The organism is Mesorhizobium sp. M0571, from assembly GCF_040320985.1.
GTDB lineage: Bacteria > Pseudomonadota > Alphaproteobacteria > Rhizobiales > Rhizobiaceae > Mesorhizobium.
Genome location: NZ_JAMYQT010000004.1, coordinates 283358 through 341028, shown reverse-complemented (window position 1 = coordinate 341028; position 57671 = coordinate 283358). Strand labels below are relative to the sequence as shown.

General features: G+C 63.1%; 50 protein-coding genes (2 of these 50 running past the window's edge). 31 read left to right on the top strand and 19 right to left on the bottom strand.

What is annotated here, in order from left to right; genetic code table 11:
* The 4 genes from NKI85_RS08020 to NKI85_RS08005 all read right to left on the bottom strand — a co-directional run.
* A protein-coding gene (locus NKI85_RS08020; protein WP_352776519.1) for an ABC transporter substrate-binding protein crosses the window boundary here: on the bottom strand, positions 1–203 show its 5' portion. 868 nt of this gene lie to the left of the window's left edge; only the first 203 of its 1071 coding nucleotides appear in the window; it begins with the start codon at positions 201–203; its stop codon lies off the left edge, out of view.
* Positions 188–1066: an ABC transporter permease gene (locus NKI85_RS08015; RefSeq protein ID WP_352527676.1), complete on the bottom strand. Its 879-nt coding sequence runs from the start codon at positions 1064–1066 to the stop codon at positions 188–190. Before NKI85_RS08015 ends, NKI85_RS08020 begins: the two co-directional genes overlap by 16 nt.
* The gene (locus tag NKI85_RS08010) at positions 1063–1950 is read right to left on the bottom strand and encodes an ABC transporter permease (protein ID WP_352527678.1); all 888 of its coding nucleotides are present in this window, start codon (positions 1948–1950) and stop codon (positions 1063–1065) included. The genes NKI85_RS08015 and NKI85_RS08010 overlap by 4 nt, the downstream gene beginning before the upstream one ends.
* Positions 1951–2032: 82 nt before the next feature.
* Complete coding sequence (locus NKI85_RS08005; protein WP_352776518.1) at positions 2033–3316, bottom strand: NAD(P)/FAD-dependent oxidoreductase; 1284 nt, start codon at positions 3314–3316, stop codon at positions 2033–2035.
* Between the two features lie 276 nt (positions 3317–3592).
* On the opposite strand from NKI85_RS08005, the gene NKI85_RS08000 reads away from it, so the two are divergent.
* The 5 genes from NKI85_RS08000 (at position 3593) to NKI85_RS07980 (ending at position 8891) form a co-directional block, all read left to right on the top strand.
* Positions 3593–4750: a fumarylacetoacetate hydrolase family protein gene (locus NKI85_RS08000; protein WP_352527682.1), complete on the top strand. Its 1158-nt coding sequence runs from the start codon at positions 3593–3595 to the stop codon at positions 4748–4750.
* A 235-nt stretch (positions 4751–4985) separates the two neighbouring features.
* On the top strand, positions 4986–5918 hold the full coding sequence (locus NKI85_RS07995) for a substrate-binding domain-containing protein (RefSeq protein ID WP_352527684.1): 933 nt from the start codon (positions 4986–4988) through the stop codon (positions 5916–5918).
* Positions 5919–6025: 107 nt separating this feature from the next.
* Positions 6026–7012: an ABC transporter permease gene (locus tag NKI85_RS07990; protein WP_352527686.1), complete on the top strand. Its 987-nt coding sequence runs from the start codon at positions 6026–6028 to the stop codon at positions 7010–7012.
* Positions 7013–7016: 4 nt separating this feature from the next.
* Complete coding sequence (locus tag NKI85_RS07985) at positions 7017–7811, top strand: ATP-binding cassette domain-containing protein (protein ID WP_352527688.1); 795 nt, start codon at positions 7017–7019, stop codon at positions 7809–7811.
* A gap of 57 nt (positions 7812–7868) precedes the next feature.
* A complete protein-coding gene (locus NKI85_RS07980; protein ID WP_352527690.1) occupies positions 7869–8891 on the top strand; it encodes a LacI family DNA-binding transcriptional regulator in 1023 nt (340 codons plus the stop codon).
* A gap of 587 nt (positions 8892–9478) precedes the next feature.
* Here NKI85_RS07980 and NKI85_RS07975 read toward each other — a convergent pair.
* Positions 9479–10060 (bottom strand): TetR/AcrR family transcriptional regulator, encoded by a 582-nt coding sequence (locus NKI85_RS07975; protein ID WP_352527692.1) that lies wholly within the window; start codon positions 10058–10060, stop codon positions 9479–9481.
* 251 nt (positions 10061–10311) lie between these two features.
* Between NKI85_RS07975 and NKI85_RS07970 the strand changes: the two genes are divergently transcribed.
* The 3 genes from NKI85_RS07970 to NKI85_RS07960 are packed head-to-tail and all read left to right on the top strand — an operon-like array spanning position 10312 to position 14931.
* Positions 10312–10587 (top strand): hypothetical protein, encoded by a 276-nt coding sequence (locus tag NKI85_RS07970; RefSeq protein WP_352527694.1) that lies wholly within the window; start codon positions 10312–10314, stop codon positions 10585–10587.
* Positions 10581–13760, top strand: coding sequence for an efflux RND transporter permease subunit (locus NKI85_RS07965; RefSeq protein ID WP_352776517.1), 3180 nt, complete (start codon positions 10581–10583; stop codon positions 13758–13760). Before NKI85_RS07970 ends, NKI85_RS07965 begins: the two co-directional genes overlap by 7 nt.
* Before the next feature lie 16 nt (positions 13761–13776).
* On the top strand, positions 13777–14931 hold the full coding sequence (locus tag NKI85_RS07960) for an efflux RND transporter periplasmic adaptor subunit (RefSeq protein ID WP_352527698.1): 1155 nt from the start codon (positions 13777–13779) through the stop codon (positions 14929–14931).
* 38 nt (positions 14932–14969) lie between these two features.
* Here NKI85_RS07960 and NKI85_RS07955 read toward each other — a convergent pair whose 3' ends face one another.
* Positions 14970–15896: a LysR substrate-binding domain-containing protein gene (locus tag NKI85_RS07955; protein ID WP_352776516.1), complete on the bottom strand. Its 927-nt coding sequence runs from the start codon at positions 15894–15896 to the stop codon at positions 14970–14972.
* Positions 15897–15985: 89 nt separating this feature from the next.
* Here NKI85_RS07955 and NKI85_RS07950 point away from each other — a divergent pair, with 89 nt between their 5' ends.
* The 8 genes from NKI85_RS07950 to NKI85_RS07915 all read left to right on the top strand — a co-directional run bounded on the left by NKI85_RS07950 (position 15986) and on the right by NKI85_RS07915 (position 25713).
* Positions 15986–16774: a HalD/BesD family halogenase gene (locus NKI85_RS07950; RefSeq protein ID WP_352776515.1), complete on the top strand. Its 789-nt coding sequence runs from the start codon at positions 15986–15988 to the stop codon at positions 16772–16774.
* A gap of 117 nt (positions 16775–16891) precedes the next feature.
* Positions 16892–17617 (top strand): GntR family transcriptional regulator, encoded by a 726-nt coding sequence (locus NKI85_RS07945; protein WP_352527703.1) that lies wholly within the window; start codon positions 16892–16894, stop codon positions 17615–17617.
* A 48-nt stretch (positions 17618–17665) separates the two neighbouring features.
* A complete protein-coding gene (locus NKI85_RS07940) occupies positions 17666–18772 on the top strand; it encodes a mandelate racemase/muconate lactonizing enzyme family protein (RefSeq protein ID WP_352776514.1) in 1107 nt (368 codons plus the stop codon).
* Between the two features lies 1 nt (position 18773).
* A complete protein-coding gene (locus tag NKI85_RS07935) occupies positions 18774–19958 on the top strand; it encodes a mandelate racemase/muconate lactonizing enzyme family protein (protein ID WP_352776513.1) in 1185 nt (394 codons plus the stop codon).
* A gap of 161 nt (positions 19959–20119) precedes the next feature.
* Complete coding sequence (locus NKI85_RS07930) at positions 20120–21784, top strand: ABC transporter substrate-binding protein (RefSeq protein WP_352776512.1); 1665 nt, start codon at positions 20120–20122, stop codon at positions 21782–21784.
* 71 nt (positions 21785–21855) lie between these two features.
* Complete coding sequence (locus tag NKI85_RS07925) at positions 21856–22809, top strand: ABC transporter permease (RefSeq protein ID WP_352776527.1); 954 nt, start codon at positions 21856–21858, stop codon at positions 22807–22809.
* Positions 22806–23690: an ABC transporter permease gene (locus NKI85_RS07920; protein ID WP_352776511.1), complete on the top strand. Its 885-nt coding sequence runs from the start codon at positions 22806–22808 to the stop codon at positions 23688–23690. Before NKI85_RS07925 ends, NKI85_RS07920 begins: the two co-directional genes overlap by 4 nt.
* Entirely contained in the window at positions 23683–25713 is a 2031-nt protein-coding gene (locus NKI85_RS07915; protein WP_352527713.1) for a dipeptide ABC transporter ATP-binding protein, read from the top strand. Before NKI85_RS07920 ends, NKI85_RS07915 begins: the two co-directional genes overlap by 8 nt.
* A gap of 10 nt (positions 25714–25723) precedes the next feature.
* On the opposite strand, the gene NKI85_RS07910 is transcribed toward NKI85_RS07915, so the two are convergent.
* A complete protein-coding gene (locus NKI85_RS07910; protein ID WP_352776510.1) occupies positions 25724–26617 on the bottom strand; it encodes a LysR family transcriptional regulator in 894 nt (297 codons plus the stop codon).
* Between the two features lie 120 nt (positions 26618–26737).
* Between NKI85_RS07910 and NKI85_RS07905 the strand changes: the two genes are divergently transcribed.
* The 4 genes from NKI85_RS07905 to NKI85_RS07890 all read left to right on the top strand — a co-directional run bounded on the left by NKI85_RS07905 (position 26738) and on the right by NKI85_RS07890 (position 32532).
* Entirely contained in the window at positions 26738–28393 is a 1656-nt protein-coding gene (locus NKI85_RS07905) for an ABC transporter substrate-binding protein (protein ID WP_352776509.1), read from the top strand.
* Positions 28394–28532: 139 nt separating this feature from the next.
* Positions 28533–29276, top strand: a complete 744-nt coding sequence (locus NKI85_RS07900; RefSeq protein ID WP_352776508.1) for a DUF427 domain-containing protein — start codon at positions 28533–28535, stop codon at positions 29274–29276.
* 410 nt (positions 29277–29686) lie between these two features.
* The gene (locus NKI85_RS07895; RefSeq protein WP_352776507.1) at positions 29687–31009 is read left to right on the top strand and encodes an NAD(P)H-dependent oxidoreductase; all 1323 of its coding nucleotides are present in this window, start codon (positions 29687–29689) and stop codon (positions 31007–31009) included.
* 20 nt (positions 31010–31029) lie between these two features.
* A complete protein-coding gene (locus NKI85_RS07890) occupies positions 31030–32532 on the top strand; it encodes a xylulokinase (protein ID WP_352776506.1) in 1503 nt (500 codons plus the stop codon).
* Here the strand turns inward: NKI85_RS07890 and NKI85_RS07885 are convergent.
* Positions 32522–33484 carry a sugar-binding transcriptional regulator gene (locus NKI85_RS07885; protein ID WP_352776505.1) on the bottom strand — a complete coding sequence of 321 codons (963 nt, stop codon included), beginning with the start codon at positions 33482–33484 and terminating at the stop codon, positions 32522–32524. The two genes, NKI85_RS07890 and NKI85_RS07885, sit on opposite strands and share 11 nt — an antisense overlap.
* A 265-nt stretch (positions 33485–33749) precedes the next feature.
* On the opposite strand from NKI85_RS07885, the gene NKI85_RS07880 reads away from it, so the two are divergent.
* From NKI85_RS07880 to NKI85_RS07860, 5 genes are all read left to right on the top strand, one after another.
* Positions 33750–34760, top strand: coding sequence for an ABC transporter permease (locus NKI85_RS07880; RefSeq protein ID WP_352527723.1), 1011 nt, complete (start codon positions 33750–33752; stop codon positions 34758–34760).
* Positions 34761–34901: 141 nt separating this feature from the next.
* Positions 34902–35840: a sugar ABC transporter substrate-binding protein gene (locus NKI85_RS07875; protein WP_352527725.1), complete on the top strand. Its 939-nt coding sequence runs from the start codon at positions 34902–34904 to the stop codon at positions 35838–35840.
* A 33-nt stretch (positions 35841–35873) separates the two neighbouring features.
* Positions 35874–37382 carry a sugar ABC transporter ATP-binding protein gene (locus tag NKI85_RS07870; RefSeq protein WP_352776504.1) on the top strand — a complete coding sequence of 503 codons (1509 nt, stop codon included), beginning with the start codon at positions 35874–35876 and terminating at the stop codon, positions 37380–37382.
* Between the two features lie 126 nt (positions 37383–37508).
* Positions 37509–38273: an SDR family oxidoreductase gene (locus NKI85_RS07865; RefSeq protein ID WP_352527729.1), complete on the top strand. Its 765-nt coding sequence runs from the start codon at positions 37509–37511 to the stop codon at positions 38271–38273.
* Between the two features lie 8 nt (positions 38274–38281).
* Positions 38282–39067, top strand: a complete 786-nt coding sequence (locus NKI85_RS07860) for an SDR family oxidoreductase (protein ID WP_352527731.1) — start codon at positions 38282–38284, stop codon at positions 39065–39067.
* Between the two features lie 56 nt (positions 39068–39123).
* On the opposite strand, the gene NKI85_RS07855 is transcribed toward NKI85_RS07860, so the two are convergent.
* The 3 genes from NKI85_RS07855 to NKI85_RS07845 form a co-directional block, all read right to left on the bottom strand.
* Complete coding sequence (locus tag NKI85_RS07855; RefSeq protein ID WP_352776503.1) at positions 39124–40200, bottom strand: D-alanine--D-alanine ligase family protein; 1077 nt, start codon at positions 40198–40200, stop codon at positions 39124–39126.
* 33 nt (positions 40201–40233) lie between these two features.
* The gene (locus NKI85_RS07850; RefSeq protein WP_352776502.1) at positions 40234–40848 is read right to left on the bottom strand and encodes a cysteine peptidase family C39 domain-containing protein; all 615 of its coding nucleotides are present in this window, start codon (positions 40846–40848) and stop codon (positions 40234–40236) included.
* Positions 40849–41047: 199 nt separating this feature from the next.
* Positions 41048–41233, bottom strand: coding sequence for a hypothetical protein (locus NKI85_RS07845; protein ID WP_352776501.1), 186 nt, complete (start codon positions 41231–41233; stop codon positions 41048–41050).
* 83 nt (positions 41234–41316) lie between these two features.
* Between NKI85_RS07845 and NKI85_RS07840 the strand changes: the two genes are divergently transcribed.
* The 4 genes from NKI85_RS07840 (at position 41317) to NKI85_RS07825 (ending at position 47235) form a co-directional block, all read left to right on the top strand.
* On the top strand, positions 41317–42291 hold the full coding sequence (locus NKI85_RS07840) for an ABC transporter substrate-binding protein (RefSeq protein WP_352776500.1): 975 nt from the start codon (positions 41317–41319) through the stop codon (positions 42289–42291).
* 74 nt (positions 42292–42365) lie between these two features.
* Positions 42366–43445: a quaternary amine ABC transporter ATP-binding protein gene (locus tag NKI85_RS07835; RefSeq protein WP_352776499.1), complete on the top strand. Its 1080-nt coding sequence runs from the start codon at positions 42366–42368 to the stop codon at positions 43443–43445.
* Positions 43442–45424: an ABC transporter permease gene (locus NKI85_RS07830; RefSeq protein ID WP_352776498.1), complete on the top strand. Its 1983-nt coding sequence runs from the start codon at positions 43442–43444 to the stop codon at positions 45422–45424. The genes NKI85_RS07835 and NKI85_RS07830 overlap by 4 nt, the downstream gene beginning before the upstream one ends.
* A 161-nt stretch (positions 45425–45585) precedes the next feature.
* Positions 45586–47235, top strand: coding sequence for a hypothetical protein (locus tag NKI85_RS07825; protein WP_352776497.1), 1650 nt, complete (start codon positions 45586–45588; stop codon positions 47233–47235).
* Between the two features lie 123 nt (positions 47236–47358).
* Here the strand turns inward: NKI85_RS07825 and NKI85_RS07820 are convergent, their stop codons facing one another.
* From NKI85_RS07820 to NKI85_RS07800, 5 genes are all read right to left on the bottom strand, one after another.
* The gene (locus tag NKI85_RS07820; RefSeq protein WP_352776496.1) at positions 47359–48540 is read right to left on the bottom strand and encodes a M20 aminoacylase family protein; all 1182 of its coding nucleotides are present in this window, start codon (positions 48538–48540) and stop codon (positions 47359–47361) included.
* 45 nt (positions 48541–48585) lie between these two features.
* A complete protein-coding gene (locus NKI85_RS07815; RefSeq protein WP_352776495.1) occupies positions 48586–49359 on the bottom strand; it encodes an amino acid ABC transporter ATP-binding protein in 774 nt (257 codons plus the stop codon).
* Complete coding sequence (locus NKI85_RS07810; protein ID WP_352776494.1) at positions 49346–50266, bottom strand: amino acid ABC transporter permease; 921 nt, start codon at positions 50264–50266, stop codon at positions 49346–49348. Before NKI85_RS07810 ends, NKI85_RS07815 begins: the two co-directional genes overlap by 14 nt.
* 25 nt (positions 50267–50291) lie before the next feature.
* Positions 50292–51122, bottom strand: a complete 831-nt coding sequence (locus tag NKI85_RS07805) for an ABC transporter substrate-binding protein (RefSeq protein WP_502896028.1) — start codon at positions 51120–51122, stop codon at positions 50292–50294.
* A gap of 68 nt (positions 51123–51190) precedes the next feature.
* Positions 51191–52165, bottom strand: coding sequence for a substrate-binding domain-containing protein (locus NKI85_RS07800; RefSeq protein WP_352776492.1), 975 nt, complete (start codon positions 52163–52165; stop codon positions 51191–51193).
* Positions 52166–52323: 158 nt separating this feature from the next.
* Between NKI85_RS07800 and NKI85_RS07795 the strand changes: the two genes are divergently transcribed.
* Positions 52324–53613: an aminotransferase-like domain-containing protein gene (locus NKI85_RS07795; protein WP_502896025.1), complete on the top strand. Its 1290-nt coding sequence runs from the start codon at positions 52324–52326 to the stop codon at positions 53611–53613.
* A gap of 31 nt (positions 53614–53644) precedes the next feature.
* On the opposite strand, the gene NKI85_RS07790 is transcribed toward NKI85_RS07795, so the two are convergent.
* Positions 53645–55003, bottom strand: a complete 1359-nt coding sequence (locus NKI85_RS07790; RefSeq protein ID WP_352527756.1) for a trimethylamine monooxygenase — start codon at positions 55001–55003, stop codon at positions 53645–53647.
* A 258-nt stretch (positions 55004–55261) separates the two neighbouring features.
* Between NKI85_RS07790 and NKI85_RS07785 the strand changes: the two genes are divergently transcribed.
* Positions 55262–55981 carry a helix-turn-helix domain-containing protein gene (locus NKI85_RS07785; protein ID WP_352527758.1) on the top strand — a complete coding sequence of 240 codons (720 nt, stop codon included), beginning with the start codon at positions 55262–55264 and terminating at the stop codon, positions 55979–55981.
* A gap of 169 nt (positions 55982–56150) precedes the next feature.
* On the opposite strand, the gene NKI85_RS07780 is transcribed toward NKI85_RS07785, so the two are convergent.
* Both NKI85_RS07780 and NKI85_RS07775 read right to left on the bottom strand, forming a co-directional pair.
* Entirely contained in the window at positions 56151–57191 is a 1041-nt protein-coding gene (locus NKI85_RS07780; protein WP_352527760.1) for a heme-dependent oxidative N-demethylase family protein, read from the bottom strand.
* Positions 57192–57200: 9 nt separating this feature from the next.
* Positions 57201–57671, bottom strand: the end of a protein-coding gene (locus NKI85_RS07775) for a PDR/VanB family oxidoreductase (RefSeq protein ID WP_352527762.1). The gene runs 495 nt beyond the window's last position; only the last 471 of its 966 coding nucleotides appear in the window; its start codon lies beyond the right edge, outside the window; it ends in the stop codon at positions 57201–57203.

Sequence of the window (57671 nt, the reverse complement as noted above, 5' to 3'; positions counted from 1 at the left end):
TCGTCGCCGAACATCGAGGCTTCCACACCATCAGGGTGCGCGGCGAGGAAGCTCTTGTTGAAGTCGGGCAGTTCGTAGCCCGACCAGGTGAAATATTGCAGCTTGTCGCCGGCAAATGCGGCGGTCGACGCAAGCGCCAGCGCGAAGGCGGCCAGTCCGGTTTGCGCTGTCTTTGCAGTCATCGATTTCAGGTCGAATGCCATTGCAGTTCTCCTCTTTCGGTTTCTTCTGGTTTTGACAGGTTAGCAGGGGCTGGCCGCTGAGCGGCAGCAAGCCCGCGATGGCGCAGGATTTCGGCAAGTGCGGCGATGACGAAGGACACGGCCAGGATTGCCGTGCCCAGCGCCATGACGGTCGGCAGCGATTTCGGGAAGCGCAGCTGGCTCCAGATATAGAGCGGCAGCGTCGGCTCGCTCCCGGCGAGGAAGAAGGCGACGATGAACTCGTCGAACGAGGTCAGGAAGGCCAGCATGAATGCTGAAACGATGGCGGGCAGGCTGAGCGGCAGCATCACCCGCCTGAATGTCGTCCAGTCGGAGGCGCCGAGGTCGAGTGCTGCCTCGCGGATGGTCTTCGGGATGGCGGCGAAGCGGCTGCGCATGATCACCACCGTCGTCGGCAGCGCGACCAATATGTGACCAAGCACGATGGCAATGCGTGACGGCCCGAAGCCAATGAGGTTGACCAGGATCAGCAGCGAGATGCCGACGATAACACCGGGGATCAGGATCGGCAGCCGGGCAATGGCACTGATCGTGGCGGCCAGCGGCGAGCGGCCATAGAGATCCATGTAGGACACGGTGATGCCGCACAGCGTTGCGCCGGTGGCGGCAACTGCGCCAATGACGAGGCTGGTGGCAAGCGCGCCGGACAGCGCCGAATTGCCGTAAAGCGTGCCGTACCATTCAAGCGTGAAGCCTTGCAGCGGAAATGCCGCCTGGATCGAATTGTTGAAAGAAAACAGCGGGATCAGCAATATCGGCAGATACAGGAACACCAGATAGGCAAGGACATAGGCGCCGAGCCAGCCGCCGCCCTGCTTTGCATCGATACGCGCCGTGTTCATGTGCGGCTGCCGTATCTGCGGTCGGCGAAGCGCACGACCAGCACCAAGGCGAGGATGACCAGCATGACGGCGACGGCGAGTGCCGCGCCGAACGGCCAGTCATTGGCTTTGCCGAACTCGGCCTGGATCAGCGTACCGATCATCGTGCTTGCCGGGCCGCCGACCAGCGCCGGCGTCACGTAGTCGCCGACCGTCGGCACGAAGACGACGAGGGCAGCCGCCAGCACGCCCGGCATCGAGTTAGGCAGCACGACGCGGCGGAAGCTGGTGAACGGCCTGGCGCCGAGATCGGAAGCGGCTTCGAGCAGCGATTTCGGGATCGTCTCCAGTGCCACGTAGATAGGCAGGATGGCGAACGGCGCATAGGCGTGGGCAAGCGTGACGACGACCGCTGCCGGCGTGTTGAGGAAGGCCAATGTCGGCTCCGACCAGATGCCGCTTTCGATCAGCGCCGAGTTCAGTACGCCATTATAAGCCAGCACGATCTTCCAAGCGAAGACACGCAGGAGATAGCTGGTCCAGAACGGCAGGGTCAGCAGAAACAACAGCAGCCCGCGCCGCCGCCCGGCATGGAAGGCAAGGTAGTAGGCGACGGGATAGGCTGTGACGACCGTTGCCAGCGTCACCAGGCCGGCAATGCACAGCGAGCGCAGCGTCACCGTCCAGTACAGCGGATCGGTGGCCACAGTGACGAAATTCGCAAGGGTGAAACCAGCGCCGAGCAGCGAGCCGTCATTGCCGCGAAAGGCGAGGAAGAACACCAGGCCAAGGGCGAAAAGGATCAGCAGAAAGGTGACCAGCCCGCCGGGCAGCAGCATGGCGAAACGGAACCCCGGCGAAGATCGGGTTTCCGGCAGAGGCTGCGTTACGGCGATGGTCGACATCGACTGCCCACGGAATTTGAAATCGACTAAGCCTTTTTCATATCCGTGAAACTGTCAAGCTGTTTCACGTTCGGGTATGAAATCAGCGTTCGAACGCGTCGAGCATTTGGTACCAGGCGATGGTCGCGGCAACGCCGACCTGTCGAAAGGCGTGAAACGGGATCGGCCGGATCGGCGAGACCGGGAACGGCAATTGCCTGATGTCGCCGCTCGACAGATAGGAGGCGATGCGCTCACCAAGCGCGGTCATCAGGCCGTTGCCGCGGCCTTGGCAGCCGACCACCGCCAGCAGGCCCTTCTCGGGCTCGTGGATGTGAGGGAGATGGTCGGGTGTCATTGCCACCCGGCCAAACCAGCGCTTTTCGATAGCAACATCGGACAGCGCCGGATAAAGCCGCAGCAGTGCGCGTTCGAGATGCGCCCAGTCGGCCGGGCCGTTCGGCAGCGCCATGCGGCCGCGCCCGCCGAGCACCAGCCGGCCGTCGGCACTCTTGCGGTAATAGACGAGGATGCGGCGCGAATCCGACACCGCCTGCCCCTCCGGCAGGATCGCCGCCGCGAGATTGGACGACAGCGGCGCCGTCGCGATCTGGAAGGAATGCAACGGGACGATGGTCTCAGCGAGGCCGGGGAGCAGGCCGCCGGTATAGGCGTTGGTCGCCAGGACGACCGCCTTGGCCTTGAGTTCGGCGCCGCTTTTCGTCGAAACGTGCCAAATGCCGGCATCTTTGCTGATCTGCATCACGTTCTGGCGCTCGGCGATCTTCACACCCGCCGCTGCAGCGATGCGCGCCAGCTCCGACGTATAGGCGAGCGGGTCGATGACACCGGCGCGACGGTCGAGCCAGCCGCCGAGATAGCCTTGCGCGCCGGTCATCGTCGCAATCTCGGTCGCGCTCAGCAACCGGACATCGGCGCCCCGCGCCCGCCACTGCCGGTCCCGGTTCGCCGCCGCTTTCAACGCGGTCTCGGTATGCGCGGCCTGAATCCAGCCGTTGCGGACGAACGGCACCGCCAGTTTTTCATCGCGGATCAATTCGAAGACGGCATTCGCGGTCGAGGCGGCAAAGTTGACGAGCGCCTCGCCGCGTTCGAGACCAAAATGCTCCAGCAGCCAGTCCGGATCGTATTTCAGGCCGGGAATGACCTGGCCGCCGTTCAGGCCGGATGCGCCATTGCCAATTTCGCCGGCGTCCAGCACCTGGACGGCAAGGCCGAGCCGGGCGGCGTGCACGGCTGTCGACAGCCCCATGATGCCGCCGCCGACGATAACGACATCGGCGCGTCGGCCGGCTGGAAAAAGCGACTGGAACGCGGTGGCTGTCCGCGACTTCTGCCAGATTGGATCGGAAAACCGTAAGGGCAAGCGTCACCTAGGGATCTTAGTCGGTGAAAACCCTAGCGACGGTTTCATTATTTTGAAAGAGCGTTTTCCGTCGCCATTGGCGCAGGTCAGGCTCGATCAAGGTCCAGCGATGCAAAGACCGCTTGAAAGAATTGACAAAGCTCGCCCTGGAAGCGGGATAGACCTTTGGCGGGAATTTGGTGAAAGTGCCGCCGTCGAACGACAAGCCTATTTTGCGGCCGTTCATCGGCCGCAACGACCGCGACACCCGGACCGAGACAACAGGAACCGTAAGCCATGACGAACGCCACACACTTGCCATCCGAAGGCCTCTTCCTTGGCCGTGCCATGACGAGCGATGCTCCCCACCCGCTGGTGGTCACGGTGCGTGACGGCACTGTCTTCGACATTACGTCACCTGTGGCACCGACTATACGCGACGTTTGCGAATTGCCGGATCCGGCAGGGCATGTCCGCTCGGCCAAGGGGCGGCCGATCGGCCCGCTCGATGCCATTGCCGTCAACAGTTTCGAGACCGCGCGCGATCCACAAAAACCATACCTGCTTTCCCCGGTCGACCTGCAGGCGATCAAGGCGTCTGGCGTCACCTTCGTCGTCAGCCTGCTCGAGCGCGTCATCGAGGAGCAGGCGCGCGGCTCGGCGGAAAAGGCCGACGCCATTCGCGCCGACATTGCCGGGCTGATCGGCCACGATCTGTCGAAGCTCAAGCCCGGCTCGCCAGAAGCGATGGAGATCAAGGCCAAGCTGATCGCTCGCGGTGCCTGGTCGCAATATCTGGAAGTCGGCATCGGCCCCGATGCCGAGATCTTCACCAAATGCCAGCCGATGGCCTCGGTCGGCTTCGGCGCCGATGTCGGCCTGCATCCGGTTTCGACATGGAACAACCCGGAGCCGGAGATTGCCGTAATTGCCGCCAGCAGCGGCAGGATTGTCGGCGCTACGCTCGGCAACGACGTCAATCTGCGCGACGTCGAGGGGCGCTCGGCGCTCCTGCTCGGAAAAGCCAAGGACAACAACGCTTCGGCAGCACTTGGCCCCTTCGTCCGGCTGTTTGACGAGACCTTTTCCATCGGCGACGTGAAGCAGGCGATCGTGCGCCTGAAGGTCGAGGGCGAGGACGGATTTTCGCTGGAGGGCGCCAGTTCGATGGCCGAGATCAGCCGCTCGCCGGAAGAGTTGGTCGCCGCCGCAATGGGGCCGCACCATCAATATCCCGACGGGCTGGCGCTCTATCTCGGCACCATGTTCGTGCCGTCGAAAGATCGCGGCGAAAAAGGCAAGGGCTTTACCCACAAGGTCGGCGACATCGTCACCATCTCGTCGGAGAAGTTCGGCGCCCTGGTCAACCGCGTGCGGCTGTCGCCCGACTGCCCGCACTGGACCTATGGCGCAAGCCATCTGATGCGGGCCCTCGCCAGAGCCGACCTGATCTAAGCTCCCGCTGTCCGGCAGGCGCCTGCCTGGAAAATATCACGCGAACTGATGCAATCTGATGGAAGAGCTGATGGCGCCTTGGTTTGCGCCAACTACCACTTGCAGATGAGGCTTGCCATCAATCGAAAAAGGGGATGCTCTGATGCACCCAGGTCGACGCTGGCAAAATGCGATCACGGTTTTTGGCCGTGATCGTCGTCGGAGGAGGAGTTCGGTTCAAATGGGAGGAAATCAAATGCTGACGAGGCTAAGACTGCTTGTACTTGGCTTGATCGTGGCGCTGGCCATTCCGGCCGCGGCACAGGCCAAGACGTTTTACTGGATTTCGCATGGCGGCCCGGCCGATCCGGTCTGGACCTACTTCCTTGCCGGCGCCAAGCAATGGGCGACGGACACCGGCAATACCGTCAACACCTCGTTCCACAATGGCGACGTGGCGTCTCAACAGGAGGCTGTTCGCGCCGCAATCGCCGCCAAGGCCGACGGCATCACCACGACCAGCCCCGATCCGGGCAGCCTTGTCGAGATCGTCAAGGAAGCGCGGGCGGCGAACATCCCGATCATCAACTTCAACACGCCCGACCCGAAGGCGGACTTCAACGCCTATGTCGGCGGCGACAACGTCACCTTCGGCAAGCATTGGGCGCAGTACCTGGTCGACAAGGGCCTGGTGAAGAAGGGCGACTTCGTCTGGATGCCGGTTGAAATTCCCGGCGCCACCTATGGCGTCCAGGAAGAGGAAGGCATCAAGAGTGTGTTCGAGCCGCTCGGCATCACCTATGAAATCACCGAAGCGACGCTCGATCAGGCCGAAGTGATCAACCGTATGGTCGATTACCTCACCGCCAACAGGGCCAAGGTCAAGGCAGTCATCGGTCTTGGCGACCTTGTCACCGGTTCGATCAAGCGGGTGTTCGACCAGGTCGGCGTCAAGCCGGGCGAAATCCCGGTTGTCGGCTGGGGCAACTCGCTCGACACCACCCAGGAAGTGCTGAACGGCTACGTCAATGCCGGGCAGTGGCAGGATCCTCAGGCGACCAGCTATGTCGCGCTCTCGCTCGCCAACATGGCGGCGAGCGGTATTCCGCCCGGCTTCGACGTGATCACCGGCGCGCTTTACGAGAAGGACACCGCGGCAGTCTACGACAAGATCCTGTCCGGCAAATAAATCCGCGATCGAGTTGGTCACGGCCGCTCCGGCGGCCGTGACTGCCTCATCATTCCGCCGAATCCGGCTGCGGTCTCGGCCAGTTCCAATCCTATCGCGGGTCCAAGGTGGAAAATCATTCCCTTATCCAACGCTCGATCGCGCGGCCCGAGTTCGGGCCGTTCGTGCTGCTTGTCGTCGAGATCGCCGTGTTCTGGGGCATCAATCACGACTTCCTGTCGCCGCAGAACATCTCAAACACGCTGGCCTTCACGGTCGAGCTCGGGCTGATCGCGCTGGCGATGACACTGCTGATGACGTCTGGCGAATTCGACCTCTCGGTCGGCTCGGTGTTCGGCTTCTCGCCGGTCCTGATGTGGACGTTGTTCAACAGCGGCGTCACCTCGCTTGAAGCAGGCTTCGTCGTTGCGCTGGTGGTCGCCGCCTTCATCGGCCTGGTCAATGGCTGGTTCGTGACGCAGCTCAAGATCCCGTCCTTCCTGGTGACGCTTGGCATGCTGCTGGTGGTGCGCGGCACCGCTTTGTTCGTCACCAACGGGTTTCCGCAGCGGACCTGGAGCGCCGAGGGCAGCTGGCTTGCGGAAGCGCTGGTCGGCGATTTCTTCATCGGGCCGTTCCGTATCTATATGTCGCTGTTCTGGTTTATCGCGGCGGCAATCGCGCTCGGCTACGTGCTGACGCAGAGCCGGACCGGCAACTGGATCCAGGCGGCCGGCGGCAACCCAAGTGCTGCAAGGGCCCGCGGCGTCAATGTCAGCGGCGTCAAGATCGGCTTGTTCATCCTGTCGTCGATCCTGGCCTCGCTTGCCGGCGTCATCAGCTCGCTGCGTACCTCGGCGGCCAACCCCAACAGCGGCACCGGCTACGAGCTCGAAGTCATCGCCATGGTGGTGATCGGCGGTACGGCGCTGACCGGCGGGCGCGGCACCATCATCGGCACGGTGCTCGGCATCCTGATCCTGCGCGTCATGCGCAACGGCATCGTGCTGATCGGCGTGCCGGGCCTTGCCTACAACATCTTCATCGGCGCCATCATCCTCGGCATGATGGCGCTCCACTCATGGCTGGAACGCCGGCATCAGGCAGGGACTTGAGACGATGGTCGAGCCACTGATCCGCATGACAAACATCCGCAAGTCCTATGGCCGCGTGCAGGCGCTGGTGGATGCCAATTTCCATGTCAACGAAAGGGAGATCGTCGGCCTGCTCGGTGACAACGGCGCCGGCAAATCGACGCTGATCAAGGTGTTGTCGGGTGCGGTTCCGCTGACCAGCGGCGACATCTTCATCCGCGGCAAGAAGGTGAATCTGCGCAGCACCAGCGACGCCATCGCCCATGGCATCGAGACGATCTACCAGGACTCGGCGCTGGTGACGCAGCTGTCGATCGCCCGCAACCTGTTTCTCGGACGCGAGCCGATCAGACCGCCGCGTTTCCTCAACCGCATGGACCAGGAGGCGATGAACGTGGTTGCCCGCGACCTGCTCAAGCAGGTCGGCATCTCGAAGAACATACCGCCGACGACGCCGATTGGCTCGCTCTCCGGCGGCGAGCGGCAGGCGGTGGCGATTGCACGGGCCATGCATTTCGACAGCGATCTCATCATCCTCGACGAGCCGACCAACAATCTCGGCGTTGCCGAAACGCAAGGCGTGCTGAGCTTCGTGCGCAGTGCCCGCGATTCCGGCCATTCCTGCATCTTCATCGCCCACAACATCCATCATGTCTTTCAGGTGGTCGACCGCATCGTGGTTATGCGCCGCGGCAAGGTGGTCGCCGACGACATCGACCCGAAGAAGACCAGCGTCGCCGAAGTCGAACGCGTCATCACCGGCATGTCGGACAAGGAGATCCATGACGCGCTGGTCGAGGGCACACAACGGCCCGGCTGAGCAGCCGGGGCCGGCTGACCGTCGAGGCACTGGATCGCATCGCCATATGGTTGCGACATGAAAGCCACCGTTTCGGATATTGCCAGGAGCTGCGGCCTGTCGACCGCGACGGTCGACCGCGTGCTCAACAACCGGCCAGGGGCGAGTGCCGCCAACCGGCAGCGCGTGATGGAGGCGGCCAAGCAACTCGGTTATCTACCGGTCGTCGACCAGGTCGCGTTGCCCTCGCGGCCGGCGCATCTCGAATTCTTCCTGCCGATCGGCAGCAACGCCTTCATGGCCGATCTGGCCAGGCACATCGAGGATTATGCGGCGCGCCTGCCGCTGGTCGCCTCCTGCCGCATCCACAAGCTCACCGGCATCTCGCCGAGCGCCTTGCAGGCGGCTGTCGAAAACCTCTCGCTCAAGGCGAACGGTGTCGGCGTCATCGCCATCGATCATCCGAGAACGCGCAACATCTTGCGCGAGATCGTCGAGGCCGGCATCCGCCTGGTCACGCTGGTGTCCGACGTTCCGGGCGCGCCCCGCTCGGCCTATGTCGGCATCGACAACCGGGTGGCCGGCCGCACCGCGGCGCTGCTGATGGGACGGTTCCTTGGCGGTCGCCAGGGCCATCTGGCAATGGTGGTCGGCTCACGTTCCTATCGCGGCCATGAGGAACGCGAGATGGGCTTTCGCTCCGTGCTTGGCGAAGAGTTCCCCAATCTGACCGTCACCAGCGCCGTCGAGATCAATGATGAGCCGGAAGTCAGTTATACCGCGACCATGAAGGCGCTGCACAACGAGCCGGAGCTGCTCGGCATCTATTGTATCGGCGCCGGGCGCTCGGGCGTGGCGAAAGCGTTGCTCGAAGCCAAGCCGCAGAAGAAGCCGGTGTTCATCTGCCATGATCTGACGCGCGAAACGCGCGGCTATCTCGTCGACGATCTGCTCGACGTCGTCATCGACCAGAATGCGCGGCTGATCGCCGAACAGTCGGTCATTCGCCTGCTCGGCTCGATCGCCTCGTCGGCGCCCTATCTGACGCGGAAATTCATCGAGCCGCGCCTGATCTTCAAGGAAAATGTCCCGGTGCAGTGATGCCGCGCGAGGGCTATGTTCGCTCGGCCTCGATCGTTAAAATTCGGTTGATACCGCAAATCTGCACATCAGCTATGCAACTTTTGTGGTTGCCGAATCATTGGGCAGCCAGTACCTTCATAAGCGTCGGCCATCTACTCCTCCCAGATGCGATGCCGACGTTGAATTCGGTGCACCTCCTCCCGCACCGCATTCGAAAATCAAGCCCGCTGCCACCTCCTCCCGGCAGCGGGCTTTTTCGTTCCGGCTCCTGGTATTGGGCAAAGGCTGGGGTCATGACTAATCACCGAACACGATTGTCAATCCGCGTCCGATGACTATCGGCGATCGCCACCGGCCTGTGTCCGGGCATGCTGCAGCCGCGATCAGCGAATCCGTCGGAATCCTGTCACACTTGTCACCCTCAGCAATTCGCTATCGGCCCTATCCTGCCTGACAACCAACAAGCAACACGTCGCGCAGGGAATGGTGCGGCGACAGACCGGCAACGGAGGAGCGTGATGACGGCACACCCGAACGGAACAAAAGAGCACGCGGCGGCGCGGCGTGCAACGAACGAGCCATCGATCGTTTCGCCGCTTGCGAGTCTATCTGGCCCTGAAGGACGTGATCAGGCCTTCCGCCATGCGCACGAACTGCGCGCTCGGGCCCTCGGAGCCGACACTTTGCAGGCTGACGCGGGCGCCCTCGAGCAGAAGCGACAGCGTATCGGCGAGAAGTTCGGCTTGGCCGATGCCGGCATCGCGACACAAGAAGACCAGACGCTCGCGCTGCGCCTCCTTGAGTTCCTTGATCACTTGCCTTGCCGGATGATCGGTCTCGCTCAACTCGATGGCGGCGTTGGCCATGTCGCAACCGCGACGATCTGACATCAGGCAATCGGCTGCCATCCGGACCCAGGCATGCAGTTGCGCCAGTTTGTCACCCGGATGCTCGGCCTCGAACTTTTCCCACATCGCATTAGCGCTGCAGGCGGTCGCCCGCAGACATTCGATGATCAGGTCGTCCTTGGACTCGAAATGCCGGTAGAGCGTCATCTTGTTGGTGCCGGCGGCCTCGGTGATGGCGTCGATGCCGACGCCGCGAATGCCATGCTTGTGAAACATGTCCCGTGCCGTCTCCAGGATCCTGTCTCGGGGGCGAACACGCTCCACAATACCGTCTGTCATCAAAACCTCCGTGCTTGCGTTTCCCGAAATTCCCTCGGTACACCTCTTGACTAGGGTGTTACCGGTCTGTAACGTTAGAGATGTTACTTACCTGTAACACTCGCATTGCATCATGTCAAACTCGCAAGTGCCGGCCATCAGCCCCGCCCCAATCGGCAAGGGGACGAACCGCACCTTACGGCCTCGCCGGCGAGCAAGAGAACACCCGATCCGCGGCGTGCCGCGGATCGCCAAAACCAGGAGCCGCTTCGATGTCGCAGCGCAATGATCTGACGATCGATGAAGTCGTGAAGGATCCGATGATCCGCATGCTGATGAAGGCCGACCGCGTCGACCCGCGGTCTTTCGAGGCGATGCTGCGTGCACTGGCGGACGAGCAGGCCGAGCGCCGCAATGCGCCGCAACGCCTTCTGGAAGATTTCGGCTTTCTCGAAGATTCCGGCTCAACGCGCAGCCGGCGGCTGTCCAGGGTAGCCAGGGCCTTTGGCCGGGCCAGAGCATCGGGCGAGGCGTGCATCTCATGGTAAACTTCTTCATCCATCGTCCGATCTTTGCGTCGGCGATCGCCATCATCATGGTGCTCGCCGGTGGGATCTGTTATTTCCTGCTGCCCGTCTCGCAGTTTCCCGACATCACCCCGCCCCAGGTCGTGGTCAGCGCCCATTACCCGGGCGCCAGCGCACAGGTTGTCGCCGACACGGTGACGACGCCGCTCGAACAGCAGATCAACGGCGTTCAGGGCATGACCTACATGTCGTCGTCGAGCTCCAATGACGGCTCCTCGACGATCACCATCACTTTCGAGGTCGGTTATTCCCTGAGCACCGCCGCCGTCGACGTCCAGAACCGCGTTTCGCAGGCGGCTTCCTCGTTGCCGGCCATCGTCAACCAGGGCGGCGTAACGATCAAGAAACAGAACCCGAACTTCGTCCTGATCATCGACCTCACCTCGCCGGACGGTTCCGTCAACCCGGTCGCGCTGAGCAACCTCGCCTATCTGCAGGTGGTCGATCCGCTGAAGCGCCTGCCTGGCGTCGGCGACGTGCAGATATTCGGCGAGCGGCGCTATTCGATGCGCATTTGGCTCGATCCCGACAAGCTCGCCAATCTCGGCATCACCGCCGTCGACGTGCAAAACGCCGTCGCCGAGCAGAACGTCCAGGTGGCGGCCGGCAAGATCGGGCAGTCGCCGGCCCCGGCCGGCACCGCCTTCGAGATGCAGGTCAACGCGGTCGGCAGGCTAAGCGATCCCAAGGAGTTCGGCGACATCGTCGTGCGGGCCAACACCGCCAACGGCTCGCTGGTTAGGCTGCGCGACGTTGCGCGCATCGAACTCGGCGCCCTGCAATATTCGTCGTCGGCCTTCTTCGGCAAGGATCCGACGGTGGTGCTCGCGGTCTACCAGATGCCGGGCTCCAACGCGCTCGATCTGCAGCAGCGCGTCAAGGACAAGATGCAGGAGCTGTCGGCCCGCTTTCCGAAGGGCGTCAGCTACGCCATGCATTACGATACGACGCGTTTCGTTTCGGCCTCGATGCACGATGTGCTGATCACGCTCGGTGAGGCGCTGATCCTGGTCGTCGCCGTGGTGTTCATCTTCCTGCAAAGCTGGCGCACCACGATCATCCCGACGATCGCGATTCCCGTGTCGCTGGTGTCGACGTTGGTCGTCATGTACATGTTCGGCTTCTCCTTGAACATGCTCAGCCTGCTCGGCATGGTGCTGGCGATCGGCCTCGTCGTCGACGACGCCATCGTCGTCGTCGAGAATGTCGAGCGCCAGCTGGAGGCCGGCCTCAAACCGCTGGCTGCCACGCGCGCGGCAATGGCCGAGGTCACCGGCCCGATCATCGCCACGACCGCTGTGCTGATGGCCGTGTTTGTACCGGTCGCCTTCATCCCCGGCGTTTCCGGCCGGCTCTACAACCAGTTTGCCCTGACGGTCGCGATCTCCTTCGGCATCTCGGCCTTCGTCTCGCTCACGCTTACTCCGGCGCTCAGCGCCGCCTTCCTGCGCCACCGGCCGGAAACGCAGTTCGTGCTGTTCCGCTGGTTCAACACGGGCTTCGAACGGCTATCGCATGCCTATGCGAATGGTGTGCGCATTCTCATCCGTCTGCGCTGGATCATGCTCGGCGTGTTCGCGGCCGGACTTGTCGCGACCTATTTCGTCTGGCAGCGCCTGCCCTCGACCTTCCTTCCGGTCGAGGACCAGGGCTACTTCTTCGTCGTCATCCAGCTCCCCGACGGGGCCTCGCTGGAACGCACCGACGCGGTGGCGCAAAAGGCACGCGACATCCTGCAGAACACGCCCGGCGTCGACATCGTCGGCTCGATCAGCGGCCTGAACTTCCTGACCAGTGCCGCCCAGTCGAACTCGGCGGTCGAATTCGCCATCCTGAAGCCATGGGACGAACGCGGCCCCGACCAGAGCGCCTCGAAGCTCGTCGCCGACGTGCGCAACAAGCTGCTGCAAATTCCGGAGGCTTTTGCGCTGAGCTTCGACCCGCCGTCGATCCCGGGCATCGGCACCACCGGTGGCTTCGAGTTCCAGGTCGAGGACCTGACCGGCCGCGGCAGCGTGGCGCTCAACGATGCGACGCAAGCGGTGATTGCCGAGGCGCGCAAGCAGCCAGAGCTCAATCCGCAGCAATTGTTCTCGTCGTTCTCGACCTCGACGCCGCAGTTCAACTACGACCTCGATCGCGCCAAGGCGAAGCTGCTCGGGCTCAGCCTGCCGGACGTCTTCAACACGCTGCAGATCTATCTCGGCTCGCTCTATGTGAACGATTTCAATCTGTTCGGCCGCACCTTCCGGGTGACGATCCAGGCCGACAAGGACTCTCGTGCCGGTCCGGCCGACATTTCGCGGCTCTATGTCCGCAATGCTTCGGGCGGCATGGTGCCGCTGAGCACGCTGGGCAAGCTTGTGCCCGTCGTCGGCCCAGAGACCGTGCCGCATTACAACAACAATGCGTCGGCCCTGATCAATGGCGGCGCCGCCCCTGGTTTCTCGTCCGGCCAGGCGGTCGCGGCGATGGAACGTGCCGCCGCTACGGCGTTGCCGAGAGATTTCGGCTACGAATGGACCGGCATCACCTATCAGGAGCTCAAGGCGGGATCGATCGCATCCGTTGTCTTCGGCCTCGCCATCGTCTTCGTCTTCCTGATCCTCGCCGCGCAATATGAGAGCTGGGCGATGCCGTTCATCGTGCTGCTCGCGGTGCCGCTCGCACTGTTCGGTGCATTCGTCGTGCTGTGGCTGCGCGGCATGCAGATCGACGTTTATTCGCAGATAGGCTTCGTCATGCTGATCGGACTGGCGGCCAAGAACGCGATTCTGATCGTCGAGTTTGCCCGGCGCCGGCGCGAAGAAGGCCTCAGCATCGTCGACGCCGCGATGGAAGCGGCGCGGCTGCGGCTGCGGCCGATCCTGATGACCGCCTTCGCCTTCATCCTCGGCGTGCTGCCGCTGATGTTCGCCACCGGTGCGGGTGCCGCGAGCCGGCAGTCGATCGGCACCACCGTCTTTGGCGGCATGGTCGCGGCGACGATCCTGTCGCTGGTGTTCGTGCCGGTCTTCTATGCGGTGATCGAGCAGCTGCGCGAGCGCAGCAGCGAGAGCGAACCGGTCTCCGAAGCGACTGAACCACCAACCGCCGAACCCGCCTTCGAGCCATTGGCCGAAGCGGCTGAATAGGACTGGAGAATTGATCATGCGTAAATGGAAAATCGCGCTGGGAACGGCCGTCGCCCTTGGGGCGATTTCGGTGGCGAGCGTTCACTTGCTCGACATGGGCAGTCTCAGCCTCAACGCCGGCACAGCCGGGGCAGCGACACCCAAGCCGGAAGCGTTTGTCATGCCGGTACCGGTGGTGAGCGTCGTCAAGAAGACGATCCCGATCTATCTCGACTATGCAGCCCGGGTGGAGCCGATCCGCAGCATCACGCTGCAGGCGCGCGTGCCGGGCTATCTGCAGGAGCAGGTCGCCGCCGACGGCGGCGACGTTGCGAAGGGCGACCTTCTCTACAAGATCGCCCCTGAGGATTTCCAGGCTGCCCTCGAGCAGGCGAAGGCGCAGGTCCAGCGCGACACGGCAACGCTCGACTATGCGCGCTCCAATCTCGGGCGCGGCAGCGAGCTCGCCAAGAGCGGCTATCTCGCCAAGGACGTGTTCGACCAGCGTACCAGCACCTTGCGCGGGGCCCAGGCTTCGCTCGCCGTGAACCAGGCCGCCGTGCGGACCGCCGAGCTCAATTTGAGCTATACCGAAATCCGTGCCCCGTTCACAGGACGCATCGGACGCAGCCAGGCTTCCGTCGGAACACTGGTCAGCGTCGCTGGCACGGTGCTCAACACGCTGGTGCAGCTCGATCCGATCTACGTCACCTTCAATCCGAGCGAAACGGACCTGATGCAGATCGAGGAAGCCCGGGCCGCGGGGCCGATCAGTGTCGATGTCCTGCTTCCCGGTGAAACGGAACCGCGCCAGAAGGGCAATCTTACCTTCATGGACAACACGATCGATCGCTCGACCGGCACGATCACGGCACGGGCGACGGTCGGCAACGGCAAGTTCACGCTGCTGCCCGGCCAGTATGTCCGCGTCCGGCTGCACGTCAAAGAACAGCCCGATGCGCTGATGGTGCCGCAGACGGCACTCGGCTCAGGCCAGCTCGGCAAATACCTCTATGTCGTCGGCAAGGACAACACCGTCGACCAGCGCATCGTTTCGCTCGGACCTACCAATGGCGATCAGGTCGCCATCTTGAGCGGTGTGGCCGAAGGCGACCAGGTGATCACCGGCAATCTGCAGAAGATCGGCCCGGGAATGCCGGTCTCGCCGCTGCCGCAGAAACCGGCCACCTGATAACCCCCATCAGGTCCCGGTCCCGCGGCGCCTTCGGCTTATGTCGAGGGCGCCGTTTTGCTGAGCAGTTCGACCAGACCGGCGACATCGGCGCGCTCGGCCTTGAGCGGTGGCATGAAGGCGCAATAGGGGTGCCCGAGCCGCACCGAGACCGGCGACAGCGCAATCAGGCGGCCTGCTTCGAGATCGGCACGGGCCATGACCCTCTGGCCAAGAGCGATCCCGAGGCCCAGCCTCGCCGAGGCAACCGCCAGGCTGGACAGTCCAACGCGCCGGCCCTGCGAAGGGTCGGGAGAGCGGTTGCCTCCCGACGCCGCGAACCAATCCGCCCAGGTCGGGTGCGTGGCATAGTTCGGTCCCCAATTGGTGTGGATGAACAGGCTGTCGTGCAATTCCGCCAGGCCGGAGTCGCCATTGCCGTGCCGCTGCCAGAGTTCCGGCGCGCAGACCGGCAGGACCTCGTCATGGACAAGACGGACCATTCGCAGTGCGGGATAGTGATAATCGCCATAGCTGATGCGAAGGTCGACGTTCTGGCGCACAAGGTCGACGGGATCGTCCTCAACCCTGACGTCGATCGCCATTTGCGGGAAGGCGTCAAGCAGCACAGCCAGCCTCGGCGCCAGCCACAATTCGGCTAGCGAAAACGGCACGCTGACGACAAGACGGGTTCTCAGGCTCCCATCCAGCATGCGCCGCCCGATCGCGGCGATGTCGCCCAAGGCCCGTGCGGTCTGCGGATAGATCGCGTGGCCGGCATCGGTCAGCACTATGCGATTGCCGCTGCGCACGAACAGCTGCTTGCCGAACCAGGTCTCGAGATTGCGTATCTGCTGGCTGACCGCTGCCGAGGAGACGCCGAGCTCCGCGGCGGCGAGCGTAAAACTGCCGGCGCGGGCCGCGACCTCGAACGCCCTGATCGCGTTCAGCGGCGGAAGCCGTTCCATACCAAACCAACCTTCCATCAGTTTTTCTTTCGCAAGCCTAATAATTTCGCCGGTTGAGAGAAAGATTTTTTTGTCGTCTTCTGTGCTCGAAGCTGGAGCATGAGACGATGAAAGACATTCTCGATCTGGACCGCTACCCGCTCGATCGTGAGGGCAGCAGCGAGTGGAAGCGCCTCGTGGAGCGCTCGATCGCGGCGTTGGAAGCCGACGGCATGTTCAATCTCGAAGGTTTCGTGCGCCCCGGCATCGCCGAACGGGCGGTGCGGGAAATCCAGCCGGTGATGGCCACGCGGTCGCATTTGCACAAGCGGATGCACAACATCTACTTCAAGCCTGATATCCCGGAACTCGATCCTGCCCACCCGGCATTGCGCAAGGTCGAGACCATCAGCCATACGGTCTGCGCCGACCAGATCCCCGGCAGCCTCGTGCTCGCCATCTATGAATACGAGCCGCTTCTGCGATTTTTGGCAGCGGCGATGGGCAAGCCGAAGCTGCACGTCATGCAGGACCCGCTGGCGCGCACCAATGTGATGGCGTATCGCGCAGGCGAGGCGTTGAACTGGCATTTCGACCGCTCGGAATTCACCACCACGCTTCTGCTGCAGGCCGCCTCGCGTGGCGGCGATCTGGAATACCGCACCGATCTCCGGTCGGCCGACAATCCGAATTACGACGGCGTCGCAAGATTGCTCGAAGGGCGCGATCCCGAAGCGAAGATATTGCGCATGGAGCCGGGCACGCTGAACGTCTTTCGCGGCAAGAACACCGCGCATCGCGTCACCACCGTCGAAGGCGAGCGCGAGCGAATGATCGCGGTGTTTTCCTACTACGAAAAGCCGGGCGTGACGTTCAGCGACGAGGAGCGGGTCGGCTTCTACGGCCGCGCGGCCTGAGGGCTTGCCGGCCGCCGCTGGCTGCCGACCAAACGGAAATCGAGAATTCGCAATCCGCCTCTTGTTAGATTGTCGACAATCTGCTTGTCTAGCTTTCGGTTCCTCTGGAGTGGCCATATGGGCAAGCTGGATTTCAGTCCGATCGCGGATACGACACGCAGGGCCGAGATCGTCGCGCTGCTCCGGCGCGCGATCCTGACCGGCCAGTTGGAACCCGGGCAAAAACTCAACGAACTCAGGATTTCCGAGCAGATGCGGGTGAGCCGCGCGCCACTGCGCGAGGCGATGCGCGAGCTGGTGCAGGAAGGCATCCTGACCAGCATTCCCTACGCCGGAACCTTCGTCATCGACGTCACAGCCAAGGACATCGACGATGCATATTCGCTCAACAAGGTGCTGGATGAGTTTGCCATCGAGCGGACCTGGCCGCTTCGCGACCAGCGCTTTTTCGACGAGCTTGACCGGCGCCATACGGCGGTGAAGCAGGCGACGCGCGAACTGGACACGACGCGGCAGATCGAAACGGCGCTGCAACTGCATGGCCTGATCCATGAATGGGCCGACAATTCGGTGCTGCTGGAAACCTGGCAGCGGCTGACCAGCCGGCTGCAGATGTATTTTGCGCTGCACCAGCGGGCGCGCAACGAGCCGGTGCCTGCCGAAGACGTCCACGAGACCTATGTGCGGCTGCTCATGGGCAGCGACATGCGCGCTGCCCAGCGCCACGCCAAGGAGCATATCGACCTCGATTTCGAAGAGCTGCTCGCCTATGCGCGCGGGCTGGAACAGCGCGGCTCAAAGGGCGCCGGCGCTGATCGCGCCGGCCGGCCTAAAGGCGGCTGAGCCCGACAAGTTGGCGGCCATCCGGAACACAGACAACGGACAGAAAACGTGCAGATCAAAACCATCAAGGCCTACCATGTCGTGCAGCCCTTCGTGGACGGGCCTTACCGCATGTCGAAGGGGCGCGTGGCCGATGCGTTCGACGCGGTGATCGTCGCCATCACCGCCGACAGCGGCCTCACCGGCTGGGGCGAGATGGCGCCGCTCGGCAATTTTTACTCGCCGGCCTTCGCCGCCGGCACGCGCGCCGGCGTCATCGAAATCGCGCCACATCTCATCGGCCATGACCCACGCGGGCTGACCGGTATCAACAGGCTGATGGACACGGTGTTCAAGGGCCATCCCTACATCAAGTCGGCGCTCGACATGGCATGCTCGGATCTCGCGGCGCGCGCCGCCGACGTGCCGCTGGTAACGCTGCTCGGGGGACGTGAGAGTGAGACGGCCGAACTCTACAAGGTCGTCACCCATGGCACGGTCGACGCAATGGCCGCACTTGCCAAGCGCATCGTCGGGCAAGGATTTCACCGGCTGCAGGTCAAGGTCGGCGGCAACGTCCATGACGACATCGAACGCGTCACAGCCGTCGCCGCCGCCGTGCCGAAAGGCACTGTCATCTTCTGCGACGCCAATGCCGGCTGGACGCCGTACCAGGCACGCCAGTTCGTGGATGCGACGCGCACCATCGACTACACGTTCGAACAGCCTTGCACCACGATCGACGAATGCATGTCGGTGCGCCGCTCGCTCGACAAGCCGATGGTGCTCGACGAATCCGTCGCCTCGCTGGACGACATGCTCGACATCCACCGCAAGGGCGCCGCCGACGGTCTGACGCTCAAGATCTCGCGGCTCGGAGGGGTGACCAAAACGCGCCAGATCCGCGACCTTGCCGTCGATCTCGGCTTCATGATCACCGTCGAGGACACCGGCGGCGCGGAGATCGACACATCGGCCATGGCGCATCTTTCTCTGTCGACGCCGGAAGAGCGCCGGCTGCACGCCATCGCCTTCCACGAATGGGTGACGGTGCGCACCGCGTCCAACATGCCGCCGGTTTCAGGAAGCCGCATGGGCATTCCGGATGGGCCAGGCCTCGGCATCGATGTCGTTCCCGAGCTGCTCGGCGCTCCCTTCTTCGAGGTCGGCAGCTGAGATGAAGATCCGCCGCATCCAGGCGACGCCGATCAACCTGCGGCTCGAAGCGCCCTACGCCTGGGTATTCGGCGAGCTCGACGGGTTCTCGCCGACCATTGTCGAGGTCGAGACCGAGGGCGGCTTGATCGGCCTGGGTGAAGCGCCAACGTCGGCCGCTGCGGCGATCATCAATGACGGTCTTGCGGCACGGCTGACCGGTCGCGACGCCTTCGACATCGCCGGCGCCGAACATGTCTGCCTGCCCTACTGGACCGGCGTGCAAAGCATCAACGACCGCAGCCGCATCATGGCGTTCGGCGCCATCGAGATGGCGTTGTGGGATCTGCGCGGCAAGGCATGGAAGCAGCCGCTCTACCAGCTGCTTGGCGGCGCCGTGCGCAAGGACATCCCTTTCACCGATTATTTCTCGCTGCGCGGCGACGGCCCGAAGGTGAAGGGCGAGAAGACGCCGGAAGCGGTCGCGGATTATTGCGTCGAGCTGCATGAGATCTACGGCACGACCTTCTTCGAAGGCAAGTTCTCGACGCAGGCCCCAAAGATATCGCTGACAATGGTCGAGCTGATCCGCCAAAGGCTCGGCGACGATGTGATGATCCGCATCGATTCCAACCAGGCCTATTCGCTGGCGACGGCCCGGCGGTTGGTCCGCCCGCTGGAGGAGCTCGGGGTGCGCAACTGGGAAGATCCGGTGGCGACCATCGAGGAGATGCGCGAGTTGCGCCGTCATTGCTCGATCCCGTTCTCGACCCACAATATCGACATTGCGCGCGCCATGGAAATGAAGGTGCCGGACGCCTTCGTCGGCAATCCGACCGTCCATGGCGGCATCGGCCGCATGCTGCGTTTTGTCGGCGCCTGCGAGCACGCCGGCATCGATTTCTGGTGCTACAGCGGCGACAGCGGCATCGGCAGCGCCGCTTATCTGCATCTGTGCGCAGCACTTGGCTGGATCAGGGAGCCGAACCAGTCGCTGTTTCGCATGCTGCCGATGGATGTGGTCGAGGAAGGACCGTTTTCGCCGAGGGACAATGTCGTGCGCGTGCCGGAAGGTCACGGCCTCGGCGTCACGCTATCGCGCGAGAATCTCGCCGCCTGCCATCGCGACTTTGTCGAGAACGGTCCGTGCAACAAATATCACGACCCGGCAAAGCCCGGAACCTATCGCCGCCTGCCGTTGAACTGATGACACGAACCAACAGGAGATTGATACAAGAGAAGCACCGGATGGACCGGGCAAGACCGCGTGCTACTGTTCCGGACGACAGGTCTCAATGACGGCCGGGACAAGGTGAAAATCCACGGAATTTCGTCAACCACAAAAACACAGGGGAAAAGGGTCAACCCATGAGCAAAAATTATCGCATTCTCGACCTCATCCGGCGCCATCGCTCGCCGCTCGAAAACCATTTGATCGACGGGCTGGTCGACGGCCGGGTCAGCCGCCGCGACTTCATTCGCCACGGCAGCCTGCTCGGCCTGTCGCTGCCGCTCCTCGGCCGCATCGGCGCTGCCGCCGGATTGGGCGCCATGCCGTCGCTGGCTCGTGCGCAAGGCGCGCCAGGCGCCACCATCCGCGTGGCCAGCAGCGTGCCTGCCGCGGCGATCGATCCCGTCACCATCGCCGATGCCGGTGGATTGTTGATCATGCAGCAGGTCGCCGAATTCCTCTGCATCGACGGTCCGGACCTCGTGCTGCAGCCCGCGCTGGCGGAAAGCTGGAAGCCGAACGACACCGGCACGGTGTGGACCTTCAAGCTGCGCAAGGGCGTGAAATTCCACAGCGGCGGCGAGATGAAGGCGGAAGACGTGGTGGCCAGCATCGACCGGCTCGCCGATCCGGCAAACTCGTCCAATGCGCTCTCGGTGTTCAACGGCATCCTGCAGAAGGGTGCGACCAAGAAGGTCGACGACTACACGGTGGAATTCCACCTCGACGCGCCGAACGGCAACTTCCCCTACATGGTGTCGTCCGACAATTACAATGCCGTCATCATCCCGGCGAGCTATGCCGGCGAGTATGAGAAGAGCTTCGACGGCACCGGGCCATTCAAGATCGAGAAATACACGCCGAAGGTCGGCGCTTTCTTCGTCCGCAATGAGGACTACTGGGGGCCGAAGGCGTTGCCGGAGCGCACCGAATTCACCTTCTTCGCCGACATGCAGCCGCAGATCCTGGCGCTGCAGGGCGGCCAGGTCGACATCATCAACCAGCTGCCGGTGCTGGCCGGCGTCGGGTTGCTCAACGATCCGAGCATCGACATCATCAGCCTGAAGTCGGTGGCGCATCAGCAGCTGCATCTGCAATGCGACGCGGACCCGTTCAAGGATCCGCGCGTGCGCCGCGCCATCGCGCTCAGCCTCGACCGCAACAAGCTGGTGGCCGGCCTGATGAAGGGCCGCGCCGTGGCCGGCAACGACAGCCCGTTCGCCGCCGCCTACCCATCGACAGATCCGAGCGTGCCGCAGCGCCAACAGGATGTCGCGCAGGCCAAGCAGCTGATGGAAGCGGCTGGTGCCGGCAAGGGCTTCAAGGTGACACTGACCACAGAACGCTATCTGGAAATCCCCGAATACGCGCAGCTGATCCAGAACGCGGTCAAGGAGATCGGCATCGAGCTCGAGCTCAACATCCTCGACCAGAGCGCCTATTACGGGGATGCGGTGTTCGGCAAATCGAACTGGCTGGATTCGGTGATGGGCATCACCGACTACGGCCATCGTGGCGTGCCCAACGTCTATCTCGCGGCACCGCTGAAGAGCGACGGCACCTGGAATGCGGCGCATTTCAAGAACAAGGAGTACGACCAGCTCGCGACCAGCTATATCGCGGCGCTCGACCTCGAGGCGCAGAAGGCGTCGGCCGGCAATATCCAAAGGCTGCTGCTCGAGGAAACCCCGGTCATCTTCGGGTATTTCTACGATTATCTGACGGCTACCGCGAAGGGCGTTGCCGGCGTGCAGCCGACCGCGATGTCGCAACTCTTCCTCAATGGAGCGTCGAAAGCCTGAACGGGAGGGAAAGCCAGGGTCTCTAACAGCCGGCTCCCGGACGGGAGCTGGCTCCACAAGGAGTATTCGCCATTTTCGCCTTCCTTGTCCGGCGTGTCTTCCTGTCGCTCGTCACGCTGTTTCTGCTTAGCATCATGGTGTTTCTAGGCGGCCAGGTGCTGCCCGGAAATGTCGGGCGCGCCATATTGGGGCCGTTTGCCGACCAGCGCGCCGTCGAGGCTCTCAATCACACGCTCGGCGTCGACCGTCCCCTGCTCACCCAGTACTGGAGCTGGATCTCGAACTTCGTCCAGGGCGACATGGGCACGTCCTATATTTTCCGCTCGCCGGTGGCGCCGTTCGTCATCGATGCGCTGGGTCATTCGATGAAGCTGGCGGCGGTCGCCTTCGTGCTGGTCATGCCGATCGGCATCCTCGGCGGTGTTATTGCGGCGCTCAATCTCAACCGGCCGCTCGACCGCGTCATCAGCCTCGGCGGCCTGTCGGTAACGGTCTTGCCTGAATTCGTCACCGGCATCATCCTCATCCTGATTTTCGGGGTGTGGCTGCGCTGGCTGCCGATTTCCGCTGCATGGCCGCGCGATGCCGGCTTCTTCACCCAACTCTATTACCTGATCCTGCCCTCCCTGCCGCTGTTCCTGGTACTGTTTGGCTATATCGCTCGGATGGCCCGCTCCGGCATGATCGAGGCCCTTGATTCCGACTACACCCGAACCGCAGTGCTCAAGGGTCTGCCGTGGCGGACGGTGATCTGGCGGCATGTGCTGCGCAATGCGCTATTGCCGACCATCACCGTGATTGCGACGCAGACCGGCTATCTGATCGGCGGCCTTGTCGTCATCGAAACGCTGTTTCGCTATCAGGGGATCGGTTCGCTGATCTTCACGGCTGCGCGCGGCAAGGATTTTCCGGTGCTGGAGGCCGGCATCCTGACCATCGGCATCGTCTATGCGGTTGCGACGCTTGCCGCCGATTTCCTCTATTCCGTGCTCAATCCGCGCATCCGGCTGGGGGCAGAGCAATGAGCGCTACAGACGGCCAAACCGGCGCGCTGGCGCCCGCTGATGCCAACCCGCGCGGCCCCTGGGCCGAGGTTCTCTTTTCGCTGCTTCGCTCCGGCACGTTTCTCACCGGTCTCGGCATCGTGCTGTTCTGGGTTGCCTGCGCGCTGTTCGGCGAGCATTTTGCGCCCTACGACCCACTCTCCGACGACATCATCAATGCACTGGCACCGCCTTCCGCCGAGCACTGGTTCGGCACCGACCAGATCGGCCGTGATGTGTTTTCGCGCGTCATCGTCGGCTCGCGCGACATCCTCACCGTCGCACCTTTGGCGACCTTGCTGGCGACCGTGGCGGGGACGGCGCTGGGCCTGTTCACCGGCTATTTTCGCGGCATCGTCGACGACGTCATCAGCCGCATCCTAGAGGCCTTCATGGCGATCCCGGTGGTCATCGTCGCGCTGCTCGCCATCGTCGCGCTCGGCACGTCGAAGACGACGGTGATCGTCGTCATCGGCCTCAGCTTTGCACCGATCATCGCGCGCACAGTGCGCTCGGCCGTGCTCGCCGAACGCGAGCTCGACTATGTCGCCGCCGGGCAGCTCAGGCACGAAAGCGCGCTGCACATGATGTTCGTCGAGATATTGCCGAATGTCGTTCCGCCGATTCTCGTCGAAACGACCGTCCGTCTCGGCTATGCGATCTTCGCCGTCGCCACGCTGAGCTTCATGGGCTTCGGCATCCAGCCGCCCTCGCCCGACTGGGGGCTCAGCATCTCCAGCAATTACGGCATGATCGGCGGCGGCTTCTGGTGGACGGTGTTGTTCGACGCGCTCGCCATCGCCTCGCTGGTGATCGGCGTCAATCTTGTCACCGACGGTGTTCAGGGGGCTCTCAATGACTGAGCCCGTCAACGCGCTCGACCTGCACGAGCTGTCAGTCGCCTACCGTGTCGGCGGCCGCAATCGGGCGGTGCTGCGCGATCTCAGCCTCACGATCAGGCAAGGCGAAGCCTACGGGCTGGTCGGCGAATCCGGCTGCGGCAAATCCACGGTGGCGCTTTCCGTCGTGCGCTATTTACCGCGCAACGGCTCGATCACCGGCGGGGCGATCTCGCTCGACGGCAAGGACGTGATGAAGCTCGATGCGGAGGCACTGCGGCGCGCCCGCGCCGAAAGCGTGTCGATGGTCTACCAGGACCCCGGTAAGGCGCTGAACCCGTCGATCCGTATCGGCCGCCAATTGACCGAGGTTTTCGAGCTCGGCGGCATTTCGGGACCGGCAGCCACCGAGCGGGCAACCGCCATGCTGAACCGGGTGCGCATTTCCGACCCGGCCAGCGTCATGCAGCGCTATCCGCACCAGCTGTCCGGTGGCATGCAGCAGCGCGTGGCGATTGCCATGGCGCTCGCCAACGACCCGTCGATGCTGATCCTCGACGAGCCGACGACCAGTCTCGATGCGACGGTCGAAGCCGAAGTGCTCGACCTGATCGCGCAGCTTAGGCAGGAGCTGTCGGCCTCGATCCTGTTCATCAGCCATAACCTCGCGGTCGTCTCCAACATGTGCCACCGGGTCGGCGTCCTCTATGCCGGGATGCTGGTCGAGGAAGGGCCGACGGACCGCGTGTTCAACGATCCGCGCCATCCCTATACGGTGGCGCTGCTGCGCTGCCTGCCGCGCGGTGGCCAGCGCAAGGATCACGGCCGCCTCGACACCATTCCCGGCTTCCTGCCCAGCCTCGGCGCCGCGATCAAAGGCTGCGCGTTCGCCGACCGCTGTGCTCTGGCCACCGACCGTTGCCGCACGGAATTGCCGCCGCTCTACGATCTGGGTGGCAGGCTGTCGCGCTGCCACTATCACGAGCAGGCGCAATCGCTGCCGCGGGCGACACCCAGCGATGCGGTGGTTTCGGTGCCGAAGGCCACATCCGCGCCGGTTCTGCGCGTCGAGCGGTTGAACAAGACCTATGCCAGCCATGGCCATGCGCTCAGGGCGGTCAAGGATGTGTCGGTCAGCCTCAGGCCCGGCGAAACGCTTGGCCTAGTCGGCGAATCCGGCAGCGGCAAGACGACCTTCGCCAGGCTCCTGCTCGGCCTCGTGCCGCCGGATGAAGGCGGCATGATCGAGCTCGAAGGCAAGAGACTGGCGCCGCAGTTAGGCAATCGCACCGCCGAGCAGATCAAGGCGATGCAGATCGTCTTCCAGAACCCGGATTCGGCGCTGAACCGCTCGCATTCGATCCGCCATCTGATCAGCCGGGCGCTGAAAAGGCTCGCCGGGCTCAGCGGCAAGGCGCTGGAGGCGCGCCTGAACGAGCTTGTCCGTTCGGTCCGGCTTACCGATCGCTATCTCGCGGTCAAACCGCGCCAGCTGTCGGGCGGGCTGAAGCAGCGCGTCGCCATCGCCCGCGCCTTCGCCGGCGAACCGCGCATCGTCGTCTGCGACGAACCGACCTCGGCGCTCGACGTGTCGGTGCAGGCGGCAATCCTCAACCTGCTCGCCGACCTGCAGTCGAAGGAGCATGTCAGCTATATCTTCATCTCGCACGACCTTGCGGTGGTCCGCTATCTCTCAGACCAGATCGCCGTGCTCTATCTCGGGCGGATCATGGAGCTGGGGCCGTCCGAGGATGTCTTTGCCGGCCCGCATCACCCCTATACGGAAGCGCTGCTGTCGGCGGTGCCCAAGCTCGACCAGACGGAAACCTCGCGCATCCGCCTCGAAGGCGAAATCCCCAGCGCCACCAATCCGCCGTCGGGCTGTGTTTTCCACACACGCTGCCCCCGCAAGATCGGCGCGATCTGCGAAGAGCGGGAGCCGCCCCTGGCCGAAGCGCGCCCCGGCCACGCGATCCGCTGCCATATCCCTTACGTCGAGCTGAAAACGCTGCAGAAGGCGACGACCGCAGAGACGGAGCCCGCCTGATCGCCGCCATTCAATCCGCCATGCTGAAAGCGCGGCCGTTCTCCGAAAAGCCCTGCTTGCCCGACCAGTCCTTTGCCAGCGCCCGCAGCCCCGACAGCGCGACATCCAGAACATCCGACAGAGAGGGGTTGCTGGGATAGGCGAGATAGATCGGCCGCTGGAAGACCGGCGCACCCTCGATCCGTCTCAGCTCGCCGCGCTCGATATGGCTGCTGACGGCGCTGAGCGGCAGATAGGCGGCCGCCTGCTGCGACAGCACATGCTGCAGCCCGATGAAAACCAGCCCGGCCGATATTGCCGGCTTCACTCCCGCAAAGGCCCGGTCGTGCTCGATGCGGAACTCCAGCCCCCAGTCCATGAGGATGTAGTTCTCGGTCCATGGCCTGGTCTGCGCCGCATGCTGGACAAGCACGACCTGATCGACGGCCAGCGTCTCGTAGATGATGCCGGGATGCGGCCGCGGCAGATAGAGGATGCAGATGTCGAGCAGGCCTTCCGCCAACTGGTCGATCGCCAGATCCGGAAAACTGCCTTCGAGCCGCAGCGCGACATTCGGCCGTCTGGCGCGCATCCAGGCAATCCACGGCGAGGTGATCCGGTCCCACAGATAGGCGGGAGCGGTAAGCCTGAGCAGCGTCTCGTAGCCATCGGGAACGGCGATGTCCTGCCTCGATTGTTCCCAGGTGCGGGTGATCGAGGAGGCATGCGGCAGGAACTGGCGGCCGGCGGGAGTCAGCGTGACGCCGTCGCGGTCGCGAACGAAGAGCCGGCGACCCAATTGCTCCTCAAGCCCTCTTATCCGCGCGCTGACTGTGGACTGGGCGAGGTTGAGCCGGTTGGCCGCGGCGGTGAAGCTGCCATGCTCGGCGACCTCGAGGAAGCTGCGCAGATTTTCAGTGTCCATGATCCGGCCCGTCGCTGCTGCATCGAAAATTTCGATGACCCCTATCAAAAAATATCGCTTCCCGGCTCCAGTCAACAATGACCTAAATGGCCGAGCCTCCGAGAAAGAAGGAATGCAGGCATGCCGAAGCATTTCAAGACGATCGACGCCGCCCGCAGGAAGCTGAGCTCCATCGAAAATTCCGCTGTCGACGAATTGCTGGCCGGCAGGATCGGGCGGCGCGATTTCCTTCGCCATGGCAGCCTGCTCGGCCTGTCGCTGCCGTTGCTAGGCGGCATCGTGGCGGCCGCCGGCCTCGGCGCGCCCAAAGCGCGCGCTGCTGGCACGCCGGGCGGCACCGTCCGCGCAGGTGTTGCCACGCCGGGCGGCGCCATCGATCCCGTCACCTATTACGACAGCGGCAGCTATCAGCTGGTCTTCCAGACCGCCGAGTTCCTCTGCGTCACCGAGCCGGACCTGACCTTGCGGCCGGTGCTGGCGGAAAGCTGGTCGCCTAATGAGGATGGCAGCGTCTGGACCTTCAAACTGCGCAAGGGCGTCAAGTTCCACAATGGCGAGGAGTTTGGGGCGGACGACGTTGTTGCGACCTTCGACCGGCTCGCCGATCCGAGAGGTTCGTCCAACGCGCTGTCGGTGTTCAAGGGGCTGCTGTCGAAGGGCGGCACCCGCAAGGTCGACGATCACACCGTCGCCTTCCACCTCGATACGCCGAACGGCAGCTTTCCCTATTCGGTCTCGATCGACAATTACAACGCCGTCATCCTGCCGGCGAGCTACAAGGACGACTACGAAAAGACCTTCGAGGGAACCGGGCCGTTCCGGCTCGAGACCTACACGCCGAAGGTCGGCGCGACCTTTGTCCGCAATCCCGACTATTGGGGCGAAAAGGCGCTTCCCGACCGGCTCGAATTCAAGTTCTACGGCGACGTGCAACCGCGCATCCTGGCGCTGCAGGCGGGCGAAGTCGACATACTCGACGCCATTCCGCTCGATGTCAGCCAGGTCGTGCTGAACAACCCTGACATGAATGTGCTGCGCGTCGCCTCGACCGCTCACCGCCAGCTGCATATGCGCTGCGACACCGGCCCGTTTACCGAGAAGCGCGTACGCCAGGCGCTGGCGCTGTCCATCGACCGCTCCAAGCTGGTGGATGGGCTGTGCCACGGCATGGCGGCGACCGGCAATGACAGCCCGTTCGCGCCAGCCTTTCCGGCAACCGACAAATCGATCCCGCAACCCGCGCAGGACATCGCCAAGGCAAAGCAGCTTCTCGAAGCTGCGGGGCTCGCCAGCGGCTTCGACATCACGCTGACGACGCTGCGCTATTCCGACATTCCCGGCTATGCGCAATTGTTCCAGAATTTCGCCAAGGAGATCGGCATCCGCATCTCGCTCAACATCGAGGATCAGGACAAATACTATGGGAAGGCGGTGTTCGGCCAATCGGACTGGCTGGACAGCCCGCTTGGCATCACCGACTACGCACACCGCAGCGTGCCGAATGTCTTCCTGAAGAGCCCGCTGGTCAGCGACGGGCCGTGGAATGCGGCGCATTTCAAGAATTCTACCTATGACGGCCTGGTCACCAGTTATCTAAAGGCGCTTGATATCGGCGCGCAGCGAACCGCGGCCTCCGACATCCAGAAATTGCTGCTCGACGAGACGCCGGTCATTTTCAGCTATTTCCCGGACCTGCTGGTGCCGGTGCGCAAGAATGTCAGCGGCCTGCCGCCGATCGCCGCCGGGCTGCTGCTCGATCGCGTATCATTGAGCTGACCGCGCCAACGCACGGCCGGAAAAAAAGCAACGGGAGGCCACCATTCGCAAGCCCCATCTGCGCGGTCGCGGGCCGCATTTTCCTGTCCTCGACACGATCCTCCAGTATGAATTCGAGCCGGGTTATGTCGCCTTCACCATGCCATCGCCGAAGCGGCTGCGTGTCCAGGTCGGATCGATCGTCGTTGCCGACAGCGTCAAGGCGCTGGTGCTCTACGAATCCGATCATCTGCCGGTGTATTATTTCCCGGTCAGCGATGTGCGCGAGGAGTTTTTGCTGCCGAGCAAGACGACGACCGAGAGCCCCTTCAAGGGGGTCGCCACGCATTACTCGCTCAATACCGGCATCACGCTGGTCGAGGATGCCGCCTGGCGGTATCTCGATCCGGTGAAGGGCTGTCCGCCGATCGCCGACTACGTGTCGTTCTACTGGAGCAAGATGGGCCATTGGCACGAGGAGGACGAGGAGATCTTCGTCCACGCCCGCGACCCATTCCGCCGGGTCGATTGCCTGCCGTCGTCGCGGCGCGTGCAGGTCATCCTCGACGGCGAGCAGGTTGCGGATTCACGACGCGGCGTGTTCCTGTTCGAAACCGGCCATCCGGTGCGCCATTACCTGCCGATTGCCGACACGCGGCTCGATATGTTTTCGTCGAGCCGCTATATCTCGCGCTGCCCCTATAAGGGCATCTCCAATTATTATCACGTGACGACGAAAGCCAAACACCACGAGAACCTTGTCTGGTACTATCCGGAGCCGGTCCACGAAGCCGAGCGCATCAAGGGGCTGGTGTGCTTCCACCATGAGCTTGTCGACAAGATCCTGGTCGACGGCATCGAAATCCCGAAAGAAGCCACGGCGGCATCGGACGGCTATTTCTGAGGCTCTCGACCGTCTCTTAGAGCGGGATGCGTTCAAAATTGAACCGTGCATCCCGCTCTATCCATCTGTTTAGCCGCATTTCTGCGACGCCAAGTGATTCCACTTGGCTGCAAAATGCTCTAGCCATCGGCTGTATCCAGCGTCGCTGCGGCCGGCCACGCCCTGTGGCTGCATTGGCTTGGCGTGACCACGCAGTTTGTCACCCGTTCGGATCGGCTTCTCGATCTGGGCCGTCGCAACTGCTAGCTGTGGCCAGTTATTCTGCTCCACCGGCAGCTTGCCCAAATCGCGATCGGCATTCCAGAGCGGGAATGTCCCAATTGCTGGTTGAAATATTTTTCATTTGGAAATAGGAATGTTCAAAACGGCGATTTGGACGCTGCGGCGCGTCAGGAACTGGAGGAAGCGACATGTCCCATCCGCAATTTGCAGCGGAACTTCTGCAGCGCGCTGAACAGCAGGGACCGATCACCATCGGGCTTGCCGGCGCCGGACAGATGGGCACCGACATCGTCGTCCAGGTCGCGCTGATGCCCGGCATGCGGATCGGCGCCATTTCCGAGGTCAGGCCGCAGGCGGCGATCGATGCTGCACTTCTTGCCGGCCACGACCGTTCCGACATCGTCCAGGCCGGCAATGCGGCGGCGATCGACCGCGCCATCGAGGCCGGCAAGATCGCGGTGACCGAAGATTTGCATGCGCTGGCGGCGGCCGGCCGCATCGACGTTATCATCGACGCCACGGGCAATCCCAATATCGGCACGCTGTTTGCGCTCGAAGTGATGAAGAACGGCAAGCATATCGTCATGCTCAATGTCGAGGCCGACATCACCATCGGCCGCTTCCTCAAGGAAGAGGCGCGCAAGGCCGGCGTCGTCTATACCGGTGCCGCCGGCGACGAGCCGGCCTGCACGCTGGAGATCATCGGCTTTGCCAAAAGTCTCGGCTTCAACATCATCGCCGCCGGCAAGGGCAAGAACAATCCGCTGAAGATCGACGCCATGCCGGCCGACTACGAGAAGGAGGCGGCCGAGCGCAACATGAATGCGCGCATGCTGGTCGAATTCGTCGACGGCTCGAAGACGGCGATCGAGATGGTGGCGATTGCCAATGCCACCGGCCTGGTGCCCGATGTGCCGGGCATGCATGGCCCGACCGCAACGCTGGAGGAGCTCGCCAGCGTGCTCTGCCCGCGCGAGGATGGCGGCGTGCTGCATCGCAAGGGCGTGGTCGATTATTCGATCGGCAAGGGCGTGGCGCCCGGCGTGTTCTGCATCATCGAGACCCGGCATCCGCGCGTGCTGGAGCGCATGATCGACCTCAAGGTCGGCAAAGGCCCCTATTTCACGATCTTCCGACCCTATCATTTGACCAGCCTGGAAGTGCCGCTGTCGGCGGCGCGCGCCGTGGTCTACAAGCGCGCCGACATGGAGCCGCTCGACCGTCCGGTGGCCGAGGCGGTGGCGGTCGCCAAGAGCGACCTTGGCGTTGGCCGGTCGCTCGGTATGATCGGCGAGAACGACTATCGCGGCTTCGCCATGACCTGGGAGGACGCGCGCGCCCGCGGCGCCCTGCCGCTCGGCCTTGCCGAACGCGCCAAGGTGGTCAAGCCGCTCAAGACCGGCGATTTCCTGACTTATGAAAATTGTGTACCCGACGATTCGATGGTGATAACCCAGATCCGCCGTCGTCTTGACCAATCGGACGGACGGTTCGTTACGAACGCGGCCTGACCCCGCCGGATCTCCGCCTGATGGACGATATCGTAATCGGGATCGACGCCTCGACCACGGCCGTGAAGGCGATTGCCTTCACGCGCAACGGCGAGGAGCTGTTCCAGGCGCGCGAGACCTATCCGCTTTCAAATCCGAAGCCCGGCCATTTCGAACAGGACGCCGAACATTGGTGGACGGCGCTGCTTGGCGCATTGAAGCAGGTCGCCGACAAGATTGGCGCGGACCGGGTGGCGGCGATCTGCATCGCCCACCAGCGCGAGACCTTCACGCTGGTGGGCAACGCCGGCAAGCCGCTCATCCCGGCGATCCTGTGGCTCGACGAACGCGCCCGCCCGCAGGTTATCAGGCTTTCGGCCGAACTCAGCCGCGAGGCCATCCGCGACTGGAGCGGCAAGCCGCCGGACCCGACGCCAGCGCTCTATGCCATCGCCTGGCTTGCCGAACACCAGCCGCAGGTGCTGCACGAGGCAGCGGCGTTGGTCGACGTGCATGGCTTCTTCGTTCAGCGGCTGACCGGACGGCTCATCACCAGCACGGCAAGTGCGGATCCGCTCGGGCTGCTCGACGTCGAGAAAGGCACCTGGCATCCCCGCCTTGTTGCGACCGCGGGGCTGCAGATGGAGCAATTGCCCGAGCTGGTCGCGCCGGGAGCAATTTGCGGCGGCCTTTCCGCCAGCGTGGCGCAGCTGACCGGCCTGAAGGCTGGCACGCCTGTCGTCGCCGGGGCCGGGGACGGCCAGGCGATGGGCCTTGGCATGGGCGTCTATGGCGAGGGCAAGAGCTATCTTTCGCTTGGCTCCGGCGTGGTCAGCGGCTGTTACTCCGGCAAGGTGAAAACCTCCGACGCGTTTCGAACACTGGTCTCGCCGACCGGCTCTGGTTTCATGCTGGAGACCGTGCTGCGCTCTGGCATGCAACTGGTCGACTGGATCGTTCGCACGACCGCCTCGCCGTCGGCAGCAACGCTGGAGAAGGCGGCGCTGGATGTTGCCGCCGGCAGTGACGGACTGCTCGTAATGCCGTACTGGGCCGGCGTCATGAGCCCCTATTGGGACGGTGCTGCGCGCGGCGCCATTGTCGGCCTGTCGCTGGACCACCGGCCGGAGCATCTCTTCCGCGCTGTCCTGGAAGGCATCGCCTTCGAGCAGGCCGTTGCCACGGAGGCCATGGAAGCCCAGGCCGGCGGCAGACCGGCGGCGATGATTGCCGCCGGGGGCGGCACCAATTGCGCGCTCCTCATGCAGATCATGGCAAGCGTGCTCGAGCGGCCGATCTCGGTTTCGCCGGTCAACGAGGCGGCCGCACTCGGCGCCGCCATGCTGGCGGCTGCCGCGGTCGGCTGGTTTGCGTCGTCGGAAGCCGCCGCGGAGGCAATGGCTGCCGCTCCCACCAGGCATGTCGATCCGGTCGACGGGTTGGTCTCCGGCTATCGCGCGCGCAAGGCGATCTACCGTGACCTTTATCAGGCGACGCGCGACATCCACGTGCGGTTGAGTGCTCTCAACGCGACTAGCGGTTGAGCAGCCCCTTTGCCGCATCCTCGTCGGTGATCAGAACCGATACCTTGGTGTTGGCGAGTGCCGCCCGCATGATGGCAATCTTTTCCTGCCCTCCCGAAACCAGGATGATGGCCGGGATGTCCGACAGATCCTGCAGCGGATAGGCGCAGACGCGGCGGTTGACCTCGTGGTCGACCGGGCGGCCCTCGGCGTCGATGAAATGACACAGAATATCGCCGACGGCGCCGGCGGCCTGCAGCTCCTCGAGTTCGCTGGGCTTGATGAAGCCGTAATTGGCGATCGGGCTGTCGTTGGAAAACGAACCGACGCTGAGCACGGCGATGTTTGCCCGGCGCGCACGGAAAACAACATCCTGAACGCTACGCTGGCTCATGAAAGCGTCGCGCTGCTCCGGCCTGTCGGCATAGACCGGTACCGGCAGCAGGAAACACTCCGCACCGATCTTTTCGGCGAAATCCCACGCGCTTTCTGTCGGGTTGAGCGGCTGTGCATGGGTGAGGCCGCCAAGCATGGAAACCACTGTCGTCCTGGCGATCGGTCGCCGCGGCAATTCATTGATGGCGAATTTCAGCGTCCTCCCCCAGCCCAGCGCAATGACATCGCCAGCATTCACGTGGTCGGCCAGATAGGCAGCGGCCGCATGACCGATCATCAGCGGCGCGTTGCTTCGGTCGGCGGCCGACGGTACCACAACAGCCTGGCTGAGCCCGAAGCGCTGCTTGAGACTTTCCTCCAAAATCACGCATTCGACGACGCTGTCGCGGATACGGAACTGGACGACACCTTCTTCGCGGGCGGCGGAGAGAATGCGATGCACCTTGATGCGGCCGACGCCGAGGATTTCGGAAATCCGCTCCTGCGTCAGGCCCTCGACATAATAGTGCCAAGCGGCGCGGGCCTTGAGTTCGGCGTCGGGGAAGCGCGAGGCTCTTTCGTTCTCTATGATCGTCATCTGTTTGCCTTGCCGCAGCCGCCGGCTCTGCTCATGATATTCCAATCCGGCGACTTCGAAATGCCCAAGATTTCCGAGACCTTGCGTAAGGCAAACCGGCGGACAGCGCAAACCGTCGTCGAATGAAGCGGCAGGCCTTGACAATTTTCCGACGAACAGTTTAGCTGAACAAAATTGCATGTTAAAGATAAATTGTTCACGGGGAGGGGCCGGGTGAACAACGTGGCCCGGTGATGCACCGCCGGATTGCTGTGGAGGAGACGAAGTGGCTGTGAGCAACGACGCAAGCGAGTTGAAGGCAGGCTCTGGCGCACAGGTTACCGCGGGCGCAAGGTTTTCGGCTGTCTTTGCCGGAACCATGGGCCCGCTGATCGGGCTGGTCCTGCTCTGCCTAGCGCTCTCGCTGACCACCGACACCTTCCTGACTGTCCGCAACATCCTCAACGTGCTCGACCAGGTCACCGTGCTCGGCATCATGGCGATCGGCATGACGCTGGTCATCCTGATCGGCGGCATCGACCTGTCCGTCGGCTCCGTGCTGGCGCTGGCTTCCATGGTGATGGGCTTCGTCGCCCACTCGGACTATCTCAATTTGGGCCTGCCGGCGGGCATCGCCGCAGCCCTCGTCGTCGCCGGTCTTTGCGGGCTGGTTTCGGGCCTGCTGGTGACGGTCACCAAGCTGCCGCCCTTCATCGCCACGTTGGCCATGATGTCGGTAGCGCGCGGTCTCGCCAATATGATCACCGACGGCTCACAGATCGTCGGCTTTCCCGACTGGTTCACCAGCCTGTCGATCATCCGCCATTTCGGCTTCCTGTCGGTCACCGTCGGGCTGATGATCGTGCTTGCCGTCATTTTCGCGATCTTCCTGAATTATCGCGCCACCGGCCGTAGCCTCTACGCAATCGGCGGCAGCGCCGAAGTCGCCCGGCTGTCCGGCATACCGGTCAAGTCGCTGACCAACTGGGTCTACGCGATCTGCGGCGTGCTGGCCGGTCTCGCCGGCATCGTGCTTGCCGCCCGGCTCGATTCCGTCCAGCCGAGCTCCGGCCTCGGCTACGAACTCGACACCATCGCGGCGGTGGTGATCGGCGGCGCCAGCCTGTCGGGCGGCGTCGGCTCGATCGGCGGCACCGCCATCGGCGTCCTCATCATCGGCGTGCTGCGCAATGGGTTGAACCTGCTCGGTGTCTCGCCCTTCATCCAGCAAGTGGTTATCGGCGTGGTGATCGCGCTGGCGGTGGCCACCGACACCTGGCGGCGCAGAGCTCAATGAAGATTTGGGCGATGAAAACTGGGGCGCAATGAAATTCGCTTGGGACATCCGGGCGAAAACGGATCGGTGATCCGAAACTGGGAGTTGTTCGGGCGCCGCGATGCGCGGGCAGGACAGATTGAACATCAACGGAGGAATAACATGCTGACCAAACGTTCATTGCTGCTTGCCGCCGCAGCCGTCATCCCGCTGCTCGGCCTGTCCGACATGGCCTCGGCCAAGGAAGCCAAGAAGCTCGGCCTCGCCGTCGCCAATTTGCAGGCCGACTTCTTCAACCAGATCAAGCAGTCCGTCGAAGCCTACGGCAAGGAAAAAGGCATCGAGGTCGTCACCGTCGACGCCAAGGGCGATTCGGCGACGCAGGTCAGCCAGGTGCAGGATCTGATCACGCAGAACATCGACGCGCTGATCTATATCCCGGCCGGCGCCACTGCCGCCACCGTGCCGACCAAGACGGCCAAGGCTGCCGGCATCCCGGTCATCAATGTCGACCGCAACGCCGACGGCGCGCCCGGCGACACCTTCATCGCCACCAACAGTGTGGCGTCTGCCAAGGCGGTTTGCGACTACATCGCCAAGCAGGCCGGCGGCAAGGGCGAGCTGATCATCATCCACGGCCAGAAGGGTACGACGCCCGAGGTCGATCGCTCGAAGGGCTGCGGCGAAGCGCTGACCGCCTATCCCGACATCAAGGTCGTCGGCGAACTGTGGAGCGAAGGCTGGCACCAGGACGAAGGCTTCAAGCTGACGCAGGATTTGTTGCAGTCGCATCCCGACGTATCGATCGTCATCGGCCAGGCCGACGCGCTGGCGCTCGGTGCGGCGCAGGCGGTCAAGGTCGCCAATCCCGGCCATAAGGTCTGGGTTGCCGGCTTTGACGGCGACGTGGCGGCGCTCAAGGCGCTGAAGGACGGTGTCTTCGACGTAACGGCGACGCAGCAGACGCAAGGCATGGGCCGGCTTGCCGTCGATGCGGCGATCAAGCTGGTGGCCGGCGAGACCATTCCGGCCGAACAGCTGCAGGATGCGACGTTGACCACCAAGGACAATGTCGAGCAGTTCATCGCCAAGCATCCTTGATTTAGACCAGTCCGGCAGTCGACGAGCGCAACGATGTCCACGGATCCTCGCCATACGCACAGCCCCAATCTGGGGCTAGTCGTCAGCGGCCTCTGCAAGAGCTACGGACCGGTGCAGGTCCTGGCCGATGCGAGCTTCGAGGTGCGGCCGGGCGAGGTCGTGGCGCTGCTTGGCGAAAACGGCGCCGGCAAGTCGACCGTCTCGAACATCATCGCCGGGTCAACCAAGCCCGATGCCGGCACCATCACCTGGCGGGGGAACCCTTATTCCCCCGCCAATCCCGCCGCGGCGATCGACGCCGGCATCGGCATGATCCACCAGGAGCTGAAGCTGCTGCCCGATCTGTCGGTCGCCGAAAACGTCTATGTCGGCCGTCTGCCGATGCGCGGCGGCCGCATCGACCGCGCGGCTATGAACGCACGGGCATCGGCCCAGCTGAAGCGCCTCGGCCTCGATGTTTCGCCCGAGCGCAAGGTGCGCACACTGAGGATCGCCGCCCAGCAGCAGGTCGAGATCGCCAAGGCGCTGACGCTCAATGCCGAGCTGCTGATCTTCGACGAACCGACGGCCGCACTTGGTGGCGAAGAAACGGAACTCCTGTTCCAGCAGATCCGCAAGCTCAAGGCCGAAGGCATGTCCTTCATCTATATCAGCCACCGGCTGGACGAGATCGCCCAAATCGCCGACCGCGTGGTGGTGATGCGCGACGGCCGCATCGTCGCGCGGCACGAGCGCGCCGACATTCCGGTGCGTACCGTGGTCGAGCAGATGGTCGGCCGCAGCGTCGAGCGGATGTTCCCGACTTTGTCGGCGCCCGGCAACGACATGCTGCTCGAGGTCGAGAACCTGTCCTCGCCGGAACGCAGCTTCCAAAATGTCAACTTTTCGGTGCGGGCCGGCGAAATCCTCGGCATTGCCGGGCTGATCGGCGCCGGCCGCACGGAGCTGGTGCGGGCGATCGCCGGTGCCGATCCGATCTCATCCGGCTCGGTGCGCGTCGCCGGCAAACCAGTGCATCTCAACGGCCCGGCGGCGGCGATCAAGGCCGGCGTCGTTCTGGTGCCGGAAGACCGCAAGGCACAAGGCGTGGTGCTCGACCAGACGATCGGCGAGAATCTGGCGATCGGCAATTTCGACCATGTCGCGCCGAATGGCTGGGTGTTTCCGAAGGTAGTGCAGAAATTCGCCGAGGCCGGTATTCGCCGGCTCGGCGTCAAGGGCCGGCCGAACCAGGCGGTCAGCAAGCTGTCCGGCGGCAACCAGCAGAAGGTGATCATCGCCAAATGGGTGTCGCGCCCGCCCAAGGTGTTCATCTTGGACGAGCCGACGCGCGGCATCGATGTCGGCGCCCGCGCCGCGATCTACGATGTCGTCGCCGACCTTGCGCGTTCCGGCATGGCGGTGGTGGTGGTGAGCTCCGACCTCGAGGAAGTGCTCGGCCTGTCGCATCGCGTCCTGGTGCTGAGCCGCGGCCGTCAGCGCGGCATTCTCGATCGCAACGAAGCGAGCAATATCGCCGTGATGGAACTCGCCACGAGCTAGGACGCCGATCGAAACAAAGCGCAGCAGGTGGTATCCTCCCAAGCACCGGACCGCGCGGGGGCGTCAGCAACAGAGTTGGCGCCCCTTCCATTCAGGAGGACGGCGGTTGGAGCAGAGGGACCGACGATGAAACTATTCGATCTTCAAGGCGACGTCGCACTGGTGACAGGCGCCGGCAGCGGCATCGGGCAAGCGATCGCCATCGGGCTGGCCGAGGCCGGCGCCGATATCGCCTGTTTCGGCCATGCCTCCAAAGGCGGGTTGGATGAGACCGCGCACCGGATCACAGCACTCGGCCGCAAGGCGCTGGTGCTGACCGGCACGGTGACTTCAGAGGCCGATCTCGCGGCGGCGATCGAGCGCACGGAGGCAGAACTCGGCGCGCTGACCGTCGCCGTCAACAATGCCGGCGTTGCCGCCGCCGAACCGGCCGAGACGCTGTCGCTGGAGAAATGGCAGAAGCTCTATGACGTCAATGTCAGCGGCGTGTTCCTGTCCTGCCAGGCCGAGGCACGCGCAATGCTGGCGCGACGCAAAGGCTCGATCATCAACATCGCCTCGATGTCGGGCTCGATCGTCAACCGCGGCCTGACCCAGGCGCATTACAATTCGTCGAAGGCCGCCGTCATCCACATGTCGAAGAGCCTCGCCATGGAATGGGCCGATCGCGGCCTGCGCGTCAATGTGGTCAGCCCCGGCTACACGCTGACGCCGATGAACAAGCGGCCGGAGGTTGCCGACCAGGTCAGGGTCTTTGAGCGCGACACGCCGATGGGCCGCATGGCGGCGCCGGAAGAAATGGTCGGCCCGACCGTGTTCCTGGCCAGCCGCGCCTCGAGTTTCGTCACCGGCATCGACCTGATCGTCGATGGCGGCTTCGTCTGCTGGTAGGAGAGAAAATGCAGAAGCGATTCCAGGGGAAGACGGCGGTCATCACCGGTGCCAGCGGCGGTATCGGCGCGGCAATGGCCAGGCGCTTCGCGGCCGAGGGTGCTGCCGTGGTCGTCAGCGCCATCGACGCGCGGGTCGAGGAGGTCGCCGCCGATCTCAAGGCTGCGGGCGCTAAGGTCGCATCGCTGCGCATGGACGTGACCAGGAAAGACGAAGTCGTTGCCCTCTATGACCTAGCCGAGCAAGAGTTCGGCCGCGTCGACATCTCCGTGCAGAATGCCGGTGTCATCACCATCGCCAGGATCGAGGCGATGACCGAGGCCGAATGGGACAAGGTGATGGCGGTCAACACCAAGGGCGTGTTCCTGTGCTGCCAGGAGGCGATCGCGCGCATCCGCAAGCATGGCGATGGCGGCCGGCTGATCAACACGGCATCCGGTCAGGCACGGCAAGGCTTTATCTACACGCCGCATTACGCGGCCTCGAAATTCGGTGTCGTCGGCATCACCCAGAGCCTCGCCAAGGAAGTGGCGAAGGAGAAGATCACCGTCAACGCGATCTGCCCCGGCATCATCGACACCGACATGTGGGCTTACAACGACGCCGCGTGGGGCAAGCTGATGGGCGATTACAAGCCCGGCGAACTGATGGCCGAATGGGTGAAGAACATCCCGATGGGCCGCGCCGGCAGCGGCGAGGACGTCTCTGGCCTGGTCAGTTTTCTTGCCAGCGACGATGCCGCGTACATCACGGGGCAGACCATCAATGTCGATGGCGGCCTGATTATGTCGTGAGAAACGACGCAGGCCAACGTGCCATCGGCTGGAATCTGAAAGCCCCTTCGCTGCATTCAGGCTGGTCGGCCGGCCCGTGCCAATCCATGCTCCACGAGCCGGTCGATGATTTCGGAATAGCTGACGCCGCTTGCCGCCATTGCCTTGGAATACATGCTGATATCGGTGAAGCCGGGGATGGTGTTGATTTCATTGACCAAGAATTGCATGTCCGGTGTCAGGAAAAAGTCGACGCGCGCCATCCCGTCACAGCCGAGGGCTCTGAAAGCCCTTGCGGCCACGTCCCGCATGCCTGCCTCAATCTCCGGCGGCAGCTCGGCCGGCACTTTTAGCGCCGCGCCATTCTCGTCGATATATTTGGCATCGTAGCTGTAGAAGCCGTGGCTTTCCGCCGGCACGATCTCGCCTGGCCGCGAGACGAACAGGTTGCCCGCCGGGTCCTCCAGCACGCTATATTCGATCTCGCGCCCACGAACGAATTCCTCTGCCAACAGCTTGCAATCGTGCCGGAAGGCTTCAGCAAGCGCTCCGTCGAATTCCTGGCTGGCATTGACCTTTCTGACGCCGACAGACGAACCCTGACGCGCCGGTTTGATGAAGAACGGCAGGCCGAGCTCGCCTTCCAGTGTGGCGAGGGCGGGCGCCGAACCTTCATGAATCGTCACTGAGCGCGCGATTGGCAGCCCCGCCGCTTTCAGGAGCCGTTTGGCGATATCTTTGTCCAGTGCGGTTGCTGAACCCAGGATGCCGCAGCCGGCGAGCGGCACCCGAGCTACGTCGACCACTCCCTGTACCGAGCCGTCTTCACCATGGGGGCCGTGCAGGACAGGAAACAGGATGTCGATCTTTGGCAGATCATAGGGCGCGCCATCGGCCGGGATCGCCATCATCCGTCCGCGCCCACCCGGAACCAGGCAAACTTCCGTGCCGACCGTAGGTTTCGCCAGCGTACCATCCTCGAAGCTGCTCAGCAGCCATTGCCCTTCCCGCGTGACGAAGACTGGGACGGCATCGTATTTGGCGGGCAGCAGCGCACGCATGACATTGGTTGCTGAAAGCACCGAAACGTCATGCTCGGCGGAACGTCCGCCAAAGAGCACGGCAATACGCAGTCTGTTCAAGGAAGAGGTCATGAAAGCCTCGGAGACGATCTGGTGTTGAAAGGGTCAGAAGCCGACGGCAATACCGCGGTTGGCAAAGAAACGATCGAAGACGGCAAGTGGCAGCGTCACGTCGGCCTGGCTCGCCTGGTCGTGGCCGGAGGGATTGTGGAAGCGGGCCGTCTCTGGAGAGGCTGCCGTCACCAGCACCAGATGACCGCCCTTCGATGGCGGCTCGCGCTCCGGCCAGCGGATTGCGTGATGCACCGAAGCGATGAAAAACTGCCGCTTCGAAAGAAGTTCGGGAATGGCGGCCGTATCGACGTTCGTCATTGTCTCCGCACTTAGCCCGAAACGTTCGGCCACGAACTTGACGAAAGGCGCATAGATCAACCCCTTGATCGAGGCGTCGATCTCGTTGACGACATAGCCGCCATAGGCGGCGCAGGCGCGGGCAAGTTCGAGTGTCGGATGGATTTCATCGCGTGCAGCAAGGATCATCTTCAGGCAGGCCATGCCGCACACGTGCGCTGCCCAGCGTACGTATTCCTCGATCGTCTCGGCGCCCGAATGCCGCCACAGCGGATCGCGCACCAGCGCCGAAGGTCCCTCGGCAATCACCGGCAGCGTCATCTCCGGTGTTTCCCATTGGCTGAAGTAAGGCTCTTTGGTCTGCTGCATTGTATCGATGTCCTGTCCTCGTGGCCCGTGTATGGGATGACCGGCAACCTTGGCTTTTTTCGAACCGATTTATGGTCCATGTAAAAACGACGGCCGTGAAATTGGCACCGGCGTTATTCGTTGCGCGACATGAACGTTGGTATATATAATTTCATCCCATGAAAGTGGCTCTGGCGAGTTGCCGAGCCGACAGCTGAGATCATGGGACGCTGATGGTTTGCATCTCAAGACCGGCGATCGATCCGTGGATCACAGCTGCGGCAGCAATCCTTCGGCAGTCATGACGCGGCCGGTCCCGCGCCACATCTTCACCAATTTTGGCACCACCCCCGTTTTGCGCCGGCATCCGCTTCGGCAGCATTGTGGCGCCGACGGTCTTGCGCAACGACCAGCTTTTCCAACACAATCAAAAAAGACGCAAGAAGGGAACGAACGATAACTTCACTAGAGCTTGACAGGAGAACAAGCATGTCACTTCGGAACATGATTTCGAATTTCTCAATGGGAGCCTTGATACTTACCGCGGCAAGCGCGCTGACCCCTCCGGCCCAGGCGGCGGCGCCGGAATCCAACGACCCGATCAAGATCGCGCTGTTCGACTGGACCAGCGTCAATCTGAACGCCAAGATCCTCGGCGGCATTCTCGAAAAGCTCGGCTACACCGTCGAATATCCGACCGCCGACTATCTCTCCAGCCTGACCACCGGTCTCACCAATGGCGACATCGATGTGGGCATGGAGTTCTGGGACACGACGGCCGGCGAGGCTATGAAGGCCTCGGATGCAACCGGGCAGACCGAACGCCTCGGCAAGCTCGGGCCCAAGGCCAAGGAAGAATGGTGGTTTCCCGAGTATATGAAGGAGAAATGCCCCGGCCTGCCTAACTGGGAAGCGCTGAAAGACCCGAAATGTGCCGAGGCCTTCTCCACCGCCGAAACCGCGCCGAAGGGGCGCTATCTCGGCGGCCCCGTGACATGGGAAGGTTTTGACGACGAACGCGTCGAGTCGCTGAAACTGCCCTTCACCGTCATCCATGCCGGCACCGATGCGGCGATGTTCGCCGAGCTGGAATCGGCCTATCAGCGCAAGGCGCCGATCATGCTGTGGATCTATTCGCCGCATTGGGCGCCGGCCAAATACAAGGGCGAATGGGTCGAATTCCCCGATTATACGACAGAATGCTACAACGACCCGAAATGGGGTGTGAACCCCGATGCGAAATATGACTGCGGCAAACCGCATGGCGAGATCTGGAAATATTCCTGGGCCGGCATGAAGGACAAATGGCCGGTCGCCTACAAGGTCGCGAAGAACTACACCGTCGATACCGACGAGCTCAACAAGATGAGCGGCGAGATCGATCTCGAAGGCAAGACGCCGGAAGACGTCGCCGCCGCCTGGATCGCCGCCCACGAAGCCGACTGGAAAGCCTGGGCTGAGTGACCGTCTGACTGGAAATGCGACGACCCGGCCATTCATGGCCGGGTCTCGATCCCTTATTCCAGAAGGACGATTGCATGAGCGATACGATTGAACGGGCGGCGAAAGCAGCGGGCAAGGATGCCCGCCCGATAAAGCTTGCCTGCCGCAACGTCTGGAAGCTGTTCGGCGCGGACGCGGCCAATTTCATTCGCCAGCGCGACGGCAAAGCCAGCATGGCGGACATCGCTGCGGCCGGGCTGGTTGGTGCGGTGCGCGCCGTCGATCTCGAAATCCGCCAAGGCGAGATCTTCATCATCATGGGACTTTCGGGGTCAGGCAAGTCGACGCTGGTGCGCTGCATGTCGCGGCTGATCGAGCCGACCCATGGCAAGGTCGAATTCGAGGGCAAGGATCTGCTCAAGATTTCGGATGCCGCGCTGATCGAGCTGCGACGCCATCGCATGGGCATGGTGTTCCAGAATTTTGCCTTGCTGCCGCATCTGAACGTGCTGGAGAACATTGCCTTTCCCTTGGGCATCCAGGGGCAGGACCGGCCGACGCGCGAGAAGCGGGCCCGCGAAGTCATCGAACTGGTCGGCCTGCGCGGCCGCGAGCATTTCTATCCGCGCGAGCTTTCCGGCGGCCAGCAGCAGCGTGTCGGCATCGCCCGCAGCCTCGCCACCAAGCCGGAAATCTGGTTCCTCGACGAGCCGTTCTCGGCGCTCGATCCGCTGATCCGCCGCGAGATGCAGGACGAGCTGATGCGGCTGCAGACCATGCTGCACAAGACCATCGTTTTCATCACCCATGATTTCGACGAGGCCATCCGGCTGGCCGATCGTATCGCCATCATGAAGGACGGCGAGGTCATCCAGATCGGCACGCCGGAAGAGCTGGTGGTTAACCCGGCGACCGACTATGTCGCCGAATTCACCCGCGACGTCGACCGCGCCAAGGTGATCTCGGCCAAAAGCCTGATGCGCGCCTGCGACGGCGCTGAGCATGGCGGCACGGTCGCGCCGGATGCCAAGATCGCCAGTTTCTCGGCAAGCATCGTTTCGGCCGGAAAGCCATTCGCGGTGGTCAACGGCACCGGCAAGCCGATCGGCGAGGTCACGCCGCAAGCGGTGATCGATCTTCTTGCCGGCATAGAGCGCCCGGGAGCCGGCGCATGACGGTCACGGCAAGCGCCAGCGCAGCGAGGCCCCGGCAGGTTCAGACCTGGCTGGCGATCTGGGGCTGCGCGCTTGCCGCCGTGCTTGTCGTGTTCCTGCTGCAGGAAAGCCTGCCGTGGGCGGTCAATTACCCGGCCGATGCGGTCGTTCCCGTCGCCGACTGGGTCAGTGCGCTGATGACCTGGGTGAAATCGAACTTCTCTTGGCTGACGCGCTCGATCACTGCGGTGCTTGGCGTGCCGCTCGATTTCGCGCTCAATCTTCTGGCCAAGAATTTCAAGATCGGCCATGGCGCGGATATGATCGTCTTGCCGCGCTTATCCTGGATCGGCGTCTGCGCTGCCGCCTACCTTGCCGGGCGCGCCGCCGGCGGCTGGAAGCTGGGTGCGCTGGTCGGCGGCTGCTTTGTCTACATCGCGCTGTTCGGGCAGTGGACCAGCGCCATGCTGACGCTGGGCTTGATCTCGATCGCCGTGCCGTTCTGCATCGTCACCGGCCTGTTCGCCGGCATCTGGGCATGGCGCAAGCCTTGGGCCGAGAGGTTATTGATCTCCCCTGCCCTCGATTTGATGCAGACGATCCCAACCTTCGCCTATCTCATCCCGATGCTGCTCCTGTTCGGCAACAGCCCGGTTTCGGCGATGATCGCGACGGCAATTTTCGCGACGCCGCCAATGGTGCGGGCGACGATGCTGGGATTGTCGCGGGTGCCGTCGGAGATCGACGATTTCAGCGAGATGGCCGGCTGCACGGCGCGGCAGAAACTGTGGCGCGTGCTGTTGCCGTCGGCGCGGCCGACGCTGATGGTCGGCGTCAACCAGGTGATCATGCTGGCGCTCAACATGGTGATCATCGCGTCGATGATCGGTGCCGGCGGCCTCGGCTACGACGTGCTGCTGGCGCTACGCGCGCTCAAGGTCGGCGAGGCGATGGAGGCCGGCCTCGCCATCGTCGCGCTGGCCATTGCGCTCGACCGGCTGAGCCAGGCGATCGCCCACAGTCACGCCAAAGGCCATGTCTATCAGGACGTGAGCCCGAGCTTCTGGCGTCGCTATCCCAATCTGACACTGGCCATCGTCATCGTTGCGGCCACGACGCTGCTTGGCCTGTTCGTGCCGGCCTTCGCGGCAGTGCCGAAGGTGATCACCTTCACCACCGCGCCTGTGTGGAAGGCGGCGGTGAACTGGATCACCATCAACTTCTTCGACACGATCGAAGCCTTCCGCGTGGCGCTTATCCTCAATGTACTGAACCCGGTGCGCGCCTTCTGCGAGGGCTTTCCGTGGCTGGGCGCGGTGTTCCTGCTCGGCCTTGCCGGATACCAGCTCGGCGGCCTGCGCCTGGCCGCCCTGGTCGCGGCATTGACCGGGTTCTGCGCCGTCACCGGCCTGTGGGAAAAGACCATGGCGACGGTCTATCTCTGCGGCATCTCGGCCTTCATCGCTTGCCTGATCGGCATCCCGATCGGGCTGATGGCATCGCGCAGCGACCGCTTCGAAAAGATCGTCACGCCGGTCATCGACACGCTGCAGGTGCTGCCGTCGTTCTGCTTCATCATCCCTGTGGTGATGCTGTTTCGGGTCGGCGACGTCACCGCGATGATCGCCACCGTCGCCTTTGCCGTGGTCCCGGCCATCCGCTACACCAATCACGGCATCAGGCAGGTGCCGCCGGCGCTGATCGAGGCGGCGAAAGTGTCCGGCTGCACCAAGCGCCAGACGTTCTTTCGCGTGCAACTGCCGCTGGCGTTGCCGGAGATCATGCTGGGCGTCAACCAGACCATCCTGATGGCGCTGGCGATGATCATCATCTGCGCCATGGTCGGCACCCGCGATCTCGGCCAGGAGGTGTTCATCGCGCTGTCCAAGGCCGATTCCGGCCGCGGCATCGTCGCCGGCCTGGCCATTGCCTTCATCGGCATCGTCGCCGACCGGCTGTTCAACGCCTGGACGGCGAAGGCAAGAGCGAGGCTGGGCTAGCCAAAATCAAAACTCAATCAGCTGGCTGTCGCCAAGGGCGCGGCGGTGATGAGCTACCGACCCCCTTATGCCCAGAGACATAGCCCTTTGTGATTATTGCTCGCTCTTGCCTAACAGCATTAGGGCTGTGATGGGTGGGGTAGGCTCAGCAGGAGGGTACAATGTCTAAACGCGTTCCTTTTACTCCCGGCGATCTGGTGGATCGTCAATGGGGTACCGATGACATCCTCACTAGCGACCTGGCTACAGCTATCTTAATCGGCGACGCTGGCGGCAGCATGTTCGATTTTTCTAAGGGCGGCAACGACACCTTCACGGCGCTGCCAATCTCCACAACCACTACTGCCTACGGTGATGCTGGCGACGATATGTCGGACCACAGCAAGGGCGGCAACGACACTTTCACGGGCGCCTCGCTAGGCACCTACATTTTCTACGGTGACGCTGGCGGCAACATGTTCGGTCACGCCCAGGGCGGCGACGACAGTTTTAGGGCCGAGGGCGACTCCTTCAACACTTTTTACGGCGACGCCGGCGGCGACATGTCGGACCACAGCAAGGGCGGCAACGATACCTTCAGCAGTGAAGTGGGTAGACGGGTAGACAACACTTTCTACGGTGACGCCGGCGGCAACATGTTCGGCTATGCCCAGGGCGGTGACGACGCTTTCGTGACCAGCACTGTACAAGGAGCTGACCACACCTTCTACGGTGATGCGGGCGGCGAAATGTCGGATCACAGCAAGGGGGGCAACGACACCTTCCAGGGCTCCAAAGAGGCCAACAATATTTTCTTCGGTGACGCCGGCAGCAACTTGTCAGGCAATGCGCAGGGCGGCGACGACAGTTTCACGACCAGGACCGACTCCTTCAACACTTTCTACGGCGATGCCGGCGGCGATATGTCGGACTACAGCAAGGGTGGCAACGATACCTTCACGGGTAGCTTCTTTTCCACCAACACTTTCTTCGGCGACGCCGGCGGCAACATGTCTGACCATGCTCAGGGCGGCGACGACCATTACACAGATACGGGTGGGGAGATCGGGAGCAAAACTCTTTATGGCGATGCGGGCGGCGATCTTTCCGGTTTTGCCGCGGGCGGCAACGACAACGTCACGAGCGCGGGTGGCTCGGAGATAACTTTCTACGGCGACGCGGGCGGCAGTATGTCCGACCATGCGCTTGGGGGCGATGACGTGGCCGTGCTGCAAGGCACCCATAATTTGGGGTATGGCGACGCTGTCACGATGCTCGGCAGCGCTGTGGGCGGCAATGACACCCTGACCGGCGGGGACAAAAGCGCCTTTCCTGATGTTCTAAACGAGTTATACGGCGACGCGCGCGCTATGTCCGGTTCCGCCCAGGGCGGCAACGACATTCTTACCGGGGGCCAGAACAGCGAAAGCGGCCAGCTCCGTAACTTCCTGTGCGGCGACGCTTTACAAATGTCCGGTTCGGCCAAGGGCGGAAACGATACCCTGTACGCTGGGAGCGCGGCACCCGGTTGCACAGTCATCAATGACATGTGGGGTGACGGGCAACTGAGCGAGTTCGCTCAGGGCGGCAGAGACCAATTCATATTCAAGGACGATGGTTCCATGACGGTCGGAACCCAAAACACCATCTACGATTTCAGCCAGACCCAAGGCGACACTATCGTGTTTAGTGGCGTGGAGGGCGTGCAATCGTTCGATGATCTCACCATTGCGCAAAGTGGAACCAGTACCATCATTACGGCAGGAGTCGATCAAGTTACTCTCGCAAACTTTACGAACACGCTGACAACGAGTGACTTTTTGTTCGTCTGAGAGCGAAACTCTTATCCTATTCGAAGAGGCGGAATGCGGTGAGAGTTCGTTGAGGATCGTCGCACGGCCGGTCGTCCAATTCTGCTCGGCCGGCCGTTCGACAATCCAAGCCGCAGGGATGGATCAAGCGGCCAGGAATCTCTCGGTCAATCGAGCCCAGAGCGCTGCGCCGACGGTCAAATTGCCGTCGTTGAAATCGTATTTCGAGCTGTGCAGGATGGCTGAATCCTCGCCGTTGCCGAGGCGGAGGAAGCAACCGGGTTTGTGCTCGAGGAAATAGGAAAAGTCCTCACTGCCGGGGATCAACGGGCAGACGGATACCTTGTCCTGACCAACGAGTTCGACAGCGACGTCTGTCGCGAAGGACGTCTCGCCCTCGGAATTGATCACCACCGGGTAGCCGCGCTCGTAGTCGATCTCGGCGGTTGCGCCATGCGCTTGCGCCACAAGTGCCACGATGCTGCGAATGCGCTGCTCGAGCCTGTCGCGAATCTCGGCCGAGAAGGAGCGGACGCTCAGCGTGATCTCGGCATGTTCCGGGATGACGTTGGAGGCCGTGCCGCCGTGAATAGTGCCGACGGTAACGACCGCCGTCTCGATCGGGTTGACGTTGCGCGACACCACCGTCTGCAGGGTCATGATGATGTTGGCGGCAGCGACGATCGGGTCGACCGTCAGGTGCGGACGCGAGGCGTGGCCGCCACGCCCGGTGATCTTGATGGTGACCGTATCGCTCGCCGCCATCAGCGGCCCGGCGCGCATCAGGAACGAACCTGCCGGCGCGCCCGGATGGTTGTGCAGCCCGAATATCGCATCGCAGGGAAAGCGCTCGAACAGGCCGTCGGCGATCATCGCCTGCGCCCCGCTTCCCTTGCCGGCTTCCTCGGCCGGCTGGAAGATGAGGTTCACCGTACCATTGAAATGCCGTGTGCGCGCCAGGTATTCGGCGGCGCCCAACAGCATCGTGGTGTGGCCGTCATGGCCGCAGGCGTGCATCTTGCCGCTGGCTTGGCTGGCGTAGGGAAGATTGGTCGCTTCGGTGATCGGCAAGGCGTCCATGTCGGCGCGGATGGCAATGCTGCGGCCGGCACCCTGGCGCAAGCGGCCGACGACCCCGAGCCCGCCGACATTGCGCGTCACCTCATAGCCCCAGCTTTCGAGCCGTTCCGCCACGAACGCAGCCGTTTCGTGCTCCTGGAAGGAAAGTTCGGGATGTGCGTGCAGGTGCTGGCGAGCCGCCGCAAGCTCGGCGGCCTTGTCGTTGAAGTCGGAAATGCTGGCGAACTGGTTGGAGGTCTTTGGCATGGGAGGTCCTTTGCCGGCCGAGCAGGTAATCGCGCCGGCTTTGCTTTAGATGAAACGGCTCAAGAAAGCCCGCGTGCGCGGGTGCTTGGGTTTGGTGAGAACCTCGTCCGGAGGCCCGGCCTCGATCACATTGCCGTCGTCCATGAACACAACCCGATCCGCCGCCTCGCGGGCAAAGCCGATCTCATGCGTGACCACGATCATGGTCAAGCCCTGCTTGGCGAGATCGCGCATGGTGGCGAGCACCTCGCCGACCAGCTCTGGATCGAGCGCCGATGTCGGCTCATCGAAGAGCATCAATTTCGGGCGGATGGCGAGCGCACGGGCAATGGCGACGCGCTGTTGCTGGCCGCCTGAAAGCTGGCGCGGATAGGCATCGATCTTGTCGGCGAGACCGACACGGGTCAGCAGTTCGCGGCCGTAGCCGACCGCCTCCTTGCGGCTCTGCCGGTGGACGCCGACCGGAGCCTCGATGACGTTCTGCAGGGTCGTCATGTGCGGATAGAGGTTGAACTGCTGGAACACCATGCCGATCTTGCGCCGCTGCGCGGCGATCGCCCGGTCGGAGAGCTTGTCGAGGCGGCCGTTGTGCAGCCGGTAGCCGATCTGCTCGCCGTCCACCTCGATCGAACCCTGATCGATCGCCTCCAGATGATTGATGCACCGCAGCAAGGTCGATTTGCCGGAGCCGGACGGCCCGAGAATTACCACCACCTCGCCAGGCGCGACGTCCAGATCGATGCCCTTCAGCACCTCGAGCGGGCCGAACGCCTTGTGAACGTTGCGAGCCCGAACCAGGGGCGTGTCATGCGCGCTCATTGGCGGCCTCCAGGGTGGCGGTCGCTGTCTTCTCGCGGGCGCCGCGGTCGCCGCGGCTGTAGTGGCGCTCGATCGCGCCCTGCGCGACATTGAGAACCGAAGTGATCAGCAGGTACCACAGCACCGCCACCATCAGCAGCGGGATGATTTCGAAGGTGCGGTTGTAGATCGACTGAACCGAATAAAGCAGGTCAGCCATGGCGATAACGCTGACCAGCGACGTCGCCTTGATCATGCTGATCAGCTGATTGCCGGTCGGCGGCACGATCGACCGCATCGCCTGTGGGATGATGATGCGCCGTAAAGCCCTGGCGCGAGTCATGCCGAAGGTTTCAGCCGTTTCGGCCTGTCCCTTGTCCACCGAGAGCAGTCCGCCGCGGATGATCTCAGCCATATAGGCGGCCTCGTTCAGCGCCAGACCAAGGACAGCGGCCGTCAAAGGCGTGATCAGGTCGTTGGTGTTCCAACTCGCGAAACCGACGGAAATGCGCGGAAAGAGCGTCGAAAGGTTGTACCACAAGATGAGCTGCACCAGCAGCGGTGTTCCCCGGAAGAACCAGATGAACAGTCCGGAGAGAAAGGATGCCAGCCTGTCCTTCGACATGCGCGCGATGGCGAGCAGCAGGCCGAGCACGATGCCGAGGATCATCGCCACGACCGTCAGGCCGAGCGTCACCGAAAGCCCCTGCATGACCGTGGGATCGAAGAAATACTGGGCGACCACCGGCCAACCGAAATTCGGATTGACCGCAACGATATAGGCGAAGCCGGCCGCTACCGCGACGGTGAATGCCCAGAGCGCCAGCCGGACAAGCGGAAACGGCCGGTGGGCTCGTTTGACGTCGCGGAGCGCGTCGTCGGGACGTTGCGGCACCCCGGCCGCGTAAGCAGCGGTCGCGTCGGTCATGGCTTTCCTCTATTGACGCTGGCCTCTACTGGCCCTGATTGATGCCGGGCATCTCGATCATGTTTTTCTCCAGACCCCACTTCTTCATGACCGCGGCATAGGTGCCGTTCTTCATCAGGATCTTGAACGCGTCGAGCAGCACGCCGCCCAGCGGCGAGCCCTTCTTGACGACGGCGCCTTGATAGATGTCCTTGAAGCCGTTGGCTTGGCCGACACCGGAGAGTTCCAGCTGGCCCTTCGCCTGCTCGACGAAATAGGTCAGCGGCGCTTGCGAGGAGAAGAATGCGTCGGAGCGCTTCGACCGGACGGCCAGAATCGAACTCGGCTGATCGGTGAAGGACTGCACCTCGACAGCCGGCTTGCCGCCCTCGGTGCATTTCTGCGCTTGCTGCTTGATGACCTTTTCAGCCGACCCGCCCGACATGACGGCGATGCGCTTGCCGCAAGCGGTGTCGAGCGACGTGATGCCTTGCGGATTGCCCTTCTCGACGGCGAAGACGACGTATTCGCGCACCCAATCGATGAAGTCGTTGGATTTCTGGCGGTCGGGATAGTCGCCGACAGGTCCCATCGCGAACTGATAACGGCCGGCATTGATGCCGCTCAGCAAAGCTGGCAGGCCAGCGACCGAGGCGTGATCGACCTCAACGCCGAGCAGCTGGCCGATGGCGTCCGAAATCTCCTTGGTCGCTCCCGATAGTTCGGTGCCGGTGACGATCTCATAGGGCGGGAACGAGCCGTTGTTGACAGCCGTGATCTTTCCTGCGGTCCTGATGTCTTCCGGTAGCCGGCCTCGCAAGTCCTCGTTCACCGATTGTTTCTGGGCGTCCTGGGCAAAGCTGGCCTGCGCCAGCATGATGACGAGCGAGGCGAATATGAAGCTGATTGTCCTCATGGCATTCTCCTGTTCTTGGTTGCGCGTTGTCAGGCTGCGGTGGCCCGCGACTTGGCCTCAAAAGGAAACAAGGCTTCGGCGGAAATCCGTTCCGCCAGAATGCCTTGGGTATGTAGCTCCGTGACGAAATCCTCGATCATGCGTCGATTGGCGCGCAAGCCGCTGGCGTTCCATGACGCGGGCAGGTCGCGTCCCGCATGGAGCAGCTCCTCGAGGACCCAGGGCGAGGTGTCGGCATATTTGCGGCGCTTGCCGGTCCAGACGCGCTGGCTTTCGTCGATCAGCCTGGCGAGTTCCTGCGGCAGCCAGGGATGTTCCCTGGCCACGGCGGACTTGACGGTGACCAGATGCATGCCCGGCACATAACCGACGTCGGCAAAATAGGCGCGTTCAGCCGCGCGAAAATCGCGCAGCACTTGCCGGAAGCCGGAAGCCGGGCCGAAAAAGCCGGCCGGCATGAAGGGTGTGAAAACGGCATCCAGCGCGCCTTCCACCAGCAGCTCCATCATCGGGTGGTCGCCCGGCGCAGCTTCGACCCGGCCCGGCCTGCCGAAACCATCGAGCCGGTCGGTGATCGGGTGCTCCGATGTCAGCCTGCCGGCGAACCAGTAGGCGTCCTCGACGCCGACGCCTTCCCGGCGAAGCGCTGCCCGCGTCCATGTGTTGCCGGAATCGCGCCAGCCGGTCACGCCGATGCGTTTGCCGGCAAGGTCGGAGAGCCGTTCCAGCGGGCTTGATTGGACGGTGATGATGCAGCGGTGGCGGAATCCGCGCATGATGAAACACGGTAGTCCAACCACCGTATCGACGCCCGACGCCATGGCCGACACATAACGGCTGAATGAGACCTCCGCCGCATCGTAGTTCGGATCGCTGCCGAGATCCGGGATCAGCGTGGCGACGCGGTCAACATTCACCGACAGGCGGCTGGAGGTGACATCGCCCAGGATCAAGGGAGTGAGATAATCCCAGTCGCGGGTGGCTATCGTGATGGAGACGGGCATTGGCATGATCTTCAAAGCTATGTTTGACCGGCGATTGGTAAATGTTTATTTTTGGCCGATCAAATGTTATTATGTTACTGAACATTCACTCCCAACGATTGCCGATGCCAATGAATTTCGATGCGGAATGGTTTGCTGAACGCCTCGGCGACCGCACGATGCGCGGCATCGCGCGCGAAACCAGCGCGCTGATCAGAAGCGGCGCGCTGCCTGTCGGCGCGAAGCTTCCGCCGGTTCGCGATCTGGCCTATGTGCTCGGTGTCAGTCCGGCGACGGTCTCGCAGGCGTGGAGCGAGCTTCGGCGCTACAAGATCATCGGCGGCCGCGGACGCAACGGCACCTGGATCATGGGCAACCGCTTTGCCGCCCGGCCCGAGCGGCACATGAGCGGCGGTAATTACGGCGTGGACGTTCTGAACCTGGCGATCGCGGAACCCGATGTGAGGCTCTTGCCGCCGCTCGACATCGCACTGGCGCATGGCGCGCGCGCCGAAAAGCTCAACAGCTACGAGCGGGTGCGCATCCTACCCGAGCTGGAAGCCGCGGTGCGCCCGTCATGGCCGTACGATCCCGGCGCGTTCCTGGCCACCAATGGCGGGTACAACGCCATTTACACACTGCTGCATGCGCTGGTCCCGCCGGGGGCGCCGGTGGCCATTGAGAACCCCACGGCGCTTCGCCTGCTCGACATCCTCGAAGATCTCGATGTGCCGATCATCCCGGTGGAATGCGACAGTGACGGCCCCTTGCCAGAGGCACTCGCAAACGCTCTGCGGCAGCGGCCTGTCGCATTCCTGTTCCAGCCGCGCGTCCATTCGGTGACCGGCGCCTGCATGTCATCGGCGCGGCTCGAGGCCATCGGCGACCTGCTGGCCGGCACCGACGTGCTGATTGTCGAAGATGACGGCGTTGGCGATATTGCCGAGGCGCCGCGCATTTCGCTTGGCCGGCGTTTTCCCGATCGCGTCATCCATATCCTGTCCTATTCCAAGACCCATGGCCCGGACCTGCGGCTCGCCGTACTGTCCGGATCGGCGACGATCGTCGAACAGATCCAGTCCTATCGCAGCTTCAGCTCGGGATGGACCAGCCGCATCCTGCAGGCGGCCACTGCCTGGCTGCTGCAAGACCCGGCCACGGCCGCGCTGGTGGAGCAGGCAAAGGAAGTGTACCGCCGCCGCCGGGAGCGGCTGGCCGGCGAACTGGCGAAACGCAATGTCGGGATCGACGCCGGACACGGTCTCAGCGTCCTCATTCCGGTTGCTTCGGAACCTTACGCGATGGTGACGCTGGCCGCACACGGCATCGCGGTCCATGCCGGGGCGAAGTTTTCGACCGGAAAGACGAGCGCCGTCCGCGTCGCGACGAGCATCCTGAGCGAGGAGCACCTTGAGCACGTCGCGGATTCCCTGGCGCTGGCAGCCGACCCGGCACGGGAGGTCAGCTGAGGCAGGCCAACTGCTCGTTCGGAACCAAAGCCTACTCCGCCGCGACGCCCTTCACCTCGAGATAGCTCTCCATTGAATCGTCCATCGCCTGCAGCCAGGGCGTGTGGTGCAACGGCGCCATCGTGCCGGTCATTAGCGAGCGATAGGCATGGTCGCGGAAGCCCATAATGTCTTGCGCCTTGTGGTGCTCCCACTCCATGAAGGTCTGATTGACAGCCTCCACGTCGAAGCCTGGATAGTCGGTCTGCTCCATCAGCTCCTTGGTGTAGTCGCCCTGGAACCAGATCATCTGCTCGGCGTCTTCCAGCGTCTCCTCGCGCGCCCGCCACTTTTTGCCGTGCTCCGCCATCGCTTCGGCCGAAGGTAGCTTGATGCGGCCCATGATGACGTCGCGCGCGAACCAGGCCTGCGCGTCGAACATGTTGAAGGTGTAGAACTGGTCCTGCATGCCGATATAGAAAAGCTTCGGGTTCTTCTCCCAGACGACACCTTCGTAGAGCCCGTCCGGCCACATGCGATTGGCGGTCTTGAGCTTCAGATCCTCGGTGAGGAACGGGAAGGAGTGGAGATAGCCGGTGCACAGGATGATGGCGTCGACATCCCTCGTGCTGCCGTCCTTGAAATGCGCGGTCTTGCCAACGACCTTCTGCAGCAGCGGCACTTCCTTCCAATTGTCCGGCCATTTGAAACCCATCGGCTTCGAGCGGTAGCTGGAGGTGATCGATCTGGCGCCGTATTTGTAGCATTGCGAGCCGATGTCCTCGGCCGAATAGGAGCGGCCGATGATCAAGATGTCCTTGCCCTTGAATTCCATGGCGTCGCGGAAATCGTGGCTGTGCAGGATACGGCCGTTGAAGGTCGAGAAGCCCTCGAAATAGGGGACGTTGGGCACGGAAAAATGCCCCGAGGCGACGACGACGTTGTCGAACTCTTCAGAATAAGTGACGTCGTTAGTGCGGTCATGCGCGGTGACGGTGAACTTCTTCGTCGTTTCGGAAAAGGTGACCATGCGCACCGGGCTGTTGAAGCGCACCCATTGGCGCACGCCGGATTTTTCGACGCGGCCCTTGATGTAGTCCCACAGCACGGCACGCGGCGGATAGGAGCCGATCGGCCGGCCGAAATGCTCCTCGAACGTGTAGTCGGCAAATTCCAGGCACTCCTTCGGGCCGTTCGACCAGAGGTAACGGTACATCGAGCCATGCACCGGATCGCCGTGCTCGTCGAGGCCGGTGCGCCAGGTGTAGTTCCACAGGCCGCCCCAGTCGGACTGCTTTTCGAAGCAGACGATTTCGGGAATGTCGGCGCCCTTGTCGGCAGCCGACTTGAAGGCCCGGAGCTGGGCCATGCCGGACGGTCCGGCTCCGATGACGGCAACACGACTTTTCATTCCGGGCCTCCCGATCTCATTTCCCTAACGAAACAAATTTCACTGACAGGACAGTAATTGCCCCTTCGATGCTGTCAACAGGCCTTATGGTGAAACCTCGTTTCATCACGCTGGATTTCCACGCGACGCCGGCCTCCGACGAAATCCGGACAGCGTGCAATTCGACAGGAGTGGCTTGCCGTCGCAGTTGCACTTCTGTATCGGCACCGAATATGTTCACCGTGAGTGAAATAAATCCGCAGAGTCCGGGGTGGCGACATGGCGAAGAAGGCCGATCTTAAGAATGGGGCAGTCCCCGCCAAGGCGAAGCCGTCGCCGAAAGGCGTGGCAGCCGACAGACGAACGATCCGGACGCCGCTGACCCAGGACCCGCACGCCGTTCGCGACATCCGCGAAAAAGTGCTGGAAGTCGCGATCGGTCGCGAGGTGCGGGCATTCCGCAAAAAGCTCGGCATCACCGTCGCCGATCTGGCGGTCGCCACCGACATTTCGCTTGGCATGCTGTCGAAGATCGAGAACGGCATCACCTCGCCGTCACTGACCACCTTGCAGGCGCTGTCGCGGGCGCTCGGCGTTCCCGTCACCGCCTTCTTCCGCCGCTTCGAGGAGGAGCGCAGCGCCGTCTTCGTCAAGGCCGGCGAAGGGCTCGATGTCGAGCGCCGCGGCACACGCGCCGGCCACCAGTACAATTTGCTCGGCCATATCGGCTCGAACACCAGCGGTGTCGTCGTCGAACCCTATCTGATCACGCTGACCGAGGATTCCGACGTGTTTCCGACCTTCCAGCACGAGGGCATGGAGTTCCTCTATATGCTCGAAGGCGAGGTGGTTTACCGGCACGGCAGCAATCTCTACCCGATGAAGCCCGGCGACAGCCTATTCTTCGACGCCGACGCGCCGCATGGCCCGGAAGTGCTGACGCAACTGCCGATGCGCTATCTCTCGATCATCTGCTATCCGCAGAGCAGCGCGGGCTGAGAGCGGGACGCAAGCAGACCCCTCACCCGGATTGCCAACCGAATTGCAAAGGGCAATTCGGGGCAATCCGACCTCTCCCGAGGGGAGAGGAGGTCGCAAACGCCGGCGCCAGCCTCTTCTCCCCAGCGGGGAGAAGGTGGCCCGAAGGGCCGGATGAGAGGGACTCGCTTCAATCAGACCCAAAGCCCGGGCTCGTCGGGCTGCCATCATCCAGCTTCGATAACCACTCGACCAGCGTCGGGCGATAGCGCGTCAGACCCTTGTAGTTGGCGAGTTCGTCGGGAAGGTCGCGGATGACGCGGTGCAGGCGCCGTGCCCATTTCGGCTGCGTCACCAGCTCGTCCATCTTGATCAGATAGCAGCGGATCGGGAAGACGATCGCATTCGAGCGCGGCAGCCGCCAGAAGCTCTGCAGCTCGACGCGCAGATGGACCTTGTCGCCGACGTTTTCGGGCGTCACCGTGGTCCGGTCCGGGCCCCATTTGTGGTAATTTTCCGGGCTGGTGTCGAGGCGCGGATTGATCGTCATCGTCCAGTTCAGCCGGCGTGCGGGTTTGCCCTGCTGGATGTTGGTGAGGAATTTTAGCGCCCGGACGAATATGCCCTTCTCATGCGCCAGCGGCACCGGCGCGTGCCATTCGAAGAAGTTCATGCCGATGTCGAAATCGAGCGACCAGTCGGCCTGGGTGGTGACCATGCCGGCATCCATCCACAGATTGCCGTCGCGCTGGTCGAGGATGCAGAAATCGCCTTGGCTCTGGCGCGTGATGTACTCCATCGGCCCATAAGGCAGCGTCGAGACGTCGCCGAAGGTGAAACTGTCGTCGATGCCGAGCGGCCGGTTGATCCAGCGCCAGCGGTCGCTGTCGCGCGTCAGCGTGAAATGCTCGGGATAGCCCAGCGCCTGCTGTTCCATCAAAAGCTCGAGCAGATCCCAGCCGGCCAGCGTCATGTGCGGCAGCGACTGACATCGCAGCGGGTCTTCGGTAAGCACCAGCGCGCGGTCCTGCATTTCGGCGACGTAGTGCTCGTCGACGTCGATCAGGTTCTTCAGCACGCTGCCCTTCGGCCCGACGACATGCGGCTCGATGTTGACCGCATACATGTAGCTGTCTTCGTGGAACGGAAACGGGAACCGCCTGATGTGCTCCGGACTATTCCCAAAGGTGAAGTCGTCGCGGAACGTTTCCTTGCGAAAGGTAATGCCCAAGCTCGCCTCCTATCTTTCCAGCACCAGAGACCTGCCTTCGAAGCGCGACACGCAGGGCATGATCTTGCGGCCGCAACGGTGGTCTTCCTCGCTCAGCCAGTGGTCGTTGTGGATGAATTTGCCGTCATGCGAAATGACGTTGGTCTCGCATTGGCCGCAGACGCCGCCGCGGCAGAGATAGGGCGGGTCGACGCCGGCCGCCTCGATCGCCTCGAGCAGGCTCTGCTGCTCGTCGACGCGGATCGTCCTGCCGCTGACAGCCAGCGTCACGTCGAAGGGCGCGCCGGGCTGCGGTGCCGCGAAATGCTCGAAATGGACGGTTTCCGTCGGCCAGCCCAAGGCAGCGGCACGGTCGCGAACCCAGCCGATCATGCCCGACGGCCCACAGACATAGAGATGGGTGCCGAGCGGCTGCGACGACAGCAGCCGGTCGAGCTCGATGCGTTCGTCGCGGTCGTCGTGATAGAGCCTGATCCGGCG

Coding starts and splice junctions, on each gene's coding strand:
- NKI85_RS08015 (WP_352527676.1), bottom strand. CDS start 1,066: ATGAACACGGCGCGTATCGATGCAAAGCAGGGCGGCGGCTGGCTCGGC.
- NKI85_RS08010 (WP_352527678.1), bottom strand. CDS start 1,950: ATGTCGACCATCGCCGTAACGCAGCCTCTGCCGGAAACCCGATCTTCG.
- NKI85_RS08000 (WP_352527682.1), top strand. CDS start 3,593: ATGACGAACGCCACACACTTGCCATCCGAAGGCCTCTTCCTTGGCCGT.
- NKI85_RS07995 (WP_352527684.1), top strand. CDS start 4,986: ATGCTGACGAGGCTAAGACTGCTTGTACTTGGCTTGATCGTGGCGCTG.
- NKI85_RS07985 (WP_352527688.1), top strand. CDS start 7,017: ATGGTCGAGCCACTGATCCGCATGACAAACATCCGCAAGTCCTATGGC.
- NKI85_RS07980 (WP_352527690.1), top strand. CDS start 7,869: ATGAAAGCCACCGTTTCGGATATTGCCAGGAGCTGCGGCCTGTCGACC.
- NKI85_RS07975 (WP_352527692.1), bottom strand. CDS start 10,060: ATGACAGACGGTATTGTGGAGCGTGTTCGCCCCCGAGACAGGATCCTG.
- NKI85_RS07970 (WP_352527694.1), top strand. CDS start 10,312: ATGTCGCAGCGCAATGATCTGACGATCGATGAAGTCGTGAAGGATCCG.
- NKI85_RS07965 (WP_352776517.1), top strand. CDS start 10,581: ATGGTAAACTTCTTCATCCATCGTCCGATCTTTGCGTCGGCGATCGCC.
- NKI85_RS07960 (WP_352527698.1), top strand. CDS start 13,777: ATGCGTAAATGGAAAATCGCGCTGGGAACGGCCGTCGCCCTTGGGGCG.
- NKI85_RS07955 (WP_352776516.1), bottom strand. CDS start 15,896: ATGGAAGGTTGGTTTGGTATGGAACGGCTTCCGCCGCTGAACGCGATC.
- NKI85_RS07950 (WP_352776515.1), top strand. CDS start 15,986: ATGAAAGACATTCTCGATCTGGACCGCTACCCGCTCGATCGTGAGGGC.
- NKI85_RS07945 (WP_352527703.1), top strand. CDS start 16,892: ATGGGCAAGCTGGATTTCAGTCCGATCGCGGATACGACACGCAGGGCC.
- NKI85_RS07935 (WP_352776513.1), top strand. CDS start 18,774: ATGAAGATCCGCCGCATCCAGGCGACGCCGATCAACCTGCGGCTCGAA.
- NKI85_RS07930 (WP_352776512.1), top strand. CDS start 20,120: ATGAGCAAAAATTATCGCATTCTCGACCTCATCCGGCGCCATCGCTCG.
- NKI85_RS07920 (WP_352776511.1), top strand. CDS start 22,806: ATGAGCGCTACAGACGGCCAAACCGGCGCGCTGGCGCCCGCTGATGCC.
- NKI85_RS07915 (WP_352527713.1), top strand. CDS start 23,683: ATGACTGAGCCCGTCAACGCGCTCGACCTGCACGAGCTGTCAGTCGCC.
- NKI85_RS07910 (WP_352776510.1), bottom strand. CDS start 26,617: ATGGACACTGAAAATCTGCGCAGCTTCCTCGAGGTCGCCGAGCATGGC.
- NKI85_RS07905 (WP_352776509.1), top strand. CDS start 26,738: ATGCCGAAGCATTTCAAGACGATCGACGCCGCCCGCAGGAAGCTGAGC.
- NKI85_RS07900 (WP_352776508.1), top strand. CDS start 28,533: ATGCCATCGCCGAAGCGGCTGCGTGTCCAGGTCGGATCGATCGTCGTT.
- NKI85_RS07895 (WP_352776507.1), top strand. CDS start 29,687: ATGTCCCATCCGCAATTTGCAGCGGAACTTCTGCAGCGCGCTGAACAG.
- NKI85_RS07890 (WP_352776506.1), top strand. CDS start 31,030: ATGGACGATATCGTAATCGGGATCGACGCCTCGACCACGGCCGTGAAG.
- NKI85_RS07885 (WP_352776505.1), bottom strand. CDS start 33,484: ATGACGATCATAGAGAACGAAAGAGCCTCGCGCTTCCCCGACGCCGAA.
- NKI85_RS07875 (WP_352527725.1), top strand. CDS start 34,902: ATGCTGACCAAACGTTCATTGCTGCTTGCCGCCGCAGCCGTCATCCCG.
- NKI85_RS07870 (WP_352776504.1), top strand. CDS start 35,874: ATGTCCACGGATCCTCGCCATACGCACAGCCCCAATCTGGGGCTAGTC.
- NKI85_RS07865 (WP_352527729.1), top strand. CDS start 37,509: ATGAAACTATTCGATCTTCAAGGCGACGTCGCACTGGTGACAGGCGCC.
- NKI85_RS07860 (WP_352527731.1), top strand. CDS start 38,282: ATGCAGAAGCGATTCCAGGGGAAGACGGCGGTCATCACCGGTGCCAGC.
- NKI85_RS07855 (WP_352776503.1), bottom strand. CDS start 40,200: ATGACCTCTTCCTTGAACAGACTGCGTATTGCCGTGCTCTTTGGCGGA.
- NKI85_RS07850 (WP_352776502.1), bottom strand. CDS start 40,848: ATGCAGCAGACCAAAGAGCCTTACTTCAGCCAATGGGAAACACCGGAG.
- NKI85_RS07840 (WP_352776500.1), top strand. CDS start 41,317: ATGTCACTTCGGAACATGATTTCGAATTTCTCAATGGGAGCCTTGATA.
- NKI85_RS07835 (WP_352776499.1), top strand. CDS start 42,366: ATGAGCGATACGATTGAACGGGCGGCGAAAGCAGCGGGCAAGGATGCC.
- NKI85_RS07830 (WP_352776498.1), top strand. CDS start 43,442: ATGACGGTCACGGCAAGCGCCAGCGCAGCGAGGCCCCGGCAGGTTCAG.
- NKI85_RS07825 (WP_352776497.1), top strand. CDS start 45,586: ATGTCTAAACGCGTTCCTTTTACTCCCGGCGATCTGGTGGATCGTCAA.
- NKI85_RS07820 (WP_352776496.1), bottom strand. CDS start 48,540: ATGCCAAAGACCTCCAACCAGTTCGCCAGCATTTCCGACTTCAACGAC.
- NKI85_RS07815 (WP_352776495.1), bottom strand. CDS start 49,359: ATGAGCGCGCATGACACGCCCCTGGTTCGGGCTCGCAACGTTCACAAG.
- NKI85_RS07810 (WP_352776494.1), bottom strand. CDS start 50,266: ATGACCGACGCGACCGCTGCTTACGCGGCCGGGGTGCCGCAACGTCCC.
- NKI85_RS07805 (WP_502896028.1), bottom strand. CDS start 51,122: ATGCTGGCGCAGGCCAGCTTTGCCCAGGACGCCCAGAAACAATCGGTG.
- NKI85_RS07800 (WP_352776492.1), bottom strand. CDS start 52,165: ATGCCCGTCTCCATCACGATAGCCACCCGCGACTGGGATTATCTCACT.
- NKI85_RS07795 (WP_502896025.1), top strand. CDS start 52,324: ATGCGCGGCATCGCGCGCGAAACCAGCGCGCTGATCAGAAGCGGCGCG.
- NKI85_RS07790 (WP_352527756.1), bottom strand. CDS start 55,003: ATGAAAAGTCGTGTTGCCGTCATCGGAGCCGGACCGTCCGGCATGGCC.
- NKI85_RS07785 (WP_352527758.1), top strand. CDS start 55,262: ATGGCGAAGAAGGCCGATCTTAAGAATGGGGCAGTCCCCGCCAAGGCG.